Annotated in this window: 45 protein-coding genes; 25 read left to right on the top strand and 20 right to left on the bottom strand. The window is 67.9% G+C overall.

From position 1 onward, the window contains the following. Positions 1-8 precede the first annotated feature (8 nt). The 4 genes from JR064_RS15080 to aceE form a co-directional block, all read right to left on the bottom strand. Complete coding sequence (locus JR064_RS15080; RefSeq protein WP_206230259.1) at positions 9-317, bottom strand: DCL family protein; 309 nt, start codon at positions 315-317, stop codon at positions 9-11. A gap of 2 nt (positions 318-319) precedes the next feature. Further along, the gene (locus JR064_RS15075) at positions 320-2,866 is read right to left on the bottom strand and encodes a DEAD/DEAH box helicase (RefSeq protein ID WP_206230258.1); all 2,547 of its coding nucleotides are present in this window, start codon (positions 2,864-2,866) and stop codon (positions 320-322) included. Next, entirely contained in the window at positions 2,863-3,762 is a 900-nt protein-coding gene (locus JR064_RS15070) for a HamA C-terminal domain-containing protein (protein ID WP_206230257.1), read from the bottom strand. The genes JR064_RS15075 and JR064_RS15070 overlap by 4 nt, the downstream gene beginning before the upstream one ends. 704 nt (positions 3,763-4,466) lie before the next feature. Then, positions 4,467-7,157 (bottom strand): pyruvate dehydrogenase (acetyl-transferring), homodimeric type, encoded by a 2,691-nt coding sequence (aceE, locus tag JR064_RS15065; protein WP_206230256.1) that lies wholly within the window; start codon positions 7,155-7,157, stop codon positions 4,467-4,469. A 270-nt stretch (positions 7,158-7,427) separates the two neighbouring features. Here aceE and JR064_RS15060 point away from each other — a divergent pair, with 270 nt between their 5' ends. From JR064_RS15060 to JR064_RS15040, 5 genes are all read left to right on the top strand, one after another. After that, complete coding sequence (locus tag JR064_RS15060) at positions 7,428-9,335, top strand: SpoIIE family protein phosphatase (RefSeq protein ID WP_206230291.1); 1,908 nt, start codon at positions 7,428-7,430, stop codon at positions 9,333-9,335. Then, positions 9,332-9,772, top strand: a complete 441-nt coding sequence (locus JR064_RS15055) for an ATP-binding protein (RefSeq protein ID WP_206230255.1) — start codon at positions 9,332-9,334, stop codon at positions 9,770-9,772. Before JR064_RS15060 ends, JR064_RS15055 begins: the two co-directional genes overlap by 4 nt. Then, positions 9,769-10,155 (top strand): STAS domain-containing protein, encoded by a 387-nt coding sequence (locus tag JR064_RS15050; RefSeq protein ID WP_179569021.1) that lies wholly within the window; start codon positions 9,769-9,771, stop codon positions 10,153-10,155. Before JR064_RS15055 ends, JR064_RS15050 begins: the two co-directional genes overlap by 4 nt. A gap of 953 nt (positions 10,156-11,108) precedes the next feature. Beyond that, positions 11,109-11,669: a PadR family transcriptional regulator gene (locus JR064_RS15045; protein ID WP_206230254.1), complete on the top strand. Its 561-nt coding sequence runs from the start codon at positions 11,109-11,111 to the stop codon at positions 11,667-11,669. Between the two features lie 84 nt (positions 11,670-11,753). Further along, on the top strand, positions 11,754-12,545 hold the full coding sequence (locus JR064_RS15040) for a siderophore-interacting protein (protein ID WP_206230253.1): 792 nt from the start codon (positions 11,754-11,756) through the stop codon (positions 12,543-12,545). A 518-nt stretch (positions 12,546-13,063) separates the two neighbouring features. On the opposite strand, the gene JR064_RS15035 is transcribed toward JR064_RS15040, so the two are convergent. Both JR064_RS15035 and JR064_RS15030 read right to left on the bottom strand, forming a co-directional pair. After that, entirely contained in the window at positions 13,064-13,702 is a 639-nt protein-coding gene (locus JR064_RS15035) for a YceI family protein (RefSeq protein ID WP_179569027.1), read from the bottom strand. Between the two features lie 86 nt (positions 13,703-13,788). Continuing rightward, positions 13,789-14,379, bottom strand: coding sequence for a malonic semialdehyde reductase (locus JR064_RS15030; RefSeq protein WP_206230252.1), 591 nt, complete (start codon positions 14,377-14,379; stop codon positions 13,789-13,791). Between the two features lie 130 nt (positions 14,380-14,509). On the opposite strand from JR064_RS15030, the gene JR064_RS15025 reads away from it, so the two are divergent. After that, positions 14,510-15,481: a mitochondrial fission ELM1 family protein gene (locus tag JR064_RS15025; protein WP_338123900.1), complete on the top strand. Its 972-nt coding sequence runs from the start codon at positions 14,510-14,512 to the stop codon at positions 15,479-15,481. Positions 15,482-15,580: 99 nt separating this feature from the next. On the opposite strand, the gene JR064_RS15020 is transcribed toward JR064_RS15025, so the two are convergent. Then, positions 15,581-17,467 (bottom strand): S53 family peptidase, encoded by a 1,887-nt coding sequence (locus tag JR064_RS15020; protein WP_206230250.1) that lies wholly within the window; start codon positions 17,465-17,467, stop codon positions 15,581-15,583. 655 nt (positions 17,468-18,122) lie between these two features. Here JR064_RS15020 and JR064_RS15015 point away from each other — a divergent pair. The 4 genes from JR064_RS15015 (at position 18,123) to JR064_RS15000 (ending at position 22,980) form a co-directional block, all read left to right on the top strand. After that, complete coding sequence (locus tag JR064_RS15015) at positions 18,123-20,420, top strand: TonB-dependent receptor (protein WP_191826289.1); 2,298 nt, start codon at positions 18,123-18,125, stop codon at positions 20,418-20,420. Between the two features lie 77 nt (positions 20,421-20,497). After that, a complete protein-coding gene (locus JR064_RS15010; protein WP_206230290.1) occupies positions 20,498-21,568 on the top strand; it encodes a glycerophosphodiester phosphodiesterase in 1,071 nt (356 codons plus the stop codon). A gap of 287 nt (positions 21,569-21,855) precedes the next feature. Next, a complete protein-coding gene (locus tag JR064_RS15005) occupies positions 21,856-22,449 on the top strand; it encodes a queuosine precursor transporter (protein WP_206230249.1) in 594 nt (197 codons plus the stop codon). Between the two features lie 303 nt (positions 22,450-22,752). Continuing rightward, positions 22,753-22,980, top strand: coding sequence for a hypothetical protein (locus JR064_RS15000; protein WP_179569039.1), 228 nt, complete (start codon positions 22,753-22,755; stop codon positions 22,978-22,980). An 89-nt stretch (positions 22,981-23,069) separates the two neighbouring features. Here JR064_RS15000 and glnE read toward each other — a convergent pair whose 3' ends face one another. Both glnE and JR064_RS14990 read right to left on the bottom strand, forming a co-directional pair. Then, positions 23,070-25,898, bottom strand: coding sequence for a bifunctional [glutamate--ammonia ligase]-adenylyl-L-tyrosine phosphorylase/[glutamate--ammonia-ligase] adenylyltransferase (glnE, locus tag JR064_RS14995; protein WP_206230248.1), 2,829 nt, complete (start codon positions 25,896-25,898; stop codon positions 23,070-23,072). 702 nt (positions 25,899-26,600) lie between these two features. Further along, positions 26,601-28,826, bottom strand: a complete 2,226-nt coding sequence (locus JR064_RS14990) for a translocation/assembly module TamB domain-containing protein (RefSeq protein WP_206230247.1) — start codon at positions 28,824-28,826, stop codon at positions 26,601-26,603. A 133-nt stretch (positions 28,827-28,959) separates the two neighbouring features. On the opposite strand from JR064_RS14990, the gene scpC reads away from it, so the two are divergent. Beyond that, entirely contained in the window at positions 28,960-30,480 is a 1,521-nt protein-coding gene (scpC, locus tag JR064_RS14985) for a succinyl-CoA:acetate CoA-transferase ScpC (RefSeq protein WP_206230246.1), read from the top strand. Between the two features lie 358 nt (positions 30,481-30,838). On the opposite strand, the gene JR064_RS14980 is transcribed toward scpC, so the two are convergent. The 5 genes from JR064_RS14980 to JR064_RS14960 form a co-directional block, all read right to left on the bottom strand. Beyond that, positions 30,839-31,123, bottom strand: coding sequence for a GIY-YIG nuclease family protein (locus JR064_RS14980; protein ID WP_179569047.1), 285 nt, complete (start codon positions 31,121-31,123; stop codon positions 30,839-30,841). A gap of 718 nt (positions 31,124-31,841) precedes the next feature. Continuing rightward, positions 31,842-32,915, bottom strand: a complete 1,074-nt coding sequence (locus JR064_RS14975) for a 3-deoxy-7-phosphoheptulonate synthase (protein WP_206230245.1) — start codon at positions 32,913-32,915, stop codon at positions 31,842-31,844. A 346-nt stretch (positions 32,916-33,261) separates the two neighbouring features. Beyond that, positions 33,262-36,153: a TonB-dependent receptor plug domain-containing protein gene (locus tag JR064_RS14970; protein WP_241093085.1), complete on the bottom strand. Its 2,892-nt coding sequence runs from the start codon at positions 36,151-36,153 to the stop codon at positions 33,262-33,264. Between the two features lie 568 nt (positions 36,154-36,721). Further along, positions 36,722-38,371 carry a chaperonin GroEL gene (gene groL / locus JR064_RS14965; RefSeq protein WP_179569051.1) on the bottom strand — a complete coding sequence of 550 codons (1,650 nt, stop codon included), beginning with the start codon at positions 38,369-38,371 and terminating at the stop codon, positions 36,722-36,724. A 137-nt stretch (positions 38,372-38,508) separates the two neighbouring features. Next, positions 38,509-38,796 carry a co-chaperone GroES gene (locus JR064_RS14960; RefSeq protein WP_003470504.1) on the bottom strand — a complete coding sequence of 96 codons (288 nt, stop codon included), beginning with the start codon at positions 38,794-38,796 and terminating at the stop codon, positions 38,509-38,511. A 274-nt stretch (positions 38,797-39,070) separates the two neighbouring features. Here JR064_RS14960 and JR064_RS14955 point away from each other — a divergent pair, with 274 nt between their 5' ends. The 4 genes from JR064_RS14955 (at position 39,071) to JR064_RS14940 (ending at position 44,343) form a co-directional block, all read left to right on the top strand. Beyond that, positions 39,071-40,840 carry an endonuclease gene (locus tag JR064_RS14955; RefSeq protein WP_206230244.1) on the top strand — a complete coding sequence of 590 codons (1,770 nt, stop codon included), beginning with the start codon at positions 39,071-39,073 and terminating at the stop codon, positions 40,838-40,840. A gap of 323 nt (positions 40,841-41,163) precedes the next feature. Then, positions 41,164-41,496 (top strand): divalent-cation tolerance protein CutA, encoded by a 333-nt coding sequence (gene cutA, locus JR064_RS14950; protein WP_179569055.1) that lies wholly within the window; start codon positions 41,164-41,166, stop codon positions 41,494-41,496. A gap of 4 nt (positions 41,497-41,500) precedes the next feature. Next, positions 41,501-43,777 carry a protein-disulfide reductase DsbD family protein gene (locus JR064_RS14945; RefSeq protein ID WP_206230243.1) on the top strand — a complete coding sequence of 759 codons (2,277 nt, stop codon included), beginning with the start codon at positions 41,501-41,503 and terminating at the stop codon, positions 43,775-43,777. Further along, a complete protein-coding gene (locus tag JR064_RS14940; protein ID WP_206230242.1) occupies positions 43,774-44,343 on the top strand; it encodes a TlpA disulfide reductase family protein in 570 nt (189 codons plus the stop codon). Before JR064_RS14945 ends, JR064_RS14940 begins: the two co-directional genes overlap by 4 nt. Positions 44,344-44,493: 150 nt before the next feature. On the opposite strand, the gene JR064_RS14935 is transcribed toward JR064_RS14940, so the two are convergent. Next, the gene (locus JR064_RS14935; protein WP_206230241.1) at positions 44,494-45,891 is read right to left on the bottom strand and encodes an FAD/NAD(P)-binding protein; all 1,398 of its coding nucleotides are present in this window, start codon (positions 45,889-45,891) and stop codon (positions 44,494-44,496) included. A gap of 252 nt (positions 45,892-46,143) precedes the next feature. Continuing rightward, positions 46,144-46,773 carry a glutathione transferase GstA gene (gene gstA, locus JR064_RS14930; protein ID WP_206230240.1) on the bottom strand — a complete coding sequence of 210 codons (630 nt, stop codon included), beginning with the start codon at positions 46,771-46,773 and terminating at the stop codon, positions 46,144-46,146. Between the two features lie 142 nt (positions 46,774-46,915). On the opposite strand from gstA, the gene JR064_RS14925 reads away from it, so the two are divergent. The 5 genes from JR064_RS14925 (at position 46,916) to accC (ending at position 50,384) form a co-directional block, all read left to right on the top strand. Beyond that, positions 46,916-47,239, top strand: a complete 324-nt coding sequence (locus JR064_RS14925) for a winged helix-turn-helix transcriptional regulator (protein WP_206230239.1) — start codon at positions 46,916-46,918, stop codon at positions 47,237-47,239. A gap of 313 nt (positions 47,240-47,552) precedes the next feature. Continuing rightward, positions 47,553-47,999, top strand: a complete 447-nt coding sequence (aroQ, locus tag JR064_RS14920; protein WP_206230238.1) for a type II 3-dehydroquinate dehydratase — start codon at positions 47,553-47,555, stop codon at positions 47,997-47,999. Between the two features lie 93 nt (positions 48,000-48,092). Beyond that, positions 48,093-48,572, top strand: coding sequence for an acetyl-CoA carboxylase biotin carboxyl carrier protein (gene accB, locus JR064_RS14915; protein ID WP_179569069.1), 480 nt, complete (start codon positions 48,093-48,095; stop codon positions 48,570-48,572). Positions 48,573-48,649: 77 nt separating this feature from the next. After that, on the top strand, positions 48,650-49,027 hold the full coding sequence (locus JR064_RS14910; RefSeq protein ID WP_218848413.1) for a four helix bundle protein: 378 nt from the start codon (positions 48,650-48,652) through the stop codon (positions 49,025-49,027). Beyond that, positions 49,017-50,384: an acetyl-CoA carboxylase biotin carboxylase subunit gene (gene accC / locus JR064_RS14905; protein ID WP_179569073.1), complete on the top strand. Its 1,368-nt coding sequence runs from the start codon at positions 49,017-49,019 to the stop codon at positions 50,382-50,384. The genes JR064_RS14910 and accC overlap by 11 nt, the downstream gene beginning before the upstream one ends. Before the next feature lie 232 nt (positions 50,385-50,616). Here the strand turns inward: accC and JR064_RS14900 are convergent, their stop codons facing one another. Further along, on the bottom strand, positions 50,617-51,510 hold the full coding sequence (locus JR064_RS14900) for an AraC family transcriptional regulator (protein ID WP_206230237.1): 894 nt from the start codon (positions 51,508-51,510) through the stop codon (positions 50,617-50,619). A gap of 100 nt (positions 51,511-51,610) precedes the next feature. Between JR064_RS14900 and JR064_RS14895 the strand changes: the two genes are divergently transcribed. Then, on the top strand, positions 51,611-52,372 hold the full coding sequence (locus JR064_RS14895; protein ID WP_206230236.1) for an SDR family oxidoreductase: 762 nt from the start codon (positions 51,611-51,613) through the stop codon (positions 52,370-52,372). 68 nt (positions 52,373-52,440) lie between these two features. Here the strand turns inward: JR064_RS14895 and JR064_RS14890 are convergent, their stop codons facing one another. Then, a complete protein-coding gene (locus JR064_RS14890) occupies positions 52,441-52,797 on the bottom strand; it encodes a hypothetical protein (RefSeq protein ID WP_179569078.1) in 357 nt (118 codons plus the stop codon). Next, the gene (locus tag JR064_RS14885; protein ID WP_206230235.1) at positions 52,794-53,741 is read right to left on the bottom strand and encodes a hypothetical protein; all 948 of its coding nucleotides are present in this window, start codon (positions 53,739-53,741) and stop codon (positions 52,794-52,796) included. Before JR064_RS14885 ends, JR064_RS14890 begins: the two co-directional genes overlap by 4 nt. A gap of 205 nt (positions 53,742-53,946) precedes the next feature. Here JR064_RS14885 and prmA point away from each other — a divergent pair, with 205 nt between their 5' ends. Beyond that, positions 53,947-54,867: a 50S ribosomal protein L11 methyltransferase gene (gene prmA, locus JR064_RS14880; protein WP_206230234.1), complete on the top strand. Its 921-nt coding sequence runs from the start codon at positions 53,947-53,949 to the stop codon at positions 54,865-54,867. A gap of 48 nt (positions 54,868-54,915) precedes the next feature. Here the strand turns inward: prmA and JR064_RS14875 are convergent, their stop codons facing one another. Next, a complete protein-coding gene (locus JR064_RS14875; RefSeq protein ID WP_206230233.1) occupies positions 54,916-55,383 on the bottom strand; it encodes a hypothetical protein in 468 nt (155 codons plus the stop codon). Between the two features lie 186 nt (positions 55,384-55,569). Between JR064_RS14875 and JR064_RS14870 the strand changes: the two genes are divergently transcribed. The 3 genes from JR064_RS14870 (at position 55,570) to fis (ending at position 57,410) form a co-directional block, all read left to right on the top strand. Beyond that, positions 55,570-55,938: a helix-turn-helix transcriptional regulator gene (locus tag JR064_RS14870; protein ID WP_179569086.1), complete on the top strand. Its 369-nt coding sequence runs from the start codon at positions 55,570-55,572 to the stop codon at positions 55,936-55,938. Between the two features lie 302 nt (positions 55,939-56,240). Next, positions 56,241-57,023 carry a DUF3426 domain-containing protein gene (locus tag JR064_RS14865; protein WP_206230288.1) on the top strand — a complete coding sequence of 261 codons (783 nt, stop codon included), beginning with the start codon at positions 56,241-56,243 and terminating at the stop codon, positions 57,021-57,023. 114 nt (positions 57,024-57,137) lie between these two features. Continuing rightward, a complete protein-coding gene (gene fis / locus JR064_RS14860; RefSeq protein ID WP_003471008.1) occupies positions 57,138-57,410 on the top strand; it encodes a DNA-binding transcriptional regulator Fis in 273 nt (90 codons plus the stop codon). Positions 57,411-57,671: the final 261 nt, after the last annotated feature.

Below are 57,671 nucleotides of genomic sequence, written 5' to 3'. Positions count from 1 at the left end.
CAATCGAACTACTTGTACCGCCCTTCGGTGATGCACGACTTATAAGAAAAATCTTCAAAACTGTCATCGATTCTCCGCACAGCGAAGCATTGAGAGCCCTGCTTGTCATCGATTACTTCGAAATTCTTAAGCCCTACGCCAACTTTGATGTCAGCTTCGGGATGTCGCTTAAGAAGCTCTGAAAGCAACCTGGAGTGGTCTGGAGATACAATATCTCCAATCTTGTAACTCCATAGCATCGCGCTGAAGTGCTGACGAGCAAGATCCATAGTCCGAAACTCCACGTCGCCCAATACAACCTTAATAGCCTTACCCATTACTAGACACTCCTCTTCCATTGATTGAGTAGCGGCTCGACCTGTCGTCTCACCCAATAGTTCAACTTGTGAAGTTGGCCATCAAGTAGCTCAAGGCCGACTTTTGCAACAGTATCCATATCTCCGTCCAGCTTTGGCAACAACATCCTCCTTACCGTAACCGCAGTATCGCGATAAAGCCCCTTTGCAACGAGCATTCTACCGGCCGACGAATAGACTCCAGTCTCCACTGATGCTAGTAGCCCTTGCCCTGAACCAGCAATATCTGCGATTGGCTTGAGCAGGGCTGGAATTCCATAGATCACATGCTTCTGAATGTCAGAAACCCGGGACTCTATTGCAGCAGCCTCATTTCCAGGAGAATAGATAGACTTTAGCATCTCGTGCAAAGGGGTTTCGCGCGCCCAGTCAATCGCAGATATAGAAAGGGTCTGCAGCCGTTCAAGCTGGCCAGAACCCAGATAACGCTCAAAATAGGAGGGTGACACTCGAGCCTGCAGTTCGATCAGCTGTTGTAGGTGACCTGAGTCAATTCTCCAAGGAGAGTCCGGCAACTCAGCGATTCCAGATGATACGAAATTGTCCTTTACAGCCTGCAGATCGAACGGATCCCAGTATCGGTTTGCGAGACAAACATCCCTTCCTACGTCAAGCCGCGATAGCTGTTTTGCCACATCTGCGACGACGGCTGGAGGGAGATCTACTCCTTTCATTGCAAGCCTCCCTGCCGCCGAGGAACCAAATCTCACAACCGAGTACCTGATCTGTGAGCAAATGAATCGCGAATGCTCATCCTCATTCCCAGGATTCGTCAAAGCGTCAACAACCGCATCCCTATCCCTCTCGAACAGTTCCTTGTATGACGGCTTTACATCTTTGCTCGGGTCAGGAAAAAGGTCACCACCGTTTTTTTCATTAAATGAATCACCATCCATGACGAGCGTACGCCCAACAAAATCTTTCATCAACCTGCCGGCACGCCCGCGAAGATTAGAGAACTCATAAGGGGAAAGTTTTGGGTCGCTACCACCTCCCTTCCTCCTAATAAATAGATTTGGATTCCTCGCAATTACGATGTTTGCCGGAAGGTTGACCCCTTGCATGAGGGTCGTTGTACATACCATCGTAGAAAGATCGCCTTCGGAATAGGCCATCTCGCAAACCAATCGAATATGCGGAGGCATTCGCGCCGTATGAAATCCTACCCCAGCCTCCACACAGCGAACAAGGTCGTACTTTGGATGTACAGAATCCGATATATATTTCGCAAGCGTAGATCTCGCTGAGGCTGCGCCTTTGCCGACGGACCCCATATTCCCGATCAATCCAACTGCAGTCTTTCTAGCCTGATCGGCCGTGGGAGAAAATATAATCGGCCTTGAAGTTGAACCAAGCCGAGAAAGTAGTCCGCAAATGTATTCAAGATAATCATCTGAGTACAATGATTTGCCGATCCCAGGCACCGAAACACCTAATGCTGCACGGAGAGGCCTCCCGGCTCTGTAGCGTTCTGAATACTGAGTCAGAAGCGCCCCATTCTTGTCCTTTGAAATTGCGTAGGTCAGTGATGCCACAGGTGCTTGACCGGTTTCGACCTCTTCGGCAGATACTCCGAAGAGACTTTTTCCTAGACCGCTAAGATTACTTACACGAGGGCCACTGAGCACCACCTTAGCGTCACCGGACTTTTCGTAAAGCTCCATGATGGAGTCCAGAAGAATCTTTGAACGAATATCTTTATCCTCACTGAATCGCTCAAGATTCTGAACTTCATCTACGATTATCATTGCGAATGGACTCGATACACTGGCAAGCTGATGAGGAAGAGCTCGTTCCTGTGTCATCACGAAAACACGCTTCTCAGAAGCACTATCAAAGCTTGTAAGAATCTGCCAGTCGACCAGCCCATGCGACTCCATAAGTTCCCGGAGATCCCGGCTAACCTGGTTCATCAGACTGATAGTTGGCACGATATATATCATGGAGCGCGATCCGCTCAACGCCATACGTACAATACACAAGTACAATGCAAATGACTTTCCCGCCGACGTCGGCGCAGAAACCCCAATCACTTTCTTATCCGAAACCGCATCTAGAACCAAAGCCTGAAACTTTGTTAGGTAGTATTCCACTTTTCCGACGACTTCCGAATAGGCAACCTGATGAAGGCTAGACGCCATTTCGGACGAGAGGCTGTCCAGCGAACTCAAAACTCCCGCCCCCTGCCGGTCCACCTCAAGCATTGAGGCCGATGGACTTACACCAATGCGAGATAGCACGCTCACGCACAGGCGTCTGATCTGTGCTTTCTGTTGTTCAGTCGAATGCTCCCAAGCCAACGCGATGAGCTGCACGGCCATGCGCGCATCAGCGTCGCTTTCCGCTCGTCCTAACTCGTCAATCGCGTAGATCAGCTCTACATGCTGCTCAAACGTCAGCGCCGGCGTCGGCTTATCTAGCAAACCAATCTGCTTGCCGAATCTTCGATGTTCTACATCGAGCATCATTTCTACAGCAGCGGCCACCCGCGACTGATCAATCGCGCTCATTGGTCGAAGGTCTCCATCAGGTCATCGAGCCCCCATATTGGTACAGCTAGCAGATGCAGTCTACTCAGAAGATGCGGACATCGTCCTTTGAAGTGAGCGACGTCGAAGTCCTTCAAGCGCTGGACTACTGCATCCCGTATAGCAGTTTTTATCTCTGCCTCTGTGGGCCGACTCTTATCTATGTTCTCTTCGTAACTTACGACACATACGAGCTCATAGTGAATACCCTCAAGGCTATTGTTCTTAATTCCCCGGGCAACATCGACCAAGCCGTCATCAATGAATTCGTCGTAGACATATAGACCCAACTCCTTCGACAGTTTGTCATAAGAGTCTAAGATGCTGTCGACAGCATCCTTCAGCGCGGCTGTGAACTTGTACTTTGACCCATACGTTTTCGCTTCGCCAACATAGAGAAGATGCGCCTCGCCTGAAGGCCTATAGTGAATAGCATCGGCGCCATGTCGCTCGATTGCCGGGTTTGTCGTTATCGACATTTTTCTTAAGAGTGGGACAGCCTTAAAGTAATGCTGAATTGCATTAAATAGAAGCAGCTCTCCGAATTGCCCCTTTGGATGCCCCTTACGGAACTTTTGACGCACGAGCTGATACATAAATGACGAGGCGTTCTGCACATCGCCACCACGCTCTTTAATCGCCTGATCTATGATTTCTTGGTACTTTGATTTAGAATAAACCCACGCGCTCATCGTGTGCCGAAGCTCTTGAATGAAGTCGTCCCTGCGCTCTTTCAAGTCTTGATGAGTAATAGTCAGGCCCTGATGAGACTTCCCAGGCATAGTAGGGATAGTACATTCGAACGCATAAATATTATTGAAGAGAGCACTGCTGTTAGCAAGCAGCCCATTGATAAACGCTTCCGTTACGTGAACCAAAACCACCTCCAGCAGTTTGATTGCGACCGAGGGCTATATCAATTGCTTGCCCCTCCCTAGCGTCACCCGAATTTAACACACTTGCGTGACTCCCGGACGTTTTTTCTATCGGAGTGCGCCGGATGCTTACTTGAACTGCTATTTCATGGCTGGTCGAAGAGACCGGATACTGATCCCGGTGTCCGCGTGAAGAACCCCTAGGAGCGACGAGAGGGAAGTGAAATGCGATTAATTTCTGGAAACAGAGCATATATTCCCTAGGGAGGCGATGAGAAACAATGAGAGTGCAATCAAGACCTCTCCCCTGGACCGCTGAGCTAGCACCGGGCCATTGACCAGGACAATAGGACCTGCGCGCAGCATACAGACCTGGAAAACCTTCTCGAGACGGGCCTCGTGGGCTCCCTGAAGGATCTGAAGCTATGCGGACCGGCTCTCAACCGTTGAATCTGCCCCCATAGATCTCCGTACACCAGGAAAATAGAATCGCGGCGTCCATGCACCCGGTTGACCATCCCAAATAATGCTTCAGCGAGTTGTCTCTTTGTAATCACCCCTATCGCAACACTAGCGACTGAAAACTAGCTGATTACGAATAGCTCTGGCTACAACGGCCATACAGTTGCCGAAGTATTGCTCGTGGGCTTTATCGGCAAAAGAAAGGCGACCTCTCGGCCGCCTTTCCTCCGCAACTTATTTACCAATCAAACCCCAACAGGATTACTCTTCTCAGGATCAATCTTGTACTGCTTGATCGCCCGAGCCACATCCTTACCGGTCATCTTGCCGTCCTTCGCCAGTGCCGCAATCGCGGCATGCGCGATGTAGTACCGGTCCACTTCGAAGAAGCGGCGCAGGTTAGCGCGGGTGTCGGAGCGGCCGAAGCCGTCGGTGCCCAGCACCGTGTAGTGCGTCGGCACGAAGGCGCGGATCTGGTCGGCGAACGCACGCACATAGTCCGTGGCCGCGACCACCGGGCCCTGGCGGCCTTCCAGCAGCTGCGTCACGTACGGCTTGCGCTGCTCGCCTTCCGGATGCAGGCGGTTCCAGCGCTCGGCGTCGAAGCCGTCGCGGCGCAGTTCGTTGAAGCTGGGGCAGGACCAGATGTCGGCGGTAACGCCGAAGTCCTTGTCCAGCAGCTCCGCCGCGGCGATGGCTTCGCGCAGGATGGTGCCCGAGCCCAGCAGCTGCACGCGCAGTTCGCCCTTTTTGGGCTTGCCGGCGTCCTGCAGCAGGTACATGCCCTTGATGATGCCGTCCTCTGCACCGGCCGGCATTTCCGGGTGGGTGTAGTTTTCGTTCATCAGGGTGATGTAGTAGTACTCGTCCACCTGCTCCTGCATCATCCGCTTCATGCCGTACTGCATGACCACGGTGACTTCGAAACCGAAGGTGGGGTCGTAGCTGCGCACATTCGGGATGGAGCCGGCGATGACCTGGCTGAAGCCGTCTTCGTGCTGCAGGCCTTCGCCATTCAAGGTGGTGCGGCCGGCGGTGCCGCCGAGCAGGAAGCCGCGGGTGCGCATGTCCGCCGCCTGCCAGGCGATGTCGCCCACGCGCTGGAAGCCGAACATGGAGTAGTAGATGTAGAACGGCAGCATCGGCACGTTGCTGACCGAGTAGCTGGTGCCGGCGGCCAGCCACGAGGAGATCGCGCCCGGCTCGCTGATGCCCTGCTGCAACACCTGGCCGGACTGGTCCTCGCGGTAGAACATCAGCTGGTCGGCGTCCACCGGCTTGTACTTCTGGCCGAACGGGGCGTAGATGCCGATCTGGCGGAACATGCCTTCCATGCCGAAGGTGCGCGCTTCGTCGGCCACGATGGGCACGATGCGCGGGCCCAGGTCCTTGTCGCGCAGGGCGATGTTGAGGCTCTGCACGAAGGCCATGGTGGTGGAGTAGCTGCGCTCGCCGCTGGACTTGAGCAGGCGGTCGTACTTGTCCAGGCCGGGCACGGTGAACGACTGGTCGGCCTTGCGGCGGCGCTGCGGCAGGTAGCCGCCGAGCGCGGCGCGGCGTTCCTGCAGGTACTGCACTTCCGGCGAGTCCGGGCCGGGGTGGTAGAACGGCACCTGCTCGGCGTCGGCCAGCTGCTTGTCGCTGAGCGGGATGTTGAAGCGGTCGCGGAACGCGCGCACGGCGTCGTCGTCCAGCTTCTTGGTCTGGTGGGTGGGGTTGAGCGATTCGCCCGAGGAGCCCATGCCGTAACCCTTGACGGTCTTGGCCAGGATCACGGTGGGCATGCCCTTGGTGTTCACCGCCTGGTGGTAGGCGGCGTAGACCTTGTGCGGGTCGTGGCCGCCGCGGTTCAGGCGCCAGATGTCGTCGTCGGACAGGCCGGCGACCATGGCCGCGGTCTCCGGGTATTTGCCGAAGAAGTTGGCGCGGGTGTAGGCGCCGCCGAAGGCCTTGCAGTTCTGGTATTCGCCGTCGACGGTTTCCATCATCAGCTTGCGCAGCACGCCGTCGGTGTCGCGCGCCAGCAGCGCGTCCCAGTAGCCGCCCCACAGCAGCTTGATGACGTTCCAGCCGCCGCCGCGGAACACGCCTTCCAGCTCCTGGATGATCTTGCCGTTGCCGCGCACCGGGCCGTCCAGGCGCTGCAGGTTGCAGTTCACCACGAAGATCAGGTTATCCAGGCCTTCGCGGCCGGCCAGGGCTATGGCGCCCAGGGTTTCCGGCTCGTCGCTCTCGCCGTCGCCGATGAAGCACCACACCTTGCGGTCGGACTTCTCGATCAGGCCGCGGTGCTCCAGGTACTTCATGAACTGCGCCTGGTAGATGGCGCTGAGCGGGCCCAGGCCCATCGACACGGTGGGGGTCTGCCAGAAGTCCGGCATCAGCCACGGGTGCGGGTAGGAGGAGATGCCCTGGCCGTCCACTTCCATGCGGAAATGGTCGAGCTGGGTCTCGTTGATGCGTCCTTCCAGGAAGGCGCGGGCGTAGATGCCCGGGGCGCTGTGGCCCTGGATGTAGAGCAGGTCGCCGGGGTGCTTGTCGGACGGGGCGCGCCAGAAGTGGTTGAAGCCCACGTCGTACAGGGTGGCGGCCGAGGCGAAGGAGGCGATGTGGCCGCCCAGGTCGCCGGGCTTGCGGTTGGCGCGGACCACGGTGGCCATGGCGTTCCAGCGGATGATCGAGCGGATCTTCCACTCGATGGCCGCATCGCCCGGGCTCTTGGCCTCGTTGGCGGGCGCGATGGTGTTGACGTACTCGGTGGTCGGCGAGAACGGCAGGTAGGCGCCGGAGCGACGGGTCAGTTCGACCATGTCCTCCAGCAGCTGATGCGCGCGTTCGGGGCCCGCGACATCGATGACGGCCTTGAGCGATTCGATCCACTCCTGGGTCTCAGTCGGGTTCGGATCGTTCTGCAGCACCTCGTTCAACCAGTTCATAGCGCTCCCGTAGGTCGCACGCACGCGCGCGATTGCATGTGTTTTTCGAAGCCTCCAAGTGTAGCGCAACCGCCCCGCCGGACCTCGTACGCCAGCGTATGGAACGGACTGTCACATTGGCCCGGGACAGCGCGCGACACCCGGCGCGCGGCGGGGCGCGGCTGCGCTTATGATCGGGGCCGACTCCCGCGGAGCGCCGCCATTACCGCCCTCTCGTCAGTGCAGGACGCTTCAGCGGTCGCCTGGCGGCACAGCCTGCGCACCCGGCTGATGCTGTGGGGCAGCCTGATCCAGGTGGCGCTGCTGCTGGGCCTGGCGGTGCTGTTCTACCTGGGCGCGCGCCAGGTGGTGGTGCGCAATGCGCGCGAGGAGGTGGCCGGGCTGGCGCAGCAGACCGCGCGCAGCCTGGATGCGACGCTGGGCTCGGTGCAGGTGAGCGGGCGCACGCTCGCCGCCGGCGCCTCGGCGGTCGGGCGCCAGCCGTTCAACCTGCGCAGCCTGCTGCACGCCACGCTGGAGGGCGACCCGGACATCGCCGGGGCGCTGCTGGTGATCGAGCCGGGCACGCTGAAGGGCGACGACCGCGGCTTCGCCTGGCACCTGCGGCGCGCCAACGGCCGCGTGACCGAACAGCCGGCCGATGCGCTGGGCTACGACTACCGGACCATGCCCTGGTACCGGCGCACGCTGACGGCGCAAGCGCCGTGGTGGTCCGAGCCGTACAGCGACGCCTCCACCGGCGGCGACTACCTCACCACCTACAACCTGCCGCTGCGCCTGCCCGGCGACGGCGTGCAGGCGCCTGCGATCGGCATGGTCAGCGTGGACGTGCCGCTGAAGCGGCTGCAGGCGATCGTCGGCGAGCTGCCGGCCAATGCCGGGCTGCAGCCGATGCTGCTGTCGCCGGACGGGCTGTTCGTGCTGCATCCGGACCCGGCGCTGCGTTTCCACCGCACCCTGGAGGCGCACGTGGCGCGCGCGCGGCCAGACCTGTCGCCGCTGGCCGCGGCGGTGGCCGCGCACGCACCGGTGCGCTTTTCCCACACCGCGCCCGACGGGGAGCGCTACCTGACCCAGAGCGCGGCGGTCGGCGATACCGGCTGGACCTTCGCGCTGACCGTGTCCGAGGGCTACATCGTGGCCGGGCTCAACCGCATCGCGCTGTGGGTGGGGCTGGGTGGCGGCACCGCGCTGCTGCTGTGGCTGTGGCTGCTGCACCGCTACACAGCGCGGCTGGCGCGGCCGATCGAGGATCTGACCAATTCGGCGGGGCATTTCAGCCAGGGCGAGTTCGACTATCCGCTGCGGCATGTGGAGCGGCAGGACGAGGTGGGGGTGATGGCGCGCGCGTTCGACAGCGCGCGCGGTTCGATCAAGCGCCAACTGGCGGAGATCGCCACGCTGGCGCAGGCGCGGCAGCGCATGCAGAGCGAGCTGTCGATCGCGCGCGACATCCAGCAGGCGATGCTGCCGGACGGGCGCACCTTCGACAGCGCGCACAAGCACCTGGAAACCTATGCGCTGCTGGAGCCGGCGACGATGGTCGGCGGCGATTTCTACCAGTTCTTCGAGACCGAGCCGGGGCTGCTGTGGTTCGTGGTCGGCGACGTGTCCGACAAGGGCGTGCCGGCGGCGCTGTTCATGGCGCGGGCGATGACCGTGCTGGAGGTGGCCGCGCGCCGCCACAACCGGCCGGACGCGATCCTGATCGCGGCTTCGCAACGCATGGTCGAGGGCAACGAGACCTGCATGTTCGCCACCGTGCTGTGCGGGCTGATCGACGTGCACAGTGGCGACTACTGGCTGTCCAGCGCCGGCCACGAGCCGCCGGTGCTGCTCGGCGCCGACGGCCACGCGCAGTTGCTGGCGGTGGAATCGGGGCCGCCGCTGGGGATCGAGCCGCAAACCCGCTACCCGGTGGTGCGCGGGCGCCTGGCCGCCGGCGCCACGCTGTTGAGCTATACCGACGGCATCACCGAAGCGATGGATGCGCGCCTGCAGGCCTATGGCGCCGAGCGGTTGCTGGCCGCGCTGCAGCCGGGCATCGACGCGCAGGCGCAGTGCGCGCGGGTGCTGGCCGACGTGCACGCGTTCACCGCGGCCGCACCGCAATCCGACGACATTACGTTGCTGGCGATCCGGTTGCGCCAGGATCCGACCCGGGAGGGAAGCCCATGAAACTACGGCTACAGATGGTGCCGGCGCTGGACACCCTGGCGCAGCTGAGCGACACGCTGGAGGCCGCGCTGCTGCGCCACGGCGTGGTCCTGGACCACGTGCACCGGGCGCGGCTGATCGTGGAGGAACTGGCCTGCAATACGCTCGAGCACGGCCACCTGGCCAGCGAACAGCCGCCGGTGGAGGTGATGTTGCAGGTCGACAGCGGCGCGCTGGTGCTGGAATTCCACGACAGCGGCCCGGCCTTCGATCTGCGCACCGCACCGCCACCGGACCTGGACGCGGACATCGCCGAACGCCCGATCGGCGGCCTCGGCCTGCACCTGGTGCGGCAGCTTGCCGACCACATCGACTACCGCCACGACGCCGGCCGCAACGTCGTGCGCATCACCTTGCTGCAACCCTTCGACCCCGCCCCCCAGGAGTTCCCCGCATGACCACGTTGAGCCTGCAGATCGACCCCACCCAGGACAGGCGCCAGCGCATCACCCTCAGCGGGCGCCTGGACACGCATACCTACCAGGCGCTGGACGAGGCATTGGCGCCGCTGCTGGCCACGCAGATCACCACGCTGGTGCTGGACCTGTCGCACCTGGACTACATCAGCAGCGCCGGCATCCGCTCGATCTTCAAGGCGCGCAAGGTGCTGGCCACCCGCGACGGCCGCGTGCTGGTGGTCAACCCGCAGCCGCAGATCCGCAAGGTGTTCGACGTGGTCAAGGCGGTGCCGTTGAACGAGATCTTCACCTCGGTGCAGGAACTGGACGACTACCTGGACGAGATGCAGCGGCGGGTGCTCGAGGAGGGCGAAGGCGGCTGAGCTGGGTTCGTCGCGGCTGAAGCCGCTCCTACAAAAAGCGCGCGACCTTCGAAAGTGCGCGACCGACCCGACCGGCGCACTGTAGGAGGGGCTTCAGCCCCGACAGGCAGGCACCGAAGCCGACTACCGACCGATCCCGCGTCGCGACTGAAGTCGCTCCTACAGGGAAGCGTACAGATCGCCAACGCGCCGCATTGTGGGAGGGACTTCAGTCCCGACAGCGTCCGGAGCCCGAGCGCCTGACGACGCCGTTGGTCGCGGCTGAAGCCGCTCCTACAAAAAAGCGTGCGACCTTCGAAAGTGCGCGACCAACCCGACCGGTGCACTGTAGGAGGAGCTTCAGCCCCGACAGGCAGGCCCCGAAGCCGACCACCGACCGATCCCGCGTCGCGACTGAAGTCGCTCCCACAGGGAAGCGTACAGGTCGGCGGCGCGCTGCATCGCGGGAGGGACTTCAGTCCCGACAGCGTCCGGAACCCGAGCGCCTGAAGACGCCGGTGGTCGCGGCTGAAGCCGCTCCTACAAAAAGCGCGCAACCGGCGAAAGTGCGCGACCAACCCGACCGGTGCACTGTAGGAGGGGCTTCAGCCCCGACAGGCAGGCACCGAAGCCGATCACCGACCGATCCCGCGTCGCGACTGAAGTCGCTCCCACAACGGTGCTGCACAGCGCACCGCGGACTGCCCGCAAGGCGGGCCTTGTCTTCCGGTACCACTTCCGGCCCCGTGCTTTTTGTGGGGGCGACTTCCTCTGTGGGAGCGACTTCAGTCGCGACGCGACCAACCAAGCCGCGCCCCGCACACCACACGCCGCGCAACACCAAGGCGCCAGCCACCTGCCCGGCCGCGCCGCTGAACGATCCCCAACCCCACCTGCACAGGCCCCGCCCTCACGGCCTTGCCCGTCACCCGGATTCGATATATCGTTTCGCGAAACTTAGACATATCGAAACGATGTCCCGCCCGACCGATCCCAGCCACCGCCACCCGCGCCGCCTGTTCGACGAGGACAGCCCCGGCCGCGGCCCACATGGCCGCGGCGGCGGCCGCGGCAGCCGCCCGCTCGGCCATGGCGACCTGCGCCTGCTGCTGCTGGCGATGATCGAAACCCAGCCGCGCCACGGCTACGAGCTGATCCGCGCGGTCGCCGATCTGTTCCATGGGCTGTACACGCCCAGCGCCGGCACCGTCTACCCGACCCTGGCGCAGCTGGAGGCGCAGGGCCTGGTGCAGGCCGATGCCGGTGCCGCGCGCAAGCGCTACGCGATCACCGCCGATGGCCTGGCCTTCGTGCAGGCGCAGCGCGCGCAGCTGGACGCGGCGGTGGAACGCACCCACCACAGCGCCCGCGCGCTGGTCCGCGCGAATGTGCCGGCGCCGGTGCGCGAGGCGATGCGCCGGATCAAGCATGGCCTGCTGGCCCGGCACGGCCGCTGGACCGAGGCGGAGATCGAACGCGTCGCGCAGCTGCTCGCCCAGGCCGCCGACGGCATGGAACGCGATGGCGATGGTTGAGCGCTGCCCGCACGTCGTTGCCACCCCTCCTTCTTCTGCGCAGGCGCAACGCGCCGCTCCCCCTTTCCCCAAGGACCTTTTCGCATGAACACCCATGAAAACCGCCTGCTGCGCCATCCGCTGCGGATCCGCCACCTGCGGGTGCTGCGTACCCAACCGCTGACCCCGCACATGCGCCGCATCGTGGTCGGCGGCCCGGCGCTGGACGGCTTCGTCAGCGCCGGACCCGACGATCACGTCAAGCTGTTCTTCCCCAACGCCGACGGCGCATTCGTGCTGCCGACGATGACCGACAGCGGCCCGGTCTACCCGGCCGATGCCGCGCCCTCGCCGGCGCGCGACTACACCCCGCGCCACTACGACGCCGCGACGCAGGAACTGACCCTGGATTTCGTGCTGCACGGCGATGGCCCGGCCTGCCGCTGGGCGGCGCGGGCCAACCCGGGCGACCCGCTGGTGGTCGGCGGCCCGCGCGGCTCGTTCGTGGCCGCCGACGACTACGCCGCCTACGTGCTGATCGGCGACGAGACCGCGCTGCCGGCGATCGGCCGCTGGCTGGAGGAGTTGCCGGCCGGCGCGCAGGTGGAGGCGCTGATCGAGATCCCCGGCTTCGCCGACCGGCAGGCGTTGCCGTCGCGCGCGCAGGTGCGCATCACCTGGCTGGAACGCAATGGCGTGCCCGTGCTGAGCAGCCAGTTGCTGGAAGATGCGCTGCGCGATTTCGAAGTGCCGGACGGCGACGCGTTCTACTGGATCGCCTGCGAATCGGCACGCGCGCGGATGATGCGCAAGTTCGTCGAAGGCCGGCTCAACGTGCCGAAGGAGTGGATCCGGGCGACGGGGTATTGGAAGTCCGGGCGCGAGGACGAGGCGTAGGCCTGTGCGCTTGCGCGCTCGATCGATGTGGATGCGGGTGGTTTTCGTGCGTCGGGATTGAAGTCCCTTCCACAGAAAACATGATTGCTGGCCTGCCACTGTAGGAGCGGCTTCGGCCGCGACGCTTCTTTGGTTCGATCGATCCGAACGGTTTCCTTCTCCTGTCGCGGCTGAAGCCGCTCCTACATAAGGGCTGGGCGGTGCGGAGGCTGTGGTGTCATGCGTCGGGACTGAAGTCCCTCCTACAAAAAGCATGACTGCTTCCCACAAAAGGCATGGTTCCTACCCACTAAGGCATGCCCCCCCACAAAAAGGCATGACCCCTTGTGGGAGGGACTTCAGTCCCGACTGCAGCCAACCGACAACGCCCACGGCTGCGCATCGCCGCAGAACCCCGCCAGCGGCCGCCGGCATTTCCATCCACGCCAGCGCAAACGAAAACGCCCACCAAGCGGTGGGCGTTTTCATCGAAAGCGGCAGCCTGGTTCAGGCCGCCGCCATCAGCGCAACACGCAGGCTTACTTCGCGTCCTGCAGCGCCTCGGTGGTGATGCGGATCTTGACCTCGTCGCTGACGTTCGGCACGTACGCGCCCAGGCCGAAGTCGCTGCGCTTGATCGTGGTGCTGGCATCGAAGCCCAGCGCCGGCACCTTCTTCATCGGGTGCGGACCGGCACCGTTGAGCGTCACCGCCAGCACTACCGGCTTGGTGATGCCCTTGATGGTCAGATCGCCCGTCACGCTCAGCTTGTTGGTGCCGGCGGCGGCGACCTTGGTGCTCTTGAAGGTGGCGGTCGGGAACTTGGCGGCGTCGAAGAAGTCGCCGCTCTTCAGGTGCTCGTCGAACTTGGCGGTGAAGCTGTTGAGGCCCGACAGCGGCAGGGTCACCTGGACGCTGGACTTGCCCACGTTCTCGGCGTTGTAGACCAGGGTGCCGTCGACGTCGCCGAAGTGCGCGCTGGGGTTGGAGAAGCCGAAGTGGCTCCACTGCACCAGCACGTCGGTGTGCGACGGGTCGAGCTTGTAGGTGCCGGTGGTGCCCTTGATCGCGGTGGCGGCCGCGGCGGCCGGCGCGGCGAAGGCGGTGCTGACGGGCTGGGCGACGACGACGGCCAGCGCCAGGGCGAGCGGAAGCAGCAGGGTGCGGGTCTTGTTCATGGGCGGAGCTCCTGGAGAAATCGGTGGTTGGGAAACTGCGGCAAGCGCAGGCACAGCGGTGTGAGGGTGCAGCGGAACGAGCCGGCTTACTCGATGCGTGCGGCCTCGTCGAAACTCAGCCGCGGCAGGCGCGGGAACAGACCGGCGGGATCGCCGTAGCCCAGGTTGACCAGGAAGTTGGACTTGATCGCGGTGCCGGCGAAGAAGGCCGCATCGACCTTGGCGTTGTCGAAGCCGGACATCGGGCCGGCATCCAGGCCCAGCGAACGCGCGGCCAGGATCAGGTAGGCGCCCTGCAGCGTGCCGTTGCGGAACGCCGACTCGCGGCGGCCTTCGCGCGGGCCGTCGAACCAGCTCTTGGCGTCGGCGTGCGGGAACAGGTACGGCAGCTTCTCGTGGAAATCCTCGTCGTGGGCGACGATCGCCGTCACCGGCGCGGCCAGGGTCTTGGCCAGGTTGCCTTCGGACAGCGCCGGCTTGAGCTTCTCCTTGCCCGCGGCCGAGGTCACGAACACGAACCGCGCCGGGCTGCCGTTGGCCGCGGTCGGGCCCCACTTCAGCAGCTCGTACAGGGCGCGCAGGGTGTCTTCGCCGACGGGCGTATCGCGGAAGGCATTCTGGGTGCGGGCGGTACGGAACAGTTGATCCAGGGCGGCATCGTGCAGAACGTCGGACATGCGGAAGTACCTTTTGTCGTCGGGGGAAGGCCGATGCCCCGGTGGTGGGCGGTTTCGGCGCAAGGCGGCCAGTGTAGAGTGGCACGATAGCCGCAACACCCAGCCGCAATGCAACGGATTACTACCAAACGTGAAACGATCGGGCGCGCCCTGGGCGATTAGCGACGGCCGCGCCGGCAACGCACGCCAGGCGGAAGCGCTCGCCGCGGCGCTGGCTGGACCCGCAATGCTGCCCGCCCCGGCGTTGGTGCTGCAACCGCACATGCCCTGGCGCTGGCTGGCGCCGCGGCGGCTGCCCGGCGCCGCGCAGGCCTATGGTCCCGCCTTCGCCGCGTTGCTGCAGCAACCGCCGGCGCTGGCGATCGGCTGCGGCCGCCAGGCGGCGCTGGCGACGCGGCTGCTGCGCGCGCGCGGCAGCGCCGTGGTGCAGGTGCTGGATCCGCGCCTGTCGCCACGGCACTGGGACGTGGTGGTGGTGCCCGAACACGATCGCCTGCGCGGCGACAACGTGCTCACCCTGCTCGGCAGCCTGCATCCGATCGACGATGCCTGGCTGGCCGCCGCGCGCGCGGCGTTCCCGCACTTCGGCGCGCTGCCGTCGCCGCGCATCGCGGTGCTGGTCGGCGGCCCCGCCACGCTGGCGCCGTGGACGGCGGAGGCGGCGGCGTCGGTGTTCGGACACTTGGCGACGCAGCTGCGCGACAGCGGCGGCAGCGTGCTCGCCAGCACCTCGCGCCGCACGCCGCCGGCGGTAGCCGCCGCGCTGCGCAACGCGTTCACCGGTGTGCCGGGCGTGGTCTGGTGCGGCGAAGACGCTGGCGCGAATCCCTACGCCGGCCTGCTCGGCTGGGCCGAGCGCATCGTGTGCACGCCCGATTCGGTGAACCTGCTGTCGGAAGCCTGCGCCACCCGGGTGCCGGTGGCGGTGGCGATGCCGACGTCGGCGCGCGGTCGCGCACGCGACTTCCATGCCGCGCTGCGCGCGCGTGGCCGCCTCGCCGATGCACCGGACGGGCATGGCGCCGTTGCGGGCACGATCGAACCACTGCGCGAAACCGCACGCATCGCCACGCGCATCCGCGAGCGCCTGCAGCTCGATTGAAACGATCCCGTCGGCGCGCAATGCCGGCGCTGACGCAACCGGGCCGCAGGCGCGCCAGCATTGGCGCACCTGCGGCCCCGTCGTTGCGTTGCCGTCCGGTCAGGGATTGCTGGGCGAACGCGGCGCGCCGGCCGGAGCGGCATCCAGCGCACCGATCAGGGCACGCACGATCGGTGTCCCCAGGCCGGCCGTGTAGTTGTACTTGCCCTTGAGCGGTACGTCGTTGTCGACGACGCCATTGTTGCCCGGGATATCGCGATGGAACGCCTGCGGGTAGTTGGCCGCCAGCCGGTACAGGTAATCGTTGAGATTGCCCTGGCGCCCCTGCTTCTCCACCAGCAGCGCGGCCACGCCTGCGAACTCGGGCGCGGCGACGCTGGTGCCGATCGTCGAATAGAACTCGCCCTTGTACACCGACAGCACCGAACTGGCGTACAGCCCCCTGCCTTCCCGGCACGGCTGTTTCGCGGTGTCGGGGCAACCGCCGACCAGCATGCCGATATCCGGCAGCGCGCGCATCGACGTGCGGGTGCCGCCCAGCGCGCGCAGCTGATAGGCCGGGCGCTGGAACAGGGTGCTCACCCCGCCGCCGGCGCCCCAGTAGCCACCGGCCAGCAGCGCGCCCACGCCGTAGTAGTCCTGGGTCAGCAGCGGATCGGCAAAGGCGCTCTCGGAGCGGTAGCTGGAATCCGCCGATCCCTGCTTGTAGTTGGTGGACAGATTGCCGCCGCCGACCGCGGTCACATACGCGTCGGCCGCGGGATGCTCGACGCCGGCGACGAAGTTGCCGTTCTTGCCCTCGACCGCATAGTGCGTATCGGCACACGCGACGCCGGCGTTGTCGCCGCTGGAGGCGATGAAGGTGATGCCTTGCGCGTTGCCCTGCTTGAAGATCGCATCCAGCGTGCGGAAACTCGCCGTGACGTCCTTCCCGTCGTTGTACGCCTTGGTGTAGTACAGCTCACAGGCGCCGAACGAGGAGCTGACCACGTCCGCCTCGTTGTCCTGCACGATCTGCCGGTAACCCGCGGCGAGCGATGCGTCGGTCAGGTCGGGAATCACGTACAGCAGCACATGCGCGCCGGGCGCGCCGGCCAACGCCATCTGCACGTCCAGCGCCGCTTCGCCTCCGGCCCCGCCCTCCTCGTTGATCCCCGGCTTGGCGCCGGCCACGTAACGGCGTGCGTACAGTTTCGGATTGACGTGACCGGCGCCATAGCGGCTGAATTTCTCTTCGTTGAACAGCGCATCCACGTCCGAATCCAGCACGTCGCTGGAGATCAGGACCGCGATCGTGGTGCCGGTGCCGTCGAGGCGGCGCTGCTGGCCCGGCGGGCCGATCATGCTCTGGTAGGACGGGTAGCCGTAGGCCTGCTTGAGATCGTTGTACGCGTAGACGCCGAGGCGGCCATTGCGATTGGCCGGATCGACCTGCCGCAGCCGCTGCGAATGGACGTGGTGCAGCGGCAGGCCGCCGGTCAGGCCGGTGACCACGGCGCCGCTGTCGCGCAGCGCGGCCGGCAGCTGCAGGGTGCCGGCGGCGGCAAGCCTGGCATGCCCGCCTTCGGGCAGATCCACCGCCAGCGGTGCGGAGAACAGGCGCTCGACGTTGTCGGCGCTGGCGCTCACGTGCAGGCTCGGGCCCTGCTGGGTGACCGTCATGTGCGCGGCCTGCAGGGCCGCGCGCACGCGGTCGACCTGCGCAGGCAACGGTGCGAAGCGGCGCTCGAACTCGGCGCGCGACAGCCAATGGTGGTACTGCGGCGACACCGGATCCTGGATGTCCGCCAGCAAGGCGTCCAGGCCGGCCTGGTCGCGCAACGGCAGGTGCACGTCGAAGCTGACGGGCGCGCTGCGCAAGGTGGCGGACATCGCGGCGAGCTTGGCGTCCGTGGCGTCCTGCGCGGCATGGGCACTGCCGAACACGAGCGCGCACCCGGACAACGCGGCGGCCAGCAGCGGCTGGCGGCGAATACGATCGATCATGCATCTCTCTCCGTGGATGGAACGATAAGGCGTCGCCCGCAAACAGGTGCAGGCGGCGTCGCGTGGGAACGAAACACCCGCATACGCGCAGCGGCCGCTGCGCGCCAACAGCCACTCGCGATCGACTACGGCATCTGGACGGCCACCACGGCCGCACGCAGGTGCGGTGACGGCTCCCCAGCGAATGCGCGCCGCATTCGCGTGTGCAACGGGCCTGCTGGCGGCGATGCCGTCCAGCCACCCGATACCTGTTTCGGAACTGTCACGCGCGAAGACCAAACGATGAGGTGGCCGCAATCATTGATGAAGCCACGCGTCGAAACTTTGACGGCGCACCGCATTTGCGATCCTGGAAAGAAATGCATCGGCAATGTTTCATCGGCAGCATCGAAGCGCCTGTATGCCTTCGAAAAAAATGTGCGGGCGATGCGTGTTTTTCGTCGGAAAACGGAGGCGCACGCACGGCGGCTCGCGAACGATCGCACTTGCTGTTTTGCGTCCGTTTAGTTTCATGGAAGCGACGCCGGACCACAGCAGACGACCCGGCAAATGTGTCGCCTGTGTCGGCATTGCATGACAACCGCAACACGCATGACGCGGTTCTGAAATCTCGCTGTCGCATCTTCGCCGGACCTCCTTAGCGAATCCCCCACGCATGCCTACCCATCACTTGCTGAGCGCCGCAATCCTCGCCACGTTGCTGTCGCCGCTGGCGGCGCACGCGGCAGACGCGCCGGCCGACAGCGCGGCGACCGACGCCCGCCAACTCGATACGGTCTCGGTGATCGGCCAGGGCGAGACCCGCCAGGTGCAGCGCATCGCCCGCCAGGACGTGGCGGTGCTGCCGCCGGGCACCAGCATCCAGAAGCTGCTCAACCGCATTCCCGGCGTCAACGTGCAATCCAACGATGCGTTCGGCGCCAACGAGGAATCGCAGACAGTGAGCCTGCGCGGCTTCAACGGCACGCGCCTGGGCTATACGCTCGACGGCCTGCCGCTGGGCGACAACGCCTACGGCAACTACAACGGCTTGAACATCAGCCGCGCGCTGATCGCCGAGAACTTCGGCGGCGTGGAGCTGGCCTCGGGCATCGGCAGCCTGGGCACCGCGTCCACCAGCAACCTCGGCGGCACCGTGCAGTACTTCTCGGACGATCCGTCCACCGAAACCGGCGTGCGCCTGTCGCAGACGGTCGGCTCGGACCAGAACCGCCGCACCTACCTGCGCCTGGACACCGGCGAGCACAACGGCTTCTCCGCGTACCTGTCCGGCGTCTACGCCAGCGCCGACATGTGGGCCGACCCGAAATCGCCGACCAGCACCGCCCAGTTCAACGGCAAGGGCGTGTACCAGTTCGAAAGCGGCAAGATCACCGCCTTCGTCGATACCTCGCGCACCTCGCAGGCCGACTACGCCTACCTGTCCAAGAGCGGCCTGCACCGCGGCCTGGGCTGGGACTGGAACCTGTACGCGCCGGACTGGCAGCGCGCGCTGGCCGCGGCCTACTGCGCGCCGGCCACCCGCGACGCCAGCCGCTGCGCCTACAGCGGCGGCGTGGACAACATCGACGACGCGTACTACCAGAGCCGCGCGCTGCGCAACGACGACCTGTATTACCTGGCCGGCGACTTCCAGCCGTCCGACACGGTGAGCGTGCACACCCAGGTCTACCACCACGAGAACGAAGGCCAGGGCCATTGGTGGTCGCCGGGCCAGGCGTCGAATCCGGGCACGCCGCAGGCGCTGCCGATCTCGATCCGCAGCACCAACTACACCATCAACCGCACCGGCGGCATCGCCTCGCTGGGCTGGGACCTGGGCCCGCACCACCTGGAAGCCGGCGTGTGGTACGAGCGCAACAAGCACCACGTGGAGCGCAACTTCTACTGGATCGACGGCCCGATCGACGACGACCTGTTCCTCAGCGGCCCGGACCGCCGGCTGTTCTCGCAGGACTACACGATCACCACCAAGCAGGCCTATGTGCAGGGCACCTTCAAGCTGCTCGACGAGCGCCTGACCCTGGACGTGGGCGCGAAGAGCCCGCACACCACGATGACCGCGCGCGAGACGCCGGGGATCGCGGTGGAATCGCCTGTGGCCAACGGCACCCTCAAGGCCAGCGAAGCGCTGCTGCCGCAGGTGGGCGTGAGCTATCGCCTGGCCGAAGGCCAGGAAGTGTTCGCTTCCTATGCCGAGAACATCGCCGCGTTCCAGGGCGGCGGCGCCGGCGGCCCGCTGCTGGTGACCCAGGCCTCGTTCGACGCCAGCGTCGGCGCGCTGGAACCGGAGAAGTCCAAGACCTTCGAGGCCGGCTACCGCCTGGTGCGCGACCAGTTCGAAGCCTCGCTGGTCGGCTACGACGTGACCTTCGACAACCGCCTGCTCTCGCTCAACCCCTGCCCGAGCATCCAGCAGGGCACCACGCCGGCGTGCACCACGCGCTTCTTCAACGTCGGCTCGGTCAGCAGCCGCGGCGGCGAGCTGACCTTCATCTGGAAGCCGACCGCGCACCTGCAGTGGTACAACTCGGCCTCGATCAACCGTTCCACCTACGACGACAACTACGTGCAGAACGGCGTGACCATCCCCACCGCCGGCAAGTACACGGTGGATACGCCCAAGCGCATGGTCACCAGCGAGATCAGCTGGAACTACAACGGCTGGAACGCGAACCTGCGCGGCAAGTACACCGGCCAGCGCTACTACACCTACACCAACGACCAGGGTTTCGGCGGCTACACCGCATTCGACGCCGGCACCGGCTACGACTTCGGCGCGGTGTCGTTCCTGCAGGACCTGAAGCTGTCGCTCAACGTGACCAACCTCACCGACAAGCGCTATGCCTCCAACCTCACCGCCTTCAGCAACAGCGATCCGAACGGGCGGTCGCTGGCGTTCCATGCCAGCGCGCCGCGGCAGGTGTTCCTGACCCTGGACGCGCGCTTCTGAACGCGCGCATCCTGCCCCCACCTGGCCGCCGAGCGCATGCGATGATGAAACCCATGGTCTGGATGCTGGGATGTTCGATGGCGCTGTCGTCGCTGACCGCCGCGGCCGAAACGGTCGCGGCTGCGGGTACGCACAAGCCGCTGGTGATCGGTCACCGCGGCGCCAGCGCGCTGCGCCCCGAGCACACGCTGGCGTCGTATGCGAAGGCCATCGCCGACGGCGCCGACTTCATCGAGCCGGACCTGGTCTCGACCAAGGATGGCGCACTGGTGGCGCGCCACGAGAACGAGATCGGCGCCACCACCGACGTCGCCGCGCATCCGGAGTTCGCCGCGCGCAAGACGGTCAAGCAGATCGACGGCCAGCGCGTGGAGGGCTGGTTCACCGAAGACTTCACCCTGGCCGAGCTGAAGACGCTGCGCGCGCGCGAGCGCCTGCCGCAACTGCGCGGCACCGCCTTCGACGGGCAGTTCCAGTTGCTCACCTTCGACGAGATCATCGATTTCGCCGCGGCCGAATCGGCCGCGCGTGGGCGCCCGATCGGGCTGATCCCGGAGATCAAGCACGGCACCTATTTCCAGTCGCTGGGCCTGGCGATGGAGGACAAGGTGCTGGCCACGCTGGACGCGCATGCCTACACGCGCAGCGCGCCGGTGATTGTGCAGTCGTTCGAGATCGGCAACCTGCAGTCCCTGCACCGCAAGCTCGGCAAGGACCATCCGAACGTGCGCCTGGTGCAGTTGCTGGGCGATCCGAAGGAACGCCCGGGCGACCAGCTGCGCGATGGCCCGACCTATGCGCAGATGGGCAGCGCGCAGGGCCTGCGCGAAATTGCCAGGTATGCGCAACTGGTCAGTCCCAACCTGCGCACCATCATCCCGGTCGATGCCGACGGCGCGTTGGCCGCGCCTACCGCCTTCGTCGCCGATGCGCATGCGGCTGGGCTGCAGGTGGTGCCGTACACGTTCCGTCCGGAGAACTATTTCCTGCCCAAGCACCTGCAGGATGCGCGCGGTCCGGCCGCGGTGAATGCCGCCGGCAGCATCGCCGAGATGCGCGCGTTCATTGCCGTGGGCGTGGATGCCTTCTTCACCGACGACCCGGCGCTGGGCCGCGCAGCGGTGGATGGGACGGCGGTGTCGCGCTAGCGCCGAGGGCACTTCCTCGGCGGCTGGCCCCTTGTAGGAGCGGCTTCAGCCGCGACAGGCTTTCCCGGTAATGCCCGTCGCGACTGAAGTCGCTCCCACAAAAGAGCGGCGAACTTCTCCCTTGTAGGAGCGGCTTCAGCCGCGACCGGATCCTACTGGTGAAGCCCGGTCGCGGCTGAAGCCGCTCCTACAGGGAGCACCCGCGGTCCGCCGGCATGCCGCGCTGGCCGCGACGCCGCCGCATCGCGATAATGCGCCGCTTCGCCTCACCCGCAGCGCAGCCGCCCATGCATCCCCCCTCCCCGCCATCGCCCGCGTTCGCCGCATTGACCCCGCGCGCCCTGCTGCTGGCGGTGCTGGCGATGGGCGCCGTCGTGCTGCTGTCGAACGTGCTGGTGCAGTTCCCGATCAACGACTGGCTGACCTGGGGCGCCTTCAGCTATCCAGTGGCGTTCCTGGTCAGCAACCTGATCAATCGCCGCTTCGGCCCGCGCGCGGCGCGGCGCGTGGCCTGGTGCGGCTTCGCGCTGGCGGTGCTGCTGTCGATCTGGATCGCCACGCCGCGCATCGCCGCCGCCTCGTGCCTGGCGTTCATCGCCGCGCAACTGCTGGACATCGCCGTATTCGACCGCCTGCGCCGCGGCCGCTGGTGGCGCGCGCCGATCGTCGCCACCACCTGCAGCGCGACGCTGGACACGACGATCTTCTGGTCGGTCGCCTTCGCCGGCTCGGCGCTGCCGTGGGTCAGCTGGGCCGCCGGCGACCTGGCGGTGAAGCTGGGCATCGGCGTGTTCCTGCTGGCGCCGTTCCGCGCGCTGCTGTGGCGGACGGCGCCGCCGGCCGTCGCCGATGCATCGGCCACGCAAGCGCCTCAGCGTTAGGGCGAACCGCGATCCGCTTGGCCGCCGCCATGGAAACAGCCCCCACGTTTGCGCAACGTCACCGCCTGGCAACGCGCAGCCACGCAAGCGCCAATGCACCGACCCGGCGGCACTCGCCACGCCAGGCCGACGTCGGCAACATCGTCGCCGAGCCGGTGCGACGGGTCGGACAACGCTGCCACGTGCGGCCGCGCACGTGACTCGGACCCAATACACACCTCCAATGCTTCCCCGCGACGCATCGACGGCGCCGCGACCCGGACGCGCATCGGCCACCTCACAAACGAAAGGAAGCGAAGACAGATGACATCGAACTACAGCCGCATGCTCCGCGATCCACTGCTTCTTCCGCTATTGCTCGCCTCGCTGTTGAATGCGCTTTGCGCAGGCGTTCTTTGGCAAAAATTTGCGGCCGCATGCGACCTCGGCCCCGGCTGGCCGGAATTGCTGCAAGGACTCTCCGGCTTTCTTTTGCTTGTGCTCATGCTCATCAGGGCGCTCTGGCTCAAAAAGCGAATCAACCCCAGATGACGGGCACGCCCCATGTTCGCCGCAGGGGCCTGACATCCACGTCCGGGCAGGCCGGGCGGATCCGGCGGACCGTCGGCTGGCCCGCCGCGCTATCGGCCGCTGCGCCCCGGCTCGAACGCCAGTCCCTTGGCCTGCGCCGCAGCGGCGATCGCCGCGCGCGCGTGCTCGATCGCGGGGGTAATTGCGGTCAGCCGTGGGCGCCGGTCCAGCGTGCAGGCCAAGCCGGCATCGACCAGCGTCGCGTGCGCCTCGTGCAACGCGACGGCGGTCGGCGCATCGAACCATGCGCTGGCCGTCAATGCGTCTACCAGCGCCGGCGTAGCGCGCGGCACGGTCAGCTCGGGCTGTTGCGCGGCGCCGAGCAGCACCCCGGCCTGCAGCAGGAATTCCAGATCGACCAGGCCGCCGGCGCCCTGCTTCAGGTCGAAGCGCGCGGCATCGCTGCGATCCAGTTCGGCGCGCATGCGTGCGCGCATCTTCAACACTTCCTCGCGGAGCTGCGCCGCGTCGCGCGAACGCGCCAGGGTCTGTTCTCGCACCTGCTCGAAGCGTTGCAGCAACACGGCATCGCCGGCGACGCCACGCGCACGCACCAGCGCCTGGTGCTCCCAGGTCCAGGCGCGCTCGCGCTGGTACTCGGTATAGCTGGCCAGCGACGACACCAGCGCGCCCTTGCCGCCGTCCGGGCGCAGGCGCACGTCGATGTCGTACAGGCGGCCGCCGCCGGTGACCGCGCCGAGCAACGCGATCACCTTCTGCGCCAGCCGCGCGAACCAGCGCCCGCTCTCCAGCGGACGCGGTCCGCTGGAGGCTTCCGCGCCGGCGGCATGGTCGTACAGGAACACCAGGTCCAGGTCCGAGCCGATGCCCAGTTCGATGCCGCCGAGGCTGCCGTAGCCGACGATCGCGAAACTGCCGCCGGGCACTTCGCCGTGGGCCGCGACCAGTTCGGCACGGGCCAGGCGCAGCACGGTCAGCACCACGCCTTCGGCCAGTTCCGCGAGCTGGCGGGCGCTGTGCACCGCCGGCTGGCGCCGGTCCAGCGCGGCCAGGGCGATGCGGAAACTCAGCGCCTGGCGCGCTTCGTTGAGGCCGCGCAGGGCGGCTTCCGGATCGTCGCCGGCCGCAGCGACCGCGCTGTCGCACAGCCGCTGCATCGCCACCCGGTCCGGCATCGGCCCGGCGACGCGGCTGTCGAGCAGTTCGTCGAGCAGCAACGGATACGCGACCAGCCGTTCGGACAGGAACGCGCTGCGCGCGAGCACATCGACCAGCCGCGCCAGCGCGCTGGGCTGTTCGTCGAGCAAGGCCAGATAGCTGGCGCGGCGCAGGATCGCCTGCAGCAGGCCGAGCACCCGGTGCAGCGCGGCATCGGCCTGCGGCGAGCGCGCCGCGGCGTGCAGCAACGCCGGCAGCACCCGGTCCAGCCGCGCGCGTGCCGCATCCGACAGCGTGCGCACGCCCAGCGACTGTACGAAGCCACGCAGCGCCTGGTCGGCGCCCTCGGCATCGGCGAAGCCGGCGGCGGCCAGCACCTGCGTGCCGGCTTCGTCCGGCAGGCCGCGCCAGTAACTGGCCAGCGCATCCGGCGCCACGGCCTGCACGCGCGGCGCCAGCAACTCGGCGAATTCGGCGGCGACGCAGTCGCGCTGCACCTGCAACGCGGCATACAGCTGCGTCCAGTCGGCGTAGCCGAGACCGAGCGCGATGCGCGCGCGGTCCAGCGCGTCTTCCGGCAGCGCATGGGTCTGCGCGTCGCGCAGCATCTGCAGGCGGTTTTCGACCTGGCGCAGGAAGCGGTACGCGTGGGCCAGCGCCGCTCCATCCGCGGCCGCGACCTGGCCGCCGGCGACCAGCGCCTGCAGCGCCGGCAACAGGCGGCGCTCGCGCAGCGCCGGCTCGCGGCCGCCGCGGATCAGCTGCAGCGACTGCACCAGGAATTCGATCTCGCGGATGCCGCCGGGACCGCGCTTGATGTCGTCGAGACGATCGTGCCGCGCGACTTCGGCGGTGATCGCCGCCTTCATCTCGCGCAGCCCGTCGAGCGCGGTGAAGTCGAGGTAGCGCCGGTATACGAACGGGCGCAATGTCTGCAGCCAGTCCTCGCCGGCGGCGATATCGCCGGCCACCGCGCGCGCCTTCAGCCATGCGTAGCGCTCCCAGTCGCGGCCCTCGCGCTGGAAGTAGTGGTCCATGCCGGCGAACGACAGCGCCACCCGCCCGGCAGTGCCGAACGGACGCAGGCGCAGGTCCACCCGGTGCGAGAAGCCGTCGGCGGTGGTCTCGTCCAGCAGCCGCGCCAGGCGCTGGCCGAGGCGCGCGAAATATTCCTCGGCGGCGAGCGCACGCGCACCATCGGATTCGCCACCCTGCGGATAGGCGTAGACCAGGTCCACGTCCGAGGAGAAGTTCAGTTCGCCGCCGCCGAGCTTGCCCAGGCCGAACACCACCAGCCGCTGCGCGCTGCCGTCGGCGGCACGGACCACGCCGTGGCGCGTGGCGAATTCGCCTTCCAGCGCCTGCAGCGCGATGCCCAGGCAGGTCTCGGCCAACTGGGTGCTGCCGGCCAGGGTCGCATCGACGTCGTCCAGGCCCAGCACGTCGCGCCACACCAGCCGCGCCGAGGCCGCCGCGCGATAGCGGCGCAGCTGCGCCGGCCACGCCGCCGGCTGCGCCGGATCCAGCTGCGGCACCGGCAACGGTGGCGGATCGGGCTGCGCCAGATGCTCGAGCAGGGTCTGTTGCCGGCACAGCGTATCGAGCAGGAACTCGCTGGCGAGCACCGCACGCTGCAGGTCGGCGTCGAAGCCCGGGCGATCGGGCCAGGGTCGCGCGCCGACGGCCTGGCGCAAGCGCGCCAGGTGGCGGTCGAGCACGGGTTGCACGGTGTCGGGGACAAGCGGGGAGGAGGCGGGCATCGGTCGATTCTGGCATTCCGGCGCGTCGGCAGACAGAGGCCGCATGTCGCCCGGACGACGTTTGCGGCCAGGCCGCCGGCAGGAACGGCGCTGCGCTGTGCTGCCTGCGTTCAATCGCTGGGGTTGGCGCTGGCAGAACGGCCGCATGGCACCATGCGCTGTCCGAACTCCAGGCAAAAAAAAGCCCGCTTGCAGCGAACTGCCAGCGGGCCTTGCTCCCTCCCCCACGTCGGGATGCAGGTTGATCTTGGGCGCTTTATTCGCACATTGCACGCTGCACTGCAAAATGAAACCGGGCGGTACATTCTGCTGCGATGCAGTATGCGGCGACGCCCTGTCTTCACGGGGCGTTGCTACTGCGAACGCGCCGTGGGCGATCTGGCGATCGGTCGTAACTGAAGTCGGCAAAGGGGTTTGCGGCAAGGCTGCTGGGTGCACTGCAGGGGGGCTTCAGTCCCGACAGTGGCCTGGAGTTGGAAAGGTCCATCGCTTCGTTCGTCGCGACTGAAGTCGCTCCCACAGGGACGTGCCGTGACGTTACTAGGTGCACTGTGGAAGTGCTTCGGCCTGACAGAGGCTGGAGTCATGAAGGTCCATCGCTTCGTTCGTCGCGGCTGAAGCCGCTACTACCGTCTCTCGTCGGCGGTGCATCTGGCGACGCGATGACGACCATGCACGAAGAGGATCACGGCTTATGCCGGGTCAGGGCGCCGACGGCGTCGGGGCTGGAGCGGGCAGCGTGTCCGATAACCACGCCGGTTGCCGCTCGTACCATTCGCGCGCGCCGAGCAGATGCCATTGCCGCTGTTCGCCGCGCAGCGCCACGCCGACGCCGAGCACGCCCCAGCGCGCATACAGCTCGCCCTGGGTGCCGGCATCGCCGACGCGCAGGCGCGCACGCAGCGACACGCGCTGGTTTTCCGCCTGCAAGCGATCCAGCCACAGCGCGTCCTTGCGCCAGCGCAGCTGGCCGCTCGCATCCAGTTGCCCGGCGTCGACCAGCTTGAGCAGCCAGGCCGGCGCATCGCTGCGCTGCGCGAACACCGCCAGCACCGGACCGGCATCGCGCATCTGGATCTGCACCTGCGCATCGGCCTGCGTGGCCGGCGTTGCGGCGATGCGTCCCTGCGGCACGCGCAGCGTGGCCCACCAGTCGCGCTGCTTGGCGCCGTCGCCGTAGCGCACGCCCTGCAGGCGCAGCGTGCTGCCGCTCAGGTCGAAGCGCTTGCCCTGCAGTTCCGCGCGCCGCAGCCGCGCATCGAGATCCAGGTCGCCCGCCAGCGCCAGTCCGGCCGCCTGCAGCCGCGCCTGGCGGCCGCGCACGCGCACGTTGCCTTCGCCCACCTGCCCGGCCGCGTCCAGGTGCAGGTCGCCGCTGAGCGATCCGCTGCCGCCGAGCACGCGCACCTGCGATGCCGGCAGGTAGCGGTTGTAGGCGCGCAGGTCGGGCACGCGCGCATCGTCGAAGCGCATGCGCGCCTGCAACGATTCCTTCAGCGTCGCCAGCGCGCCGTCGCCCTCCAGGTCCAGGCGCAGGTTCTCGCCTTGCACGAAGATCGCCTTGGGTTCGGCCAGCGGTGCCAGCGCGAAGGTGCGCATGCGCACGTCGACCTGGGTGCGCGGCTGCGCGGCGGTGCCGACGATGCGTCCGACCGCCTGCGCCTGGCCACGGATGCGCAGCCGCAGCACATCGGCCACGGCCTGCACGTCGGGCACGTCGAGGCGGCTGCCCGGCTGCAGCGCGCCGTGCGCCAGGCGCAGATCGGCGGACACGTCGCCGCCGCCGTCGAGCCGGAACCACGGCTTGCGTACCAGCAGGTCGCTGATCCAGTTCAGCGATTCGAAATGCCAGCGCCCTTGCACCGTGCCGGACACGCGCGGCAACAGCGCCGCCGGCTCGGCGAACGGCACACTGCGCCCGGCGATGCGCACATCGGCATCGAGCATGCTGCGCGGATCGACCTGCCCGGGCAGGCGCGCGCGCAACCGGATGTCGCGATCGACGTCGAGCAACAGCGCCAGCACGCCGCGGTCGGTGGCGCCGACGCCGGCGTGCAGCGGCACCCGCCAGGTGAGCTTGCTGCCCGGCTGCAGTTCGCCGCGCCGCATGCGCAGGTTCGCGTCCACATGCCCGAGCCCAGGCTCGGTGCTCAAGCGCGTGTGGGTCCCGGCGGTGTCGATTCGCAATGCCACGCTGCGCCCGTGCAGCTGCAGCGCCAGGTCGGCGATGCCGAGCTTGCGCAGGCCTGGCGCCTGCGCGCGGTAGTGACACGGGAACGAGAAGCGCGCGTCCAGATGCGCCTGGTCGGCGATCTGGCGCTTGCCGTAGCGCACGCTGGCGTCGTCGAACACGATCTGCGACGGGAACAGTTCCGACGGCCCGCCCTTGAGTTGTTTCAGGAACCCCACCGTGCCGTGGCCCTTGCCTTCGATCGCCAGTTCGCCGATGCGTGCCCGGCGCAGCGTGCCGCTGTGGATCGCATCGAAGCGCAGGGTCCAGCCCTGGTCGCTTTGAGGCGGCGGCGGGATGGCGTCGGCGACGCGGTCGATCTCGCCGATCACGTTCACCGCCTCCATCCATGGCAACCGCACCTCGCGGTGCAGCAGCGGCAACAGCGCGATGCGCGCGCTGGCGCGATCCGCGCGCAGGACCCAGACGCTGCGCTGCACATGCCCGCGCATGCGCACGTCCCATGCAGTGACGAAGCCCGGCAGCACGGTCAGCGCCGGACCGGTCTGCATGCGGAATTTTTCCGGCTTGCGGTTGGTCGCCATGTCGAACAGCGGCGTGTTGAGGAACACGTTGCCCAGCAGCAGGTACAGCAGATAGGCGATCAGCAGCCCGCGCAGCAGCAGGCGCCACGGACGCGGCAAGCGCCGGTAGCGTTCGAGGGCGGCATTCGGCGAGAGGCGGGCGAAGGGCGGCACCGGGGCACTATCGCCGCGGCGCGGCGTGAGGCGCGTGAAAGCCGGACCGCGCGCGCCATTGCACCATCGCCGCAAACCCACTCCGGGCGCGATCCGCGATAATCGGGGTCTCCCTTCCCTGCACGGTTGCCCCATGTCCGCCGAACGCATCCTCCACCCGCGCCTGCGCGAGCGCATCGTCACCGCCGAGGCCGCCGCCGCACTGATCCAGCCCGGCGAGACGGTGGCGATGAGCGGCTTCACCGGCTCGGGCTACCCGAAGGCGGTGCCGATCGCGCTGGCGCAGCGGATCGAGGCCGCGCACCTGCAGGGCCAGGCGTTCAAGATCCGGCTGATGACCGGCGCCTCCACCGCGCCGGAACTGGACGGCGCACTGGCCAAGGCCGAGGGCATCGCCCTGCGCATGCCGTTCCAGACCGACCCGGACGCGCGCCAACGGATCAACGCCGGCACCCTGGACTACATCGACATCCACCTCAGCCATGTCGCCCAGCACGTGTGGTTCGGCTTCTACGGCGAGATCGACACCGCGGTGGTGGAAGTGGCCGGCATCCGCGAAGACGGCAGCCTGATCCCGTCCACCTCGATCGGCAACAACAAGACCTGGCTGGACCTGGCCAAGAAGGTGATCGTCGAGGTCAACGACTGGCAGCCGGCCGGCATCGACGGCATGCACGACGTGTACTACGGCACCGCGCTGCCGCCGCAGCGCAAACCGATCCCGCTGCTGCACGCCGACGACCGCATCGGCGAACCGTCGCTGCGCTGCGACCCGGACAAGATCGTGGCGGTGGTGCGCACCCACGCCCCGGACCGCAACAGCCCGTTCACCCCGGCCGACGCCACCAGCGAGCGCATCGCCGCGCACCTGATCGACTTCCTCCAGCACGAAGTAAGCAAGGGCCGGCTGCCGGCCAACCTGCTGCCGCTGCAGTCGGGCGTGGGCAACATCCCCAACGCGGTGCTGGCCGGCCTGGCCAGCAGCGGCTTCCGCGACCTGAGCGCCTTCACCGAAGTGATCCAGGACGGCATGCTCGACCTGCTGCGCAGCGGCGTGCTGAAGGTGGCCTCGTGCACGGGATTTGCGCTGAGCCCGGAGGCGAACGAGGAGTTCAAGCGCAACATCGATTTCTACCGCGAGCGCATCATCCTGCGCACGCAGGAGATCTCCAACCATCCGGAACTGGTGCGGCGGCTGGGCTGCATCGGCATGAACGGCATGATCGAGGCCGACCTGTACGGCAACGTCAATTCCACCCACGTGATGGGCAGCCGCATCATGAACGGCATCGGCGGCTCCGGCGATTTCGCCCGCAACGGCTTCCTGTCGATCTTCCTCAGCCCCAGCACCGCCAAGCACGGCAGCATCTCGGCGATCGTGCCGATGGTCAGCCACGTGGACCACACCGAGCACGACGTCTCCATCATCGTCACCGAACACGGCCTGGCCGACCTGCGCGGCCTGCCGCCGCGGCACCGCGCACGGCAGCTGATCGACCACTGCGTGGACCCGAGCTACCGCGCGCAGCTGGAGGAGTATTTCGACCGCGCGCTGCGCGACAGCTACGGCAAGCACACCCCGCACCTGCTGCCCGAAGCGCTGTCCTGGCACCAGCGCTGGTTGGAGACCGGGACGATGCACGCGGCGAGTTGACCCATCCAGCGCGCTACGCAGTGCCATCGCCGCGGCTCCGGCGTGCTTTTGTAGGAGCGGCTTCAGCCGCAACAAGCGAAGCCCGGACCGCGACCGTTTCGGTGATCGGTCGGGGCTGAAGCCCCTCCTGCAGTGCACCCAGCAAGCAAGCCGCAGCCCTGTAGGAGCGGCTTCAGCCGCGACAAGCGACGCGGCGGGGCTCGCCCGCTTCGGAAAGAGTCGGGGCTGAAGCCCCTCCCACAGTGCACCCAGCAGGCTCGCCGCAAGTTCCTGTAGGAGCGACTTCAGTCGCGACGAACGAAGCAGCGATGCTGGCCGGTCGCAGACGCGATCGAGGCCGAAACCTTCGCAGCCTCCGTTACGCGTCAATTGACAGCGAAACCCCTTCAGGCTCGCTCAGGAACGCCAGCTTGCGCGCGCGCGGCAGTTGCTTGAGCGCGTATTCGGCGCGCGAGGCGGCGGCGCGGTCCGGATAGGCGCGGCTGGCCAGCAGCCGCAGCGGCGGGTTGGCGCGGGTGTACTTGGCGCCGGTGCCGCGCAGATGCGCCCGGTAGCGCGCCTCGAGGTCGAGGGTGATGCCCGCGTAGTAGCTGCCGTTGCGGCATTCGAGCAGATACAGGAACCAGGGCGGGGAGTCGGCCATGCACGCATTATCGGCCAGCGCGCGATTTGCGCCACCGTTCGCGAGCGCTGCATTGCCCTATGCGCTCGACCTCAGGGCATGCCTCTGCCCATCCGATCTGATCCGACTCATCCGATGCCGATCATCGCGACCGCGTCGCGGCGCTGAACCGTCCCGAAACCGGCTTTAACGCAACCCGAACACCTTGCCAGTCGCTGGCACACGCCGGCAAACCGCAGCCACGGTACGGGCGCATAAATTCACCACCGGCCGGATGCCGTCGATGAAGAGGCTCTCTCCCTTTGGATTCGACGGCACGGCCGGGTCTTTTTTTGGCGCCATGCAACGGACACCCTGGGCGTTGCCTGTAACCCGCCACCGGATCAACACCGCTTCGACGACCCGCGCCTGCACCGGATCGGAAGCGCCTCCCCAGCCTTTTGCGGACGACGCCGGCATGGCGCAGCTGAAGCCGCCTACAAAGACGTGCGCCCCCTGCTACACGCGCTGCGGAAGAGGCTTCCACCCCTGCCGCCACCGGAGTTGGAGCGATCGCGGCTTCGCTCGTCGCGGCTGAAGCCGCTCCTACAGAAGCGCGGCATGCGTGCAAAAGAGCGTACGCGTGCCGTGTGGTGCTTGCCATTTTGCTCTGGCCACGGCGGGCATCGTGATAGCGGCGAGTCTTTCGGGCGACACGCATCGGGCTCCTGGCCCGATGCCTGCCGCTCCGCCACGCCGCTCAGGCCGCCTGCGACAACCGCGCCTGGCGCCGCGCACGCACCGCCTGCGCCAAGCGCTCCAGCACCTGCACCGAGCTGTCCCAATCGATGCAGCCGTCGGTGATGCTCTGCCCATAGACCAGCGATTGGCCTTCCACCAGTTCCTGGCGGCCGCCGACCAGGTGGCTCTCCACCATGGCGCCGACGATGCGGGTCTGCCCGGCCTCCAACTGCGCGGCGATGTCCTCGATCACCTTCGGCTGGTTGTCCGGGTTCTTGCCGCTGTTGGCGTGGCTGGCGTCGACCATCAACCGTGCCGGCAATCCGGCCTTCTCCAGCACCTGGCCGGCGGCGGCGACGCTGGCCGCGTCGTAGTTGGGCAGCTTGCCGCCGCGCAGGATCACGTGGCAATCGGGGTTGCCGGTGGTGGTGGCGACCGCGGTCTGCCCGTCCTTGGTGACCGCCAGGAAATGGTGCGGATGCGAGGCCGCGCCGACCGCATCCACCGCGATCTTGACGTCGCCGCTGGTGCCGTTCTTGAACCCGACCGGGCACGACAGGCCCGAGGCCAGTTCACGGTGCACCTGGCTTTCGGTGGTGCGCGCGCCGATCGCGCCCCAGGCCACCAGGTCGGCGATGTACTGCGGCGAGATGATGTCGAGGAATTCCACGCCGGCCGGCAGGCCGAGGCGGTTGATGTCGCGCAGCAGGCCGCGCGCCAGGCGCAGGCCCTTGTTGATGTCGAAGCTGCCGTCGAGATTGGGGTCGTTGATCAGGCCCTTCCAGCCGACCGTGGTGCGCGGCTTCTCGAAATACACCCGCATCACGATCTCCAGCGCATCGCCGTAGGTGTCGCGCAGCGGGCGCAGGCGCTGCGCGTACTCCATCGCCGCCACCGGATCGTGGATCGAGCACGGGCCGATCACCACCGCCAGGCGGTCGTCGCGGCCGTGCAGGATCTCGTGCAGCGCCGCGCGCGAGGCGGCCACGGTCTGCGAGGCCTCTTCGTCGCAGGGCAGCAGCGACAGCAGGTGGGCGGGCGGGGTCAGCGGTTCGATCTTGCGGATGCGCAGATCGTCGGTATGGGGAGCCATGGGGAATCTCTCGGTCGGGTTCTGGGTGGGGGACCAGGTCCGGCGGCATGAAAAAAGCCGCCAGGTTCGCTGGCGGCTTTCGGGGATGCGGCTGAAGTTTCCTTCAGGGTGAACGCACTCCTTCCTCCGCCAGCGGCATCGGAAAACCGTAGTACCAAAAATAAAAGCTGCGGTTGGCGTTCATGGGATGCATTGATAGCACAGGATTTTTGGCGGCGCCACAGTTGCATTGGCAACTGGATGGAGCCGGGATTCGGGATTGGAGATTGGGGAGTCGCAAAGACCGACGGCCCCAGCGATTCGCGACGTCTCCCAATCCCGAATCCCGACTCCCCAATCCCGGCCTCTAGAAATCGAACACATACTCCGCCGCCACCTCGCGCCCGATCGCGTCGTACAGCGTGGTGTTGTAGAACTGGTAGCCGTAGTAGCGTTCCTTGTTGTCGTAGCCGGTGGTGTTGAGCACGTTGTTGACGTACAGGTTCACCTTCATCTTCGGAGTGATGCGGTAGCCGGCGGTGAGGTTCCAGTACACCGCCGGGCCGACGCGGCCGAAGTAACGGCTGGTGCTGTCGCCGAAGTGCGGGTTGGCGCTGTCGGTGACCCGGCATTCGTCCGACGGGCTCGGCTGGTAGCCGTCGTCGAAGCGCGTGCAGGTGCCCCAGTTCACCGCCTGGGTGGAGCCGAAGCGCTTGGCGTAGACGGTCAGGTCCAGAGGGCCGCCGTTCTCCCAGTGCACGCTGCCGCGCAGCTTGCTGCGGATTTTCTGGTCGCGCAGGTTCTTGTAGGCGTCGGTGCGGTAGGTCTGCTCGCGATAGCTGATCAGGTTGTTGTAGTCCAGGCCGAAACTGAAGTTGCCCCAGCGCGCGGTGTTCACCCGGTACTTCAGCGAGGCATCGACGCCGGAGACCTGCATCTGCGCGATGTTGATCGGCCCCTGCTCGATATCGACGACGCGGCCGGCGGCGTCGCGCGTCACCCGCGAGACGATGCGCGCGCAGTATTCGGCGCCGCCCGGGTTGACCCACACCCCGCCGGCAGTGGTCAGGCCAGTGCGGCAGCCCGCTTCGGCGGTCAGGATCTCGTCGCGGTTGAGGTCCTTGATCATGTCCTGCAGGCGGATCTTGTAGTAATCGACGGTCAGCGACAGGCCGTCGGCGATGTCCCACACGAAGCCGGCGGTGGCCGAGCGCCCGTGTTCCGATTCCAGGTCCGGGGTGCCGCGGCGGTTGACCTGCATCAGGTAGTAAACGTCGGCGTTCTCGGCGCTGCAGCCGCCGGTCAGGTAGTAGCCCTGCTGGATGCAGCGGTACTGGTCGATCACGGTCTGCTGGGTGGAGCTCGGTTCGCCGAGCACGTAGTGCATGTCCGGGGCGCGGAAGCTGGTGGCGAGGCTGCCGCGCAGCAGCAGCGTGCTCAGCGGACGCCACTCCAGGCCGGCGCTCCAGGTGGTGTCGCTCTGCTTGCCGATCGCCGAGCCCAGGTCGCTGTTGTAGGAGGTGTAGTCGCCGTAGCGGTCGTGGCGCGCGGCCAGGCTGGCGTTGAGCGAGGACAGCAGCGGCACGTCGAACTCGATGCCGCCGGAATAGCGCAGGCGTTCGCCGCCGCCGTAGTCGACCACGTCCAGCGGATAGCAGGTGTTGGCGCACGGATCCGGATCGAGCCGGTAGCCCTGTTTGGCGACCTCGCCGACCGCGGCGAACTTGATCGGCCCGGCCCAGCCCCGGAACAGTTCGCCGGTGATGTTGGCGCTGGCCTGGTTGACCCACGAATCGGCCTGGTTGTGCGCCTTCACCGCCAGGTCGTTGTACTGCGCGCCGCTGAGCGGCTGGTACCAGCGCTCCTCGTTGAGGTCGTAGATCGGCGTGCCGTCGGCGGTGCTGCCCAGTTGCGCGCCGAGGAAGTAGTCGGTGGCCTTCTGCGTGTCCACGGTGCGCACGTATTCGTCGGTGGTGTAGCGCGCGCGGCCGAGCGCGACTTCCCAGTCGAAGCGGTCGGCCAGCGTGCCCTTGAGGCCGGCGCTCAGATCCCAGGACAGTTCCTTGGTGGTGTTGGCCAGGTTCTTCCAGCCGCCGGATTCGTAGCGGGTCAGCTGGCGGATCGCGTACAGGTTGCGGTCGGTGCCGGTGTCGTGGAACGGGCCCAGATAGACGTAGGGCGGATCGTAGGTCCAGTAGCCGATGCTCTTGTTCACCGACAGCGTGCTCCAGGCCTGCATGCCGTTGTCGAAATCGAAGGTGCCGTACAGATAGGCCGAGCCGCTGTCGCCACCGCTGGCGGCGAGCCAGTCGGCGTAGTCGTGGGCCATGCCGCAGTAGCCGCCGAGGTTGGTGAGGGTGCTGCTGTTGTAGTCGTAGCTCAGCCGCTGCGAATCGACGAACTGGCCGCCGAAGCGCGCGCAGGTGCCGCTGGGCGGGGCCAGGCGTTGGTTGGTGTCGGCGTCGAGCAGGGTCAGGCCGGTGTAGGAATTGAAGCCGTACTTGCGCGCCTGCGCGGTCCAGTTGCTGTAGGACTCGTCGTCCTGGTCGTCCATCTTCGGGCGTTCGCCGACCGACAGCGGATCGCGCCGCGTCCACTGCAGCGCATAGGTCAGGTTCCACCTGTCGCCGCTGGTGCCGCCGACCCAGGACAGGTCGAACACGTCGCGGCCGCCTTCGGTGGCGGTGCCGCCGCGCAGCCGCACCTGGTTGCCCTCGTAGCCCTTCTTCAGGATCACGTTGATGACGCCGGCCACCGCATCGGAACCGTAGATCGCCGAGGCGCCGCCGGTGAGGATCTCGATCCGCTCCACCGCCGCCGACGGGATGCTGCTGTAGTTGGCGAAGTTGCTCTCGCCCGCATACGGCTGCGGGTAATCGGCGACGCGGTGGCCATTGACCAGCAACAGGGTGCGGCCCGGGCCGAGGTCGCGCAGGCTGACCGGCGAGGCGTTGGGCGTGTGCGAGCCGTATTTGGTATCGGCCTCGACGCTGCCCTGCTGGTTCAACGTGTTGAGCACGTCGTACACGGTGAGGAAGCCTTCCTGCTGGATCTGCTGCGCGCTGATCACCACCACCGGTTCGGCGCCCTCCACTTCCGAGCGTTTGATCCGCGATCCGGTGACCACGACCTGGCCCAGGTCGGTGGCGGCGGCCTTGGGCGCGGCATCGTCGGCGGCGTCCTGCGCCAGCGCGTCGGGCGCGCCATGCAACGCCAGCACGATGCCGAGCGCGAGAGTGGTGAAGGGGTGACGAGGCATGCGGATCTCCCTGCTGCGGGCTGGCGTGGAACGCCGACGGACGACGGCGGCGACGATGCGCGTCTCCGTCCCGCGACCACACGAGGAGCCTCGTGTCGTTGCCCACAGCGCAGCCGCACGCGTGCGATGGCACGCGCTGCGTTGCGCCTCATCGGCGCGCAGAAGGAAGACGAGCGGTGCGGGCGCGCCTATCCCCTGACGCGCTCGCGGACCTAACCTGCAATGCGGCGACAACGTTGTCAACACGTCGCCACATGGATCTTGTAGACGATGCCGCTTTATGCGCGATTCGCTGCGAGAGGCGCCGATTTGCGCGGGATGCGCCGCCACCGGCCGCGCAGCGAACCCTTGCACCGCCCTCCGCGCGCGAGGCTTCGCTGTGTGCTGTGCGGCATGCGTCGCCGCGGGCAATCGCCCTGCCTCCTACGCTCCGCCGTGCCGCGATTCGCCACGACTACTCGGCCATGCGCGCGGCGCGTGCATGCCCCGCAAACGCATAAAAAAAGCCCCGCATCGCTGCGGGGCTCCTTTTCACTGCGTACTGCAGGTCGGCTTGCGCCGGCGCGGATCAGAAATCCATGCCGCCCATGCCGCCCATGCCGCCGCCCATGCCGCCAGCGCCGCCGGCCGGCTCGTCCTTCTTCGGCGCTTCGGCCACCATCGCTTCGGTGGTGATCATCAGGCCGGCGATCGACGCGGCGTTCTGCAGCGCCGAACGGGTCACCTTGGTCGGATCCAGGATGCCGAACTCGACCATGTCGCCGAACTCGCCGTTGGCGGCGTTGTAGCCGAAGTTGCCGGTGCCTTCCTTGACCCGGTTCAGGATCACCGACGGCTCTTCACCGGCGTTGGTGACGATCTCGCGCAGCGGCGCTTCCATCGCGCGCAGCGCGATCTGGATGCCGTGGGTCTGATCTTCGTTGGCGCCCTTCAGCTCGCCGATCGCGGTCAGCGCGCGCACCAGGGCCACACCGCCGCCCGGGACCACGCCTTCTTCCACGGCCGCACGGGTCGCGTGCAGGGCGTCTTCGACGCGCGCCTTCTTTTCCTTCATCTCGATCTCGGTCGAAGCGCCGACCTTGATCACCGCCACGCCGCCGGCCAGCTTGGCCACGCGCTCCTGCAGCTTCTCGCGGTCGTAGTCCGAAGAGGTCTCTTCGATCTGCGCCTTGATCTGCTTGATGCGCGACTCGATCGCCGAGCTGTCGCCAGCGCCGTCGATGATGGTGGTGTTCTCCTTGGAGACCTGCACCTTCTTGGCGCGGCCCAGGTCCTTGATGGTCGCCTTCTCCAGCGCCAGGCCCACTTCCTCGGAGATCACGGTGCCGCCGGTCAGGGTGGCCATGTCTTCCAGCATCGCCTTGCGACGATCGCCGAAGCCCGGCGCCTTGACCGCGACGACCTTGACGATGCCGCGGATGGTGTTGACCACCAGGGTCGCCAGCGCTTCGCCTTCGACTTCCTCAGCCACGATCAGCAGCGGCTTGCCCGACTTGGCCACGCCTTCCAGCACGGGCAGCAGGTCGCGCACGTTGGAGATCTTCTTGTCGTGCAGCAGGATGAACGGGTCGTCCAGGTCGGCCGACTGGCTCTGCTGGTTGTTGATGAAGTACGGCGACAGGTAGCCGCGGTCGAACTGCATGCCCTCGACCACGTCCAGCTCGTTGTCCAGGCCCGAGCCTTCTTCAACGGTGATGACGCCTTCCTTGCCGACCTTCTTCATCGCGTCGGCGATGATGTTGCCGATCGACTCGTCGGAGTTGGCCGAGATGGTGCCGACCTGGGCGATCGCCTTGTCGTCGGCGGTGGGCTTGCTGATCTTCTTCAGCTCGGCCACGGCGGCCTTGACGGCCTGGTCGATACCGCGCTTGAGGTCCATCGGGTTCATGCCGGCGGCGACCGCCTTGGAACCTTCGCGGATCAGCGCCTGCGCCAGCACGGTGGCGGTGGTGGTGCCGTCGCCGGCGTTGTCGGAGGTCTTGGACGCGACTTCCTTCACCATCTGCGCGCCCATGTTCTCGAACTTGTCGGCCAGTTCGATTTCCTTGGCGACGGAGACGCCGTCCTTGGTGATGGTGGGCGCGCCGAAGCTCTTCTCGAGCACGACGTTGCGGCCCTTCGGGCCCAGGGTGGCCTTGACGGCATTGGCGAGAATGTTGACGCCGCGCACCATGCGCGAACGAGCGTCTTCACCGAAACGGATATCTTTGGCAGCCATGTGTGTAACTCCGGGATTCGTGATTTGGGATTAGGGATTGGCTGAGAGCGAGCTTCGGGGGAGATCCGGGACCGCGGCGCGACGAGCGCAGCGCGAATCCCGAATCCCCACTCCCGAATCCCGCGATCGGCGGCGTTTTAGCCGACGATCGCCAGGATGTCGTCTTCGCGCAGCACCTTGTACTCGACGCCTTCGGCCTTGTAGCTGGAGCCGGCGTACTGGCCGTAGATGACCTTGTCGCCGACCTTGACCGCCGGAGCGCGGACGCTGCCGTTGTCCAGCGGCTTGCCGCTGCCGATGGCCACGATCTCGCCCTTGGTGGACTTTTCCTTGGCCGAATCCGGGATCACGATGCCGCCGGCGGAAATTTCGTCGGCTTCGATCGGCTTGACTACGACGCGGTCGTGAAGCGGCTTGATGCTCATTGAGAGAGACCCTCTTAAGTGATTGATTGGTCTAGGAAAGGCTGGCGATGTTAGCACTCGCATGTGACGACTGCCAGCAACGCTCGCGAAAAAACCCGGTACGCCGGGATGCGCAAGATGTGGTGCTGGCCGGCGCCCTTTCAAGGGCTGGCGACGAAAAAATTTCGCTTCGGCACCCTCCCGGCCGCGGAACTGGTACCCGGATTCCGCAACGCTGTCACAGGAGCAGGCTAGGCTCGCAGACCCAGGGGGGACCATCCAAAAGGAGTTGTCGATGAAGCCATCCGCCGTTGCCTTACCTCTCGCCTGTCTGCTGGCCCTGGCCGGCCACGCCCAGGCCGCCGTGTTCATCAACGAATTGCACTACGACGATGCCACCGCCGCCGGCGATACCGGCGAGGGCGTGGAGATCGTCGCCACCGCCGGCGAGAGCCTGAGCGGCTACAAGGTCTACCTGTACAACGGCAGCAGCCCCAGCGCCGCCGCCGTCTATGCCACGACCTCAGTGCCGGCCGGCAGCCTGGTCACCTGCGGCGGGCAGGTGCGCATCGCCACCGTCGGCTATGCCAGCAACGGCGTGCAGAACGGCCCCAACGACGGCCTGGCGCTGGTCGACGGCAGCGGCCAGGTGGTGCAGTTCCTCAGCTACGAGGGCGCGATCACCGGCGGCGGCGGCCCGGCCGCCGGCCTGACCAGCCAGAACCTGCCGGTCAGCGAGAGCAACAGCACCGCGGCCGGCACCTCGCTGCAGCTGCGCGGCAGCAACGGCAGCGCCGCGTCCGACTTCAGCTGGGCCGGCAGTTCGGCCAGCAGCTTCGGCGCCTGCAACAGCGGCCAGACCTTCAGCGGCGGCAGCAGCAATACCGCGCCGTCGGTGACCGCGACCACGCCAGCGCAGGGCGCCAGCAACTTCCCCGCCGCCGGCGACCTGGCGGTGACCTTCAGCGAGGCGGTGACCCTGGCCAGCGGCGCGTTCGGCCTGAGCTGCAGCCAGTCCGGCACGGTGGCGCTGAGCTACCCGAGCAGCGGCAGCCAGTTCGCGATCTCCACCAACACCGCCCTGGCCGCCGGCGAAAGCTGCAGCCTGAGCATCCTGGCGGCAAAGATCAGCGACGCCGGCGGCGCGCATCCGGCGCAGGACAGCAGCATCGCCTTCAGCGTCGCCAGCGGCAGCGGCGGCGGTGCCAGCGGCTACTACTCGCGGGTCAACACCTCCAACGCCAGCCAGTTGCGCTGCTCGCTGCACGAGACGATCAAGGGCCACACCGTCTACCCGTACAGCAGCAGCTCCGGCACCAGCACCTGGACCATCCTGGAGATCGCCGACGAGGACCCGAACAACAGCGGGCGCATCCTCGACGCCTACCGCAACCGCAGCTACGCCAAGGTCACCGACCGTGCCGGCAGCGGCAGCGGGCTGAAGTACAACCGCGAGCACAGCTGGCCGAACTCGCTGGGCTTCGGCACCGCCAGCGGCGACAAGGGCCTGCCCTACGCGCCGTACACCGACACGCACATGCTGTACCTGACCGACTCCACCTGGAACGCCGACCGCGGCAACAAGCCGTACGCGAACTGCGACAGCAACTGCGGCGAGCGCATCACCGAGGCCAACGCCGGCTTCGGCGGCGGCAGCGGCAGCTACCCGGGCAACTCCAACTGGGTGCGCACCCCGGACGGCAATGGCGGCAGCTTCGAAGTGTGGAACCACCGCAAGGGCGACATGGCACGCGCGGTCATGTACATGGCGATCCGCTACGAAGGCGGCACCGACGCGGCCACCGGGCAGTCCGAGCCGGACCTGGAACTGACCGACGACCGCAGCAAGATCGTGCAGACCTCGGCCTCGCCGGCCTACATGGGCCTGCTGTCGACGCTGATCGCGTGGAGCCAGCAGGATCCGCCGGACGACGCCGAGCGTGCCCGCAACGAAGTGGTGTACAGCTTCCAGGGCAACCGCAATCCGTTCATCGATCACCCGGAGTGGGCGACTTCCTCGCTGTTCACCTCGGCCAAGCCGGCGACCTGCCAGCTGCTCAACTGAGCCGGAGGGTCTGCGAGCGACCCGGGTGGCCCCGGGGCCATCCGGCGTCGCCCGTACATGCAATGAAGGCTCGGCGGTAGATGGCCGCCGCTGCCGCGCGCCCCCGGCACCGTCGCGGCCCTGCTTTCCCGCCGCCACGACCACCCAACTGCCACGCCGTTCCCGCTGCGCAGCGGGTCGCTGCCGCACGGCCCAGTGCCATGCCCGGCCAGCGCCCTCCGCGGCCGCCCCGCGCAGGCCTGCAACCGCGCGCCCGCGGGCGCGCACTCATGCCCGAATCAGGCCCGGCAAAGCCCTGCCGGCGTCCCTATACTGTCGGCCGCATGTCTTCGCCCCCACTCCGTTTGCTGTTCAGCACCTGCCCCGATCCGGCCAGCGCCGCGCGGATCGCCCAGGTCTTGGTCGAAGAACGGTTGGCCGCGTGCGTGAGCCGCCTGCCCGGCGTGCACGCCACCTATCGCTGGCAGGACGCCGTGGAGCAGGCCGAGGAAGTGCTGCTGCTGATCAAGACCGCCGCCGACCGCGTCCCCGCGTTGCAGCGGCGGCTGAGCGAACTGCACCCCTTCGACGTCCCCGAACTGATCGAGGTCGAGGTCGCCGGCGGCCTGCCCGCCTACCTGCAGTGGGTGTATGCCGAAACCCGTGAGGAACCGTAAGCCGATGACCGTGCTGCACCGTATCGCCGCCCTGTGCCTGCTGGCCCTGGCCGCCTTCCCCGCCCTGGCGATCAGCGAAAAGGATCTGCTGCCGGTCGATCAGGCCTTCGTGCTGAGCGCGCAGGCGCCCGAGCGCGGCCGCATCGAACTGCACTGGAAGATCGCCAACGGCTATTACCTGTACCGGCACCGGATCGCGGTGCGGGTGCTGAGCGGCTTCAAGGCCAACCCCACCGTGCAGCTGCCGGCCGGGCACAAGAAGACCGACCCGTACTTCGGCGAGGTGGAGACCTACCGCGGCGAGTTGAACGCGGTGCAGAGCGGCGTCGCCGATCCCGCCACGACCAGCCTGCAGGTGGAGGTGCGCTATCAGGGCTGCGCCGACGCCGGCGTGTGCTATCCGCCGCAGAAGCGCGTGCTCACGGTGGCGCTGCCGGCGGCCGAGGCCGACGCAACGGCGGCCACGTCCTCGCCGCTGCCGGGCAGCGCGCCGGGCGCGGCCGGCCCCGCCGGCAAGCCGTTGTTCGGCGCCGGCGCCGGCGCCGTGCAAGGCCTGCCGCTGCCGTCGGACCAGGCGTTCGGCTTCGAAGCCATCGTCGGCGACGGCAACACCCTGCTGCTGCGCTTCACCCCCGCCCCGGGCTACTACCTGTATCGCGACCGCACCGCGCTGGCGCTGGAAGGCGCGGCCGGCATCCGCACCGGCATGCCGCGCTGGCCGCAGGGCCGCTCGCACCAGGACGAGCACTTCGGCAACGTGGTGGTGTATTTCGACCAGACCGAGGTCAGCGTGCCGCTGCAGCGCCAGCGCGCCGATGCCGCCGACGCGACCCTGGTCGCCACCTTCCAGGGCTGCCAGACCGACGGCATCTGCTATCCGCCGATGACCCGGCGGGTGAAGCTGTCGCTGCCCAAGGGCAAGCTCAGCCCGACCGACCAGGCCGAAGTGGCGCCACTGCTGGTGACGCCGCTGGACAGCCGCCAGGCCGACGCCAGCGCCGCGGCGGCCGCGCCGGTGACCGCGCCCGACGCGGCGAGCGCGCCCGATGCCTCGGTGCACAACGCCGCGCGCAGCACCGCGCCGGCGGCCGCGCCGCAGAACCTGCTGTGGGTGTTGCTGGCGGCGCTGGGCGGCGGCCTGATCCTGAACCTGCTGCCGTGCGTGCTGCCGATCCTGTCGCTGAAGGTGCTGGGCCTGGCGCACAGCGGCGAAAGCCATGCGCGCGCCCGCAGCCATGCGCTGTGGTACACGCTGGGGGTGCTGGCGTCCTTCGCCGTGGTCGGCGGCATCGCCGTCGCCGCGCATCTGCTGTGGGGCTTCCAGCTGCAGCGCCCGGGCTTCGTCGCGGTGCTGACCTACCTGATGTTCGCGATGGGCCTGAGCCTGTCCGGCGTGTTCACGCTCAGCGCCAACCTCGGCGGCCTCGGCCAGTCGCTGCCCTCGCGCAGCGGTCCGGTCGGCGACTTCTCCACCGGCGTGCTGGCCTGCGTGGTGTCCAGCGCCTGCGTCGGCCCGTTCATGGGCCTGGCGCTGGGCTATGCGTTCGCCGCGCCGCCGGCGATCGGCATGCTGGTGTTCCTGACCATGGGCCTGGGCCTGGCGCTGCCGTTCCTGCTGGTCGGCTTCATCCCCTCGCTGGCCAAGCGCCTGCCCACGCCCGGCCCGTGGATGGAGACGCTCAAGCAGGTGCTGGCGTTCCCGATGTACCTGACCGCGATCTGGCTGCTGTGGGTGCTGGGCAAGCAGCGCGGCGTGGATGCGGTGGCGCTGCTGCTCGTCGGCGCCACGCTGCTGGCGCTGGGCCTGTGGTGGATCGAGCGCGCGCGCTGGCGCAGCCACAAGCTCGGCCTGCGCCTGGCCTCGCTGCTGGTGCTGCTGGCGCTGCTGCCGGTGTGGGGCGTGACCCGGCTGGCGCCGCCCAGCGTCAGCGCAGAGCGCAACACCGTGGCCTTCTCGCCGGAGATGCTGGACCGGCTGCGCACCGACAACCGCGTGGTGTTCGTCAACATGACCGCCGACTGGTGCGTGACCTGCAAGGCCAACGAACGCAACGTGCTCGGCAGCGATGCCTTCCGCGACACGCTCAAGCGCGTCGACGCGGTGTACATGAAGGGCGACTGGACCAACGAGGACCAGCGCATCAGCGCCTTCCTCGCCGAACACAAGGCGGTGGGCGTGCCGCTGTACGTGGTCTACGGCCCGGGCGCACCGCCGACCGTGCTGCCGCCGGTGCTGAGCCAGGCGGTGGCCGAGGACGCACTGCTGCGCGCGGCGCGATGAACGCCACGCCGCCACGCCTGCTCGCGGTGGCGGCCATCGCGGCGGCGCTGGGCCTGGCCGCCGCGCAGGTCTGGTGGCGTACGCCGACGCCAGCGCCGCCAGCGACCGCCACCGGCAGCGCGCCGCCGGCCGGCGTTGCCGCGGCCCGCCCCGGCGATCCCGCCCCGGCGCTGCGCCTGCCCACCCTCGACGGCGGCAACCTGAGCCTGGCCCAGTTCCGCGGCCGTCCGTTGCTGGTCAATGTCTGGGCCAGCTGGTGCGAACCGTGCGTGCGCGAGATGCCGGAACTGGACCGCCTGGCACGCGCGCAGCCGGCCGACGGCCTGCAGGTGCTCGGCATCGCCCTGGACCGCCCCGAGGACGTGCGCGCATTCCTGCAGCGGGTGCCGATCGGCTACCCGATCGCGCTGGAAACCCCCGGCCCGGCCGATGCCAGCGTGCGCCTGGGCGACACCCAGGGCCTGCTGCCCTACAGCGTGCTGATCGACGCCGACGGCCGCATCGTGCGGCAGAAGCTGGGGCCGTTCGCGCCGGGCGAAGCGGAGCGCTGGGCGCGGCTGCCGTAGCCGCTCGTTTGCGCAATCGGCCCTGTGCCCGTTCGCGCACTCGCCCCTGTAGGAGCGGCTTCAGCCGCGACGGGCTTTACTGACAATGCCTGTCGCGGCTGAAGCCGCTCCTACAAGAGATGGGGGATCGTCGCCTGGATCGGGATTGCGCTATAACGCCTGCCGCTGCGCCTTGCTGCCGGCGCCGCCGGCAGCAACCCGTGCCTGCCCCAGCGCCGCCAGTTCCGCGGCCAGACGTTGCGCGCCGGCGCGCAATTCCGGCACCGCGGTGATCTCCCACAGGCCGCCGCGCAGCAGCGGTCCCAGGCAGTACAGTCCGGCGACCGGGTGGCCGCTGCCGTCGCGCACCTGCAGGCGCTCGTCCACCACCAGGCCCAGGCCCAGCGGATCGGGCTGCAGCAGGCCCGCATCGCGCATCGTCGCGATCAGCGGATGGCTGGTGCGGGCGACGTCGGTGTCCAGCCCGGTGGCGCGGATCAGCACGTCGAAGTCTTCGGTGCGCGCGCTGCTGCTGGCGCGATCGCGGATCACCGCCTCCACCGCGGTCTCGCCCAACCGCGCGCGCAGCAGGCGCCCGGCGCGGATGCGCAACTGGCCCTGCTGCTGCATCTGCGCCAGCGCGCTCGCGGCAGCCGGCGCCAGCCGGTGCCGCGCCACTTCCCAGTACGGGCGCAGATGGCGCAGGAACCGCGCGCGTGCCGCCGGCGCCAGGCCTTTCCAGAACGGCTGCAGATGCGGGCGCAGCGCATCGACCACGCAGCGCCAGTCCTCCACCACCGTGGTCAGCTGGCGCAGGCTGCGCACCAGGCCGGCGAGGTCGTGGTTGCGCAGCGCCTGCGCCACGCTCGGCGGCAGCGTCACCGCCGCGCCCGGCTGGGCCAGGTGCGCCTGCGGCGCCAGGCCGCGCCGCGACAACGCGGTGATCGGGCCGCGATGGCCGCGGCGGCGCAGGGTCAGCGCGACATCGGCCATGGTCAGGCCGGTGCCGACCAGCAGCAGCCGCGCCTGCGGCGACACCTCGTCCAGCACCCCGTCCTGCCACGGCCAGCCGATGTAGCGCCGGTGCACCGCCAGGCGCGGACCGATGCCGGGCAGCGCCGCCGGCGGCAGCGCGCCGATCGCCAGCACCACCACGTCGCTGACCACGTCCTCGCCGTTGGCCAGGAAGATGCGGAAACCGTCCGGGCCGCGTTCCACCGCCACCGCCTCTTCGCTCACCCGCGCCACCTCGACCGCCGACGCGGCGAGCGCGCTGTCCAGATGCTGCTCCAGGTAGCGGCCGTACTGCAGCCGCGGCAGGAACTGCAGACGCTTCTCGGCGTCGAGCTGCAGGGCATCGGCGAAGCCGCCCGGATCCTGCGGATCCACGCCGAGATCCTTGGCGCGCACGTTCAACAGATGTTCCGGCCGCGCCGCGCCGTAGGCGATGCCGCGGCCGTAGGTGTCGGCCACGCCGATCAGGGTGATGCGGCTGGCGGCGCCCTGCCTGGCCAGCGTCGCGGCCAGCACGTTGCCGCAGAATCCTGCGCCTATGATCGCAATTCGCATGGCTCGCACTCGTGGCCGGTCGGGGCGTCCTTTGTGCCCCCGATGCCGGCCGCGGGTGTAAATCGCCGGTTAATGCGCGGCACTTGGTGCATGCCGATCGGGTATCAGCACATGCGCTTGGCCCATAAGCGGTGTCCGCTGGACCTTGGCGCGGGACCGCGCGATCGTCGCGCGGTGCGAGGAAATCGCCGGCACGCCATGGTGCGTTTCCCGCATCGCGCGCAGATGCCCAAGGATCAATGAGCGGGCGGCCTACTGCAGCCCTTCTTCGCTCAGCGCCTGCTGCACCGACGGCCGCGCGTGCACGCGCCGGTACCATGCCTGCAGGTTCTGCAAGGCGTCGAAGTGGATGCCCGCCTTGTAGTGCGAGGTCAGCCAGGACGCCTGGCCCCAGCCGGTCAACGCATACAGATAGGCATCGGCGACGGTGAAGGCATCGCCCATCAGGAACCGGCGCCCGGCGAGCTGCGCATCGATCCAGGCGAAGCGCTGCTCCAGCTTCGGCCGGGCGGTGTCCACGTACTGGCCGGCGAGCCGCGCGTACAGCAGGGGAATAAAGCCCTTGTGGATCTCCGTCGCCAGGAAGTTCAGCCACTCCTGCAGCCGGTAGCGCTGCATGCTGCCATTGGGCGGCACCAGACCGCGTTCCGGCTTGCGGTCGCCCAGGTATTGGACGATGGCGGGACCTTCGCGCAGCACGCTGCCGTCGTCGAGTTCGAGCGCCGGCACGTAGCCCATCGCATTGACCCGACGGAAATCCGCGCCGTCCTCGGTCAGGTGCTTGCGGTGATCGACCCGCACCAGCGTCGCCTCGAGGCCGAGCTCATGCAGCACGATATGCGGCGCGAGGGAGCAGGCGGCCGGGATGTAGTACAGCTTCATTGCGATCTCCAGAAAGTGGGCGCAGCGCTCGCGAGCGCGGCCCGACGCATTCTAGAAACCAGGTATAGAAAAGGAAGAAGGCACTATAATGTTGTCTAGGTACAAAATTTATACCTGGTGCGCGCGCACCGAGGAAGCTGCGATGAAGGACAACGTTTCCGGCTGCTCCGTGGAAGAGGCCATGCGCCTGCTCGGCGGAAGATGGCGCCTGTTGCTGGTGTCGTACCTGCTCGACGGGCCCAAGCGGTTCAACGAACTGCGCCGCGACATTCCGGCCATTTCGCAACGCATGCTGACCCTGGATCTGCGCGCCCTGGAAGAGGCGGGGCTGATCCAGCGCACCGTGTACGCCACCGTGCCGGTCAAGGTCGAATACGCGCTGACCGGGGACGGGCGTCGCCTGGAACCGGTGGTCGCGGTGATGCAGGAGTTCGGGTTGTGGGTCAAGGCGCGGTCCGCCAACTGAGCGATGCCGGCTGGGGACGGCGATGTTCGCGATCGCGGCCGCCCTGCGCTTGACCTGGAAGGACGCATGTCCGAGCCTGCGGCAGCGCATAGCGTGGCGCCGTCCTCCGCGCACGATCTCGGACCATGCAGACCGGCGGGACGGGCCAGGAGGTACACAGGCATCGCGGAGACGACGCCCGCGTTCGCGCCCGAACTGCCAGCGGCTCACGCCGCAGAACCAAACATCCGTTTAAAACACGCGCAACTTCGCCGAACTGGACAGTAATCCCGGCTTCGCGCAGACTGCCGCCCTTTCCGCTGCTTTGTCTTCCATGGCGCGACTGCTGCTGTTGCATGGCCCCAACCTCAACCTGCTCGGCACCCGCGAGCCGGGGGTCTATGGGCACGCGACGCTGGCGCAGATCGATGCGGCGCTGCTCGCGCAGGCCACGGCCGCCGGGCACCAGCTGGACAGCCTGCAGTCCAACGCCGAGCACGTGCTGGTGGACCGGGTGCAGGCCGCACGCGGCGACGGCACCGCCTTCATCCTGATCAACCCGGCCGCGTTCACCCACACCTCGGTGGCGCTGCGCGACGCGCTGGCGGCGGTGGCGATCCCGTTCATCGAGATCCACCTGTCCAATCCGCACAGCCGCGAGCCGTTCCGCCACCACAGCTATTTCAGCGACCACGCGGTCGGCGTGATCTGCGGCTTCGGCGCCGACAGCTACCGCTACGCGATGGACGCGGCGCTGACGCGGCTGGGCGCGGCCGCATGAACACCTGTCGCGCGCGCCCGGCGGCGTACGCCCCTATCCGAGTTCGCCGGGCCGCGTGCCCGGTCATTTCCCGATTCACCTCAAGAGGCCGTTATGGATCTCCGTAAAATCAAGAAGCTGATCGACCTGCTGGAAGAGTCCAATCTCGCCGAGATCGAGATCAAGGAAGGCGAGGAAAGCGTGCGCCTGGCGCGCACGCCCAAGGGCATGATCGCCAGCGCCCCGCAGTACGCCGCGCCGGCCCCCGCCGCGCCGCCCGCTGCCGCGCCGATGCCGATGAGCTCGCCCACCGAGGCCTCCACCGGCGGCACCGCCAAGCCCGGCAACGCCCTGCCCGAAGGCCACGTGCTGCGCGCGCCGATGGTCGGCACGTTCTACACCTCGCCGTCGCCGGACAAGCCGGCCTTCGTCAGCGTCGGCCAGGCGGTCAAGGCCGGCGAGACCCTGGCGATCATCGAGGCGATGAAGATGTTCAACCCGATCGAAGCCGACGTCTCCGGCACCATCGTCGCGATCCTCAGCGAAAGCGGCGTGCCGGTGGAGTTCGATCAGCCGTTGTTTGTGATTGGCTGAGCGGCCGGGATTGGGGATTCGTGATTTGGGATTCGCAACAGCGGCCACACGAGCGCCTCACGGTGTGGCGCGATGCGATGACGTTGGTCGAAGCGACCTACCATCTCACCCAGAGCTTCCCCGATGCCGAACGCTTTGGACTGACCGCACAGATGCGGCGCGCGGCGATCAGCGTTCCCTCCAACATCGCGGAGGGCGCCGCGCGGCGGTCCACTGCCGAGTACCTGCGTTATCTGTCGATGGCGCGAGGCTCGCTGGCCGAGCTGGATACGCAGATGCAGATCGCGACACGGCTGCAGTTCGGTTCGCCGGACGCGGCAACCCTCGATCTCTTGAACCGCACCTTTTCCAGGCTCAACGCATTGATCCGCACGCTGGACGATTCGCGACATCTGCGCGAGCCCGGCGCCCTCTACGAATCCCCAATCTCGAATCCCGAATCCCATGCTCGATAAAGTCGTCATCGCCAATCGCGGCGAAATCGCGCTGCGCATCCTGCGCGCGTGCCATACGCTCGGCATCCGCACGGTCGCGGTGCATTCCACCGTCGATCGCAACCTCAAGCACGTGGCCATGGCCGACGAGTCGGTGTGCATCGGCCCGGCGTCCTCGGCCGAGAGCTACCTCAACATCCCGGCGCTGATCGCCGCGGCCGAGGTCACCGACGCGCAGGCCATCCATCCCGGCTACGGCTTCCTGTCGGAGAACGCGGACTTCGCCGAGCGCGTGGAGCAGTCCGGCTTCATCTTCATCGGGCCCAAGGCCGACACCATCCGCCTGATGGGCGACAAGGTCGAGGCGATCCGCGCGATGAAGGCCGCCGGCGTGCCGTGCGTGCCCGGCTCGGGCGGCCCGCTGGGCGACGACATCGTCGCCAACACCAAGGTCGCGCGCGAGATCGGCTACCCGGTGATCATCAAGGCCGCCGGCGGCGGCGGCGGCCGCGGCATGCGCGTGGTGCATTCGGAGGCGGCGCTGAAGGCGGCGATCGAGACCACCAAGTCCGAAGCCAAGGCCGCTTTCAGCAACGACCAGGTGTACATGGAGAAGTTCCTGGAGAACCCGCGCCACGTGGAGATCCAAGTGCTGGCCGACGGCCAGGGCAACGCCATCCACCTGGGCGAGCGCGACTGCTCGATGCAGCGCCGCCACCAGAAGGTGGTCGAAGAAGCCCCCGCGCCGGGCATCACCGAGCAGCTGCGCAGCGAGATCGGCAAGGTCTGCGTGGACGCCTGCGTGCGCATCGGCTACCGCGGCGCCGGCACCTTCGAATTCCTGTTCGAGGACGGGCGCTTCTACTTCATCGAAATGAACACGCGCATCCAGGTCGAGCACCCCGTGACCGAGCGCATCACCGGCATCGACCTGGTCTGCGAGCAGCTGCGCATCGCCGCCGGCCACAAGCTGAGCATCAAGCAGAGCGACATCGTGCTGCGCGGCCATGCGATCGAGTGCCGCATCAACGCCGAGGATCCGGAAACCTTCATGCCCAACCCGGGCCTGATCACCGGCTTTCACCCGCCCGGCGGCCCCGGCGTGCGCGTGGACACGCACATCTACAGCGGCTACAAGGTGCCGCCGAACTACGACTCGATGATCGGCAAGCTGATCGTGCACGGCCCCGACCGCGAGACCGCGATCGCGCGCATGCGCGTGGCGCTGAGCGAGATGGTGGTGGACGGGATCAAGACCAACATCCCGCTGCAGCAGCGGATCATGCGCGACAAGGGCTTCCAGGCCGGCGGGCAGAACATCCACTATCTGGAAAAGCGCCTGGCCGAGCGCAAGAACAAGTCGATTGCGTTGGTGTGAGAGGCCGGGATTGGGGAGTCGGGAGTCGGGATTCGTAAAAATGCGGACCCGGGTCCTGATCCATTCCTGGTGATGGCAGGCGACCGGTTCCCGTCGCTGCCAGGGCGCGCCTTGGGCAAGCCTTCGCCGGATGCGCGTTGCGCGGCACAGTGCCAATCGCATCCGGCCTCTTCGGATTGCCCGCAGATGGCGTTGCAAAAGACTGCCATCGGCATCGCCGCCGCGGTTTGCGTCAGCGCTTGGCGTACTGGCTGGGCGCTTCGCCCACGTGGCGGCTGAAGGCGACGCTGAAGCTGCTGGTCGAGCCGTAGCCGACGCGCTGGGCCACCTCGGCCACAGCCAAGCCCTCGCGCCGCAACAGATCCTTCGCCACCTGCATGCGCCAACCCACCAGATATTCCATCGGCGGCACGCCAACCGTGCGGGCGAAGCGCTCGAAGAACGTGGAGCGCGACAGCGCGGCCGCCTGCGCGAGTTCGCCCACCGTCCAGGCGTGATCGATGCGGGCATGGATCCGCGTGAGCGCCATCGCCAGCCGTTCGTCGCCCAGGCCGCGCAGCAGGCCCGGCGGCGCATTGCCCGCGGTCGTCCAGCGCAGGGCCTCGACCAGCAGCATCTCGACCAGCCGCGAAAGCACGTACTCGCTGCCCGGCTTCCTGTCGTGGTATTCCTCGCCCACCATCTGCACCAGTTGCATCAGGCGGCCGGCGCCCCGCACGTGGACCACCGCCGGCAGCAGCGAGACCAGCAGCCCGGCATGGGCGCTGTCGAACAGGAAGGCGCCGCCCAATGAGCGCATGTCCGGCGCGCCGTCCGGTTCGCCGTGGCGCCGTTCGCCCTGCCCGCCGGGAACGACCTTCGGATCGATGAACACCGGCGGCGCCGGCACCTGGCTGGAGAGCGTGAACGCCGGCGTGGTCGGCAACAGCACGAAATCGCCGGCGCCGATCGTGATCGGCGGATGCCCGTCCACCGCCAGCACAGCGATGCCCTCGAGCACGATGCAGAACCCCGGCTGCCCGTACTCGGCATAGCGCACCGCCCAGTTGCCCTTGCCGCTGATGAGGTTGGCGAACACCGCGCGGGGTTGGAGCAGGCGGACGAGGTCGGAAAGTGGATCGTGCATTTCGGACTTTCGCTAAAACAAAACGGATTCTGAATTATCGATCATCCGATGCGGCTGACCTATCGTTTCCTCCCGAGTCCACTCACTCCTGGAGAACGCAATGCAGACCGTCCTGATCACTGGCTGTTCCTCCGGCTACGGCCTGGAAACCGCGCGCCACTTCCTGGCCCAAGGCTGGAACGTCGTCGCCACCATGCGCCAGCCGCACCCGGCGCTGCTGCCGGCCTCGCCCGACCTGCGCCTGTTGGCGCTGGACGTGACCCAGCCCGACAGCATCGCGCTGGCGCTGGAAGCGGCCGGCCCCATCGACGTGCTCGTCAACAACGCCGGCATCGGGCTGTTCGGGGCGTTCGAAGCCACGCCGATGGCGACGGTGCGCGAGGTGTTCGAGACCAACACCTTCGGCGTCATGGCGATGTGCCAGGCCGCGATTCCGCGGTTTCGCCAGCGCGGCGCGGGCGTCATCGTCAACGTGACCTCCAGCGCCACGCTGGCGCCGTTCCCGCTGGTGGCCGCGTACACGGCGAGCAAGACCGCGGTGCAGGGCTTCACCGCGTCGCTGCGCCACGAACTCCAGGCGTTCGGCCTGCGGGTCAAGCTGGTGGAGCCCGGCTACGGCCCGTCCACCCGGTTCACCGCCAACGGGCAGCAGCGCATGCAGGGCCTGATCCCGGACGCCTACGCGCCGTTTGCCCGCGAAGTGTTCTCGAGCCTGGGCCAACCGACAGCGGTGACCATGGCCAGCGACGTCGCCCAGGCGATCTGGGACGCCGCCAACGACGCCAGCGACCGCCTGCATTACCCCGCCGGCGCCGACGCCCTGGCCCTGTCCGCGCAGCCGGCGCCCGCCAAGGAGCGCTGATCACCAAGCTGCAAGACCTCACGGGAACCGCAAACCCGCCTTTGCGAATCCCGAATCCCCAATCCCGGCTACTTCGCCTGCTGCGTCCCCGGCACCGGCTCGGCGCCCAGGGTCGAGGTCGGGCTGACGATCATCACCGTCTCGGTCGAGCCATCCGGCCACACGATCTGGAAGGTGCTGCCCGGGCTCAGCGTGGAGAACGGCATGCCGCTGCGCGCGCGGTAGATCGCCGCCACCTGCGCGGCACCGGCGCGGCGCAGGTCCGGGTCGGCGTGCGCGGTGGTCAGCTCGACCTTGGACAGGCCGCGGTAGCGCTGCTCGGCCGTGTCGATCAGCAGCAAGCCGGCCGCCGCCGCCGAATAGGCGACCAGGGCCAGCACCCAGAACCAGAACTTGGCGCCGTGCAGCCATCGCCGGTAATTCATGACCCCGCTCCTCTCGCCGTCGTATCCACCAGCCGGTTGACCATCTCGTTCATCGTGTCCGTACCTTGCCGCGGCACCGCGGCGTCGTAAACAAAACTGCTGAAATCCTGGCTCGGGTCCTGCGAGCAGATCCCGCCGTTGGCGCAATAGCGGGTCATCAACTCGCTGTTCGGGCCGCAATCCAGCCCCAGCCGGCAGGCGGCCAGCTGCCAGGCCAGTTCGGTGAAGGCGGTGCCGGCGATGCGCTCGTCCAGGCTGTCGTCGCCGCTGGCGGCCAGGCCCATCGCCGGCGCCAGCGCCATGTACGCATCCGGATCGCCGGAGGCGCGCACCCGTTCGACCAGGTCGCGCTTGTAGCCGGCCGAGGACTGCAGCGGCTGCCCCAGCGTCAGCAGCGCCGCCTCCGCGGCCAGGTTGCCGCCGCGCGCGGCCTGCACGCGCTGGGCGACGATGGCCTGGCGGGTCAGGCCGTCGCCGGGCACGAAGCCGGCGCAGCGGCGGCCGACCCGCGCGCGCGCAGCGACCATCCGCCCCGAGGTCGGCAGTTGCGCCGCATCGATCGCGCGGGTGTCGGCGGCATAGCCGGCCGGATTCATCGCATAGCCGGCGCAATAGTCGTAGATGCGGCTGAGCAGCCAGGACGCATCGGCATCGCCCTGCGCGGCGGCGGCGGACAGCTGCTGCGCGGTGCGGTACAGGTCGGGACTGCGTTCCAGCGCGGTGCGCCGGTCGGGCGACGCCGCCGGCAATAGCTGAACCGAGGTGGGCCTGCGCTGGTCCTGCGCCGGCACGCCCACGTTGGCCGGGGTGGCCGCGGCGGCACCCGCGCTCACCGGCAGCGCCGGTGCCGCCGCCAGTAGCACCGCGCGATAGCCGACCACGCCCAGCAGCAGCGCAGCGGGCGCCAGCAACAGCCAGGTTTTGCGGGACACGGCGAAGGGCATGCGCGTAGGCGATCGGGGCAGCAGGCGACGAGGGCGGCCGCGTCCGCTGGAACCGGGGGCCGCCGCAATGTCGCAGTCTAGCGCAGCCGATGGCGGGCCATGGCAGACAATGGCGTCCGCGGTCACGTCGCGCGCGGCCGGCGCCGGGCCGGGCCGCCGCCGCGGTCGTCTAAGATGCGCGGTCACTCCTCCTCGTGCCCGACCGATGCCGTTCCTCGAACTGACTGTGCGCTGCACCGATGCCACCCAGCCCCGCTACGAGAATGCGCTGGAGGACGTCGGCGCGCTGGCGGTCACCCTGCTCGACGCCGAGGCCGACACCAGCAACGAGCGCGCGATCCTGGAACCGGGGGTCGGCGAGACCCCGCTATGGGGCACGCTGGTGCTCAGCGCGCTGTTCCCCGCCGAACAGGACGCGTTGCTGCTGCTGGCCGCGCTGGAAGCGTTCGATCCGGGACTGGACTGGGCCCAGGCCACGTTCCGCAAGGTCGACGACCAGGACTGGGAACGCGCCTGGCTGGACCAGTTCCAGCCGATGCGCTTCGGCACTCGCACCTTCATCGTGCCGTGGAACCACGAGCTGCCGGAAGAAGCGCGCGGCGCCGATGCCGCGGTGGTGCGGCTGGACCCGGGCCTGGCGTTCGGTTCCGGCACCCACCCGACCACCGCGCTGTGCCTGCGCTGGCTCGACGCCCTGGCCGCCGACGGCGCGCTGGCGCAGGCGCGCGTACTCGATTTCGGCTGCGGCTCCGGAATCCTGGCGCTGGCCGCGCTGAAGCTGGGCGCGGCGGCGGCGGTGGGCGTGGACAACGATCCGCAGGCGCTGCTGGCCACGCACGACAACGCCGAGCGCAATGACGTCGGCGCGCGCCTGGCGGTGCACCTGCCGGCCGACGAGCCGGTGGCCACCTATCCGGTGGTGGTCGCCAACATCCTGGCCTCGGCGCTGGACGCGCTGGCGCCGACCCTGGCCGAACGCGTCGCGCCGGGCGGGCGCATCGCCCTGTCCGGGATCCTGCATGGCCAGGAACAGGAGCTGTTGCAGCGCTACGCACCGTGGTTCGAGCAATTGCGCACGGAGCAGGACGGCGACTGGATGCGCATCGACGGCGTGCGCCGCGCCTGAGTCCGCGGGCCGGCGGGTCCGCTCACGCGGTCGCGCCGGATCCAGCGCTCACCCGCGGCCTGCGGCCAGGCTGCGGATCGCCGCGGTCAGCAAGGCCGCCTCGGCATGGATCGCCAGCACCCGGGTCCGCGGCCGCCAACCCTGCGCGCGCAGGCGGCGCTCGTGCCAGCGATGGCCGCGCCGCGCCCGCGGCAGCCGCCAGGCCAGTTCCAGCAGCACGCCGATCAGCGCCGACGCGCCCAGGGCCTGCACCAGCGCCACCCAGCCCGCGGCGTGCACCAGCAGCCACAGCGGCGCCGGCACCCGCGACGGCGGCGCGGGCGGATACGGCAGCGCGAACACCTGCCATGACCAGCCCTGCCTGACCGCGCGGCGACCGTCGCCGGCATCGGCCCAGATCCGGTAGCGGTGCGCACCGATCCCCGGCGGCGGCCGCGGGCGGCTGTGCGCGCGCAGCGGCGCGAGCGCGAAACGGGGGTGCTGGGCGTCTTGCAGCGGGGCATCCTGCGTGTGCATCGGCGCGTCCTGGTCCATGGCAGCGGGTCGGGCGGCGGCGGCAGAGACGGCGCGGACGATGCGGCGTCTTCACTGCGCACAGCCATCGTCGACGACAGTATCAACAACAAAGTGCTAATTGAAAGCCGTACGAACCAACTTTCCCAGTCGGCGCGGCTATATCTCGCCTCCCCCGCGGAGGTGAGCGTGAGCAGCAGGTTGTACGAACGGGTGCGCGAAGCGCGCAAGCTGACCGGCCTCACCCAGGAAGCGCTCGCGCTTGACCTGTCGGTGACCCGCAGCGCCGTGGCGCAGTGGGAGATGGCCGACGGCACCGCGCCGGCGGTGGAGCACCTGATCGCCCTGGCCCGCCGCAGCGGGCTGACCTTCGAATACCTGGCCACCGGCCGCGGCGAACGCGTGTTCGGCGAACCGCTGTCCGTCGCCGAGGAAGCCGCGCACTACCGGCAACTGTCCGACCAGCAGGCACGCCTGCTCGACAGCTTCGAGACCCTGAGCCCACGCCAGCGCGCCGGCCTGCTGGACCTGATCGGCGCCGGCAAGCACCGGCGCTGAGCGGGGCAGGCGCCGCCCGGCGTTCCTGTAGGAGCGGCTTCAGCCGCGACAGGAACTTACCGAAGGTGCCTGTCGCGGCTGAAGCCGCTCCTACAGAAGCCACGACCGCGCTGCAGCCCGCTCCCGCGCGTGCTTGAATAGGGTTCTCGTTGCCGCCGTCGCCTTCACGCATGCCCGATCCCACCCCGCCCCGCCCCAGCCTCGCGACCCTGCTGCGCCAGCCCCAGCGGCCGGCGCCGGAACAGGCCGATGGCACCGCGCCGGCCGGTCCCGCGGCGGACGCGGCGGCCAGCCCCGCCGAGATGGGCGACACCGGTAACGGCGCGACGCCGCGTGCCGATGCCGCCGGCGCGCCACTGTCCACGCCTGCGCCGGTGTCGATGGCGGAGACGGACGCCTCGCGCGCCGCCGGGGCCTCCGCAACGCCGCCCGCTTCGGTGAGCGGCGAGTCGATCGCGCCTGGCGCACTCGAACTGCAGTCGGAGCCGGAATCGGAGCTGGAGCTGGCGCCGCCGCCGCCGCCGCCGCCGCCGGAACCGGAACCCAGCGCCGCCGCCGCCGCAACCGCCGCCGCTCCCAGCTTCATGCAGCCCAGCGCGCCCCGCCGGCCGGTGCTGCGCGCCGCGCCCTGGCAGTGGATCGCGCTGGTCGGGCTGGGCCTGCTGCTGGCGCTGCAGATCCTGGTCGCCGACCGCCAGCGGCTGGGCGCCGACGCGCGCTGGCGGCCGTGGGTGGCCGGCGTGTGCCAGGCGCTGCGCTGCAGCCTGCCGCCGTGGCGCGAGCCGAGCGCGTTCACCATGCTCAGCCGCGAAGTGCGGCCGCTGCCCGGACGCGCCGGCACCCTGCAGATCCAGGCCACCTTCCGCAACGACGCGCGCTGGGCGCAGGCCTGGCCGCTGCTGCAGCTGTCGCTGGCCGATGCCGACGGCCGCACCATCGGCAGCCGCGTGCTGCGCCCGGAGGAGTACCTGGGCCGCACCCGCCCGGATGCGGCGACGCTGGCGCCCGGACAGAGCGCGCAGGTGGCGTTCCAGGTGCGCGAACCGGCCGCGGGAACCGCGGCATTCAGTTTCGACTTCCACTGAAACGCTGTGACACCACGATCCGCCATGGCAGCGAGGCAGGCCACGCGCTAGACTCGTCCCCCCGCGCCGGCCCTCCGCCCTCCGGCGCCGCCGTCATCCGGGGACCCGCCGAACTTGAACGCTGCCACCACTCGTCCTGACTCCAGTCGCGGCGCGCCGAAGCCGCCGCTGCGCGAACACGTGGCGCAGTCCGTGCGCCGCTACCTGCGCGACCTCGATGGCTGCGACGCCGACGACGTGTACGAGATCGTGCTGCGCGAGATGGAGATCCCGTTGTTCGTGGAAGTGCTCAACCACTGCGAAGGCAACCAGAGCCGCGCCGCGGCGATGCTGGGCATCCATCGCGCGACGTTGCGCAAGAAGTTGAAGGAATACGGGTTGGCTTGAGAGCCGGGATTCGGGATTCGGGATTCGGGATTCGGACGGCAGGATTACGTCTGCGCGCAAATCCGCTGCCAAATCACTGATAAAAAAAAGGCCGCCTTTTCTGCAGAAAAGGCGGCCTTTTCATTTCAATCTGTGCGCTCTTCTGTAGGAGCGGCTTCAGCCGCGACGCGTTACCGGTAAGGCGTCGCGGCTGAAGGCGCTCCTACAGGAGGCGGCCCGGTCACCGCGAATCCCGAATCCCCAATCCCCAATCCCCAATCC

The sequence above is a fragment of the Xanthomonas bonasiae genome (assembly GCF_017163705.1).
Classification (GTDB): Bacteria; Pseudomonadota; Gammaproteobacteria; order Xanthomonadales; family Xanthomonadaceae; genus Xanthomonas_A; species Xanthomonas_A bonasiae.
This window is presented reverse-complemented; position numbering and strand designations above follow the sequence as displayed.

Excerpts from the sequence above, each read along its gene's own strand:
- JR064_RS15080 (WP_206230259.1), bottom strand. The coding sequence starts at position 317 with ATGGGTAAGGCTATTAAGGTTGTATTGGGCGACGTGGAGTTTCGGACT.
- cutA (WP_179569055.1), top strand. The coding sequence starts at position 41,164 with ATGTCTTCGCCCCCACTCCGTTTGCTGTTCAGCACCTGCCCCGATCCG.
- JR064_RS14970 (WP_241093085.1), bottom strand. The coding sequence starts at position 36,153 with ATGCCTCGTCACCCCTTCACCACTCTCGCGCTCGGCATCGTGCTGGCG.
- JR064_RS14895 (WP_206230236.1), top strand. The coding sequence starts at position 51,611 with ATGCAGACCGTCCTGATCACTGGCTGTTCCTCCGGCTACGGCCTGGAA.
- JR064_RS14940 (WP_206230242.1), top strand. The coding sequence starts at position 43,774 with ATGAACGCCACGCCGCCACGCCTGCTCGCGGTGGCGGCCATCGCGGCG.
- JR064_RS14875 (WP_206230233.1), bottom strand. The coding sequence starts at position 55,383 with ATGCACACGCAGGATGCCCCGCTGCAAGACGCCCAGCACCCCCGTTTC.
- JR064_RS15005 (WP_206230249.1), top strand. The coding sequence starts at position 21,856 with ATGCATCCCCCCTCCCCGCCATCGCCCGCGTTCGCCGCATTGACCCCG.
- JR064_RS14925 (WP_206230239.1), top strand. The coding sequence starts at position 46,916 with ATGAAGGACAACGTTTCCGGCTGCTCCGTGGAAGAGGCCATGCGCCTG.
- JR064_RS14955 (WP_206230244.1), top strand. The coding sequence starts at position 39,071 with ATGAAGCCATCCGCCGTTGCCTTACCTCTCGCCTGTCTGCTGGCCCTG.
- JR064_RS15030 (WP_206230252.1), bottom strand. The coding sequence starts at position 14,379 with ATGTCCGACGTTCTGCACGATGCCGCCCTGGATCAACTGTTCCGTACC.
- JR064_RS14910 (WP_218848413.1), top strand. The coding sequence starts at position 48,650 with ATGACGTTGGTCGAAGCGACCTACCATCTCACCCAGAGCTTCCCCGAT.
- JR064_RS14980 (WP_179569047.1), bottom strand. The coding sequence starts at position 31,123 with ATGGCCGACTCCCCGCCCTGGTTCCTGTATCTGCTCGAATGCCGCAAC.
- JR064_RS14960 (WP_003470504.1), bottom strand. The coding sequence starts at position 38,796 with ATGAGCATCAAGCCGCTTCACGACCGCGTCGTAGTCAAGCCGATCGAA.
- scpC (WP_206230246.1), top strand. The coding sequence starts at position 28,960 with ATGTCCGCCGAACGCATCCTCCACCCGCGCCTGCGCGAGCGCATCGTC.
- JR064_RS14935 (WP_206230241.1), bottom strand. The coding sequence starts at position 45,891 with ATGCGAATTGCGATCATAGGCGCAGGATTCTGCGGCAACGTGCTGGCC.
- JR064_RS15010 (WP_206230290.1), top strand. The coding sequence starts at position 20,498 with ATGGCGCTGTCGTCGCTGACCGCCGCGGCCGAAACGGTCGCGGCTGCG.
- JR064_RS15055 (WP_206230255.1), top strand. The coding sequence starts at position 9,332 with ATGAAACTACGGCTACAGATGGTGCCGGCGCTGGACACCCTGGCGCAG.
- JR064_RS15035 (WP_179569027.1), bottom strand. The coding sequence starts at position 13,702 with ATGAACAAGACCCGCACCCTGCTGCTTCCGCTCGCCCTGGCGCTGGCC.
- JR064_RS15000 (WP_179569039.1), top strand. The coding sequence starts at position 22,753 with ATGACATCGAACTACAGCCGCATGCTCCGCGATCCACTGCTTCTTCCG.
- JR064_RS14900 (WP_206230237.1), bottom strand. The coding sequence starts at position 51,510 with ATGCACGATCCACTTTCCGACCTCGTCCGCCTGCTCCAACCCCGCGCG.
- JR064_RS14945 (WP_206230243.1), top strand. The coding sequence starts at position 41,501 with ATGACCGTGCTGCACCGTATCGCCGCCCTGTGCCTGCTGGCCCTGGCC.
- accC (WP_179569073.1), top strand. The coding sequence starts at position 49,017 with ATGCTCGATAAAGTCGTCATCGCCAATCGCGGCGAAATCGCGCTGCGC.
- JR064_RS15050 (WP_179569021.1), top strand. The coding sequence starts at position 9,769 with ATGACCACGTTGAGCCTGCAGATCGACCCCACCCAGGACAGGCGCCAG.
- JR064_RS14885 (WP_206230235.1), bottom strand. The coding sequence starts at position 53,741 with ATGCCCTTCGCCGTGTCCCGCAAAACCTGGCTGTTGCTGGCGCCCGCT.
- JR064_RS14890 (WP_179569078.1), bottom strand. The coding sequence starts at position 52,797 with ATGAATTACCGGCGATGGCTGCACGGCGCCAAGTTCTGGTTCTGGGTG.
- JR064_RS15075 (WP_206230258.1), bottom strand. The coding sequence starts at position 2,866 with ATGAGCGCGATTGATCAGTCGCGGGTGGCCGCTGCTGTAGAAATGATG.
- aceE (WP_206230256.1), bottom strand. The coding sequence starts at position 7,157 with ATGAACTGGTTGAACGAGGTGCTGCAGAACGATCCGAACCCGACTGAG.
- prmA (WP_206230234.1), top strand. The coding sequence starts at position 53,947 with ATGCCGTTCCTCGAACTGACTGTGCGCTGCACCGATGCCACCCAGCCC.
- JR064_RS15060 (WP_206230291.1), top strand. The coding sequence starts at position 7,428 with ATGCTGTGGGGCAGCCTGATCCAGGTGGCGCTGCTGCTGGGCCTGGCG.
- JR064_RS14865 (WP_206230288.1), top strand. The coding sequence starts at position 56,241 with ATGGGCGACACCGGTAACGGCGCGACGCCGCGTGCCGATGCCGCCGGC.
- JR064_RS15015 (WP_191826289.1), top strand. The coding sequence starts at position 18,123 with ATGCCTACCCATCACTTGCTGAGCGCCGCAATCCTCGCCACGTTGCTG.
- JR064_RS14975 (WP_206230245.1), bottom strand. The coding sequence starts at position 32,915 with ATGGCTCCCCATACCGACGATCTGCGCATCCGCAAGATCGAACCGCTG.
- accB (WP_179569069.1), top strand. The coding sequence starts at position 48,093 with ATGGATCTCCGTAAAATCAAGAAGCTGATCGACCTGCTGGAAGAGTCC.
- JR064_RS15040 (WP_206230253.1), top strand. The coding sequence starts at position 11,754 with ATGAACACCCATGAAAACCGCCTGCTGCGCCATCCGCTGCGGATCCGC.
- glnE (WP_206230248.1), bottom strand. The coding sequence starts at position 25,898 with ATGCCCGCCTCCTCCCCGCTTGTCCCCGACACCGTGCAACCCGTGCTC.
- aroQ (WP_206230238.1), top strand. The coding sequence starts at position 47,553 with ATGGCGCGACTGCTGCTGTTGCATGGCCCCAACCTCAACCTGCTCGGC.
- gstA (WP_206230240.1), bottom strand. The coding sequence starts at position 46,773 with ATGAAGCTGTACTACATCCCGGCCGCCTGCTCCCTCGCGCCGCATATC.
- JR064_RS15045 (WP_206230254.1), top strand. The coding sequence starts at position 11,109 with ATGTCCCGCCCGACCGATCCCAGCCACCGCCACCCGCGCCGCCTGTTC.
- groL (WP_179569051.1), bottom strand. The coding sequence starts at position 38,371 with ATGGCTGCCAAAGATATCCGTTTCGGTGAAGACGCTCGTTCGCGCATG.
- JR064_RS15020 (WP_206230250.1), bottom strand. The coding sequence starts at position 17,467 with ATGATCGATCGTATTCGCCGCCAGCCGCTGCTGGCCGCCGCGTTGTCC.